Source organism: uncultured Agrobacterium sp. (assembly GCF_913777885.1).
Lineage (GTDB): Bacteria > Pseudomonadota > Alphaproteobacteria > Rhizobiales > Rhizobiaceae > Agrobacterium.
This window is the reverse complement of the sequence record NZ_CAJYTV010000011.1, coordinates 226,345-282,886: the sequence shown is the minus strand read 5'-3', so window position 1 is coordinate 282,886 and position 56,542 is coordinate 226,345. Positions and strand designations below refer to the sequence as shown.

The window sequence follows — 56,542 nt, the reverse complement described above, 5'->3', positions numbered from 1 at the left end:
CCGAGATTCACGAGGTGTACCGCGTCTGCTCGATTCTCCTCTATCGATGTGCTGACGCGACTTCGACCTTGAGCGATGGCCACCGAAGCCTTGATGACCCGATGAGCACACCGATGACTGCGTGTCGAGCCTGACAAAAAAATAGACGACCGGAAAAAACAAACCCCCGCCCTGCTCTTGACCGTTGCACCCCAGAAAACAACCTGAGTGCCGTCAAATTATGCATTTGTTAAGGAAGTGGATGCCGATTCTGCCTTCGCCCTGCGTTTAGTGCATAGGTGTCATCCTTCTTTGTCTATTTTTGAAGTGCGCCGAGCGGCATATATTCCAGTTCAGAAAACGAAGCCGAGTTGATCCCAAGCAACCGGCGAACCGAAAAGAGGATAAGATCATGAACATTGCACGCTCGCTGAACAACTGGCGCAAGTATCGTCAGACCGTAACTGAACTCGACCGCATGAGCGACCGCGAACTGAGCGATCTCGGCATCGGCCGCACCGACATCCGTCGCGTTGCTCGCACCGCCGTCGGCATGTAATAGAACGATAACACCGACTGGTCATCTTTGACCTGTCCGACGTGTTACCCTCAAAAGGCCCTGAGCACCCTGCTCCGGGCCTTTTCTTTTTCGCGATTACTTCTCTCCTGCCCCCCGAAATTACCCCCCCAAGCAATCGAAAAGATGGGCCTTCTCTGCGCTCAAAATATGCGCACATTCCGCGCGAAGATGCAAAAATAGACGACACATTGCACAAATGCATGGCAGTCGCTCAAAATCTGCACTCCAATTCATGGCTTTGAATATGTATATACGACATCAACAGCCGAGAGCGCAGATAACCAGCGGCCCGGCGGACAGACATCAAAGATCAAACGAACATAAAAGATTGAGGAAATACCCATGAACCCGCTTCGCATTGCAAAGAACTGGATCAGCTACCGTCGCACGCTCAACGAACTGGGCAGCCTTTCCAACCAGGCTCTCAGCGATATCGGCCTGACCCGTTACGATATCCGTAACGTTGCATCCCGTTCGTTCCGCTAATCAGCGTACAGGGTCGCCCGAAAGAGCCGACCTCCCAGGGACATCGGGCGACTGAGCGACAGGAGAAAAAACGGCGCCACGAGCGCCGTTTTTGATTCGTGGATGACGGCAACCGTCACAACAGAGCCCACGGCGCGCCACTTAACTCAACGTCAGGCAAGGGCGAAAACATTTGGCGCTCTTTATCGCTCGTGGTACTGCATTCGCAAATTGCCTCCCTTGTGAGAGGCACAGCCAATCAACAAGATGCTCGACCTCTTACACCTTCGGGTGCCTGGTTGACGATGTGAGTGCGCGATGCAAGACAACACAAATTCTCCCATCCACGTCATCGGTGGCGGGCTTGCCGGCTCTGAAGCTGCCTGGCAGATCGCTCAGGCGGGCGTCCCAGTTATCCTGCACGAGATGCGCGGTGTTCGCGGCACGGACGCGCATAAGGGTGACAGTCTTGCCGAACTCGTTTGTTCCAACTCGTTTCGCTCCGACGACGCAACGGCCAACGCAGTTGGCGTTATTCATGCGGAAATGCGTCTCGCCGGTTCGCTGATCATGGCCTGTGCCGACAAACATCAGGTCCCAGCCGGTGGTGCTCTCGCTGTTGATCGTGATGGGTTCTCCGAGGCGGTGACGGCTGAACTTGAGGCGCATCCGCTGGTGACCATTGTTCGTGAAGTGATTGTTGGCCTTCCACCGAAAGAATGGGGCAATACGATCATTGCGACCGGGCCCCTCACCGCACCCGAGCTCGCCGCCGCTATCCAGGCGGAAACCGGCGAAGACGCGCTCGCCTTCTTTGATGCGATAGCGCCGATCGTTCATCGCGACAGCATTAACATGGACATCTGCTGGTACCAGTCACGTTACGACAAGGTCGGACCTGGCGGTAACGGCAAGGACTACATCAACTGCCCGATGGACGAGGCGCAGTATCACGCCTTTATCGATGCGCTGATTGCGGGCGATACGGTTGGTTTCAAGGAGTGGGAGGGCACGCCCTATTTCGATGGCTGTCTACCGATCGAAATCATGGCCGAGCGCGGTCGTGAAACGCTTCGCCACGGCCCGATGAAGCCGATGGGGCTGACCAATGCCCATAATCCGACCGTCAAGCCCTATGCGGTAGTCCAGCTGCGTCAGGACAACGCTCTTGGTACGCTTTATAATATGGTCGGCTTTCAGACGAAGCTGAAATACGGCGCGCAGGCGGAAGTTTTCCGGATGATACCCGGCCTCGAGAACGCGGAATTTGCGCGCCTTGGCGGCCTGCACCGCAACACCTATATCGATTCGCCGAGACTGCTCGACCCCTCACTGAAGCTGAAGTCCCGACCGGATATCCGCTTTGCAGGCCAGATCACCGGCTGCGAAGGCTATGTTGAGAGCGCATCCATCGGCCTCCTGACCGGCCGATTTGCAAGTGCCGAACACAAGGGCGAGCCGATCCGCCTGCCACCTTCCACAACAGCGCTTGGGGCACTGCTGAACCATATTACTGGCGGGCATCTTTCCACCGATGAAGAGCCAGGCAAGCGCTCTTTTCAGCCGATGAACGTCAATTTCGGGCTGTTCCCAGACCTCGAGCCAGGATCGATCGTCAAGCCGGAAGGCGTCAAACGCTTTCGCGGCAAGGACAAGACGATCATGAAGCGGCAATTAATGAGTGCCCGAGCGCTGAAGGATTGCGCCGCATGGCTTGGCGTTGAAGCACCGGTTTTCGGTCATGTCGCGGGAGACGGCGAAGAGTTGGAAGCGGCCTCAGTCGCCTGATGAGGCTCTGATTCTACTGCTTCAAGATAGCTGCCGAGTAACCAGAGAGACACTTCGGCAGCCTCCCCTGCTGACTTGAAGCGATAGGCGCCGCTATATTTAGGGGCGTCGAGGAATGTCACGACGAAACCATCACCGCTTTCCAGATGCTCGACCGTAATACGCTCCGGATTAAGCATCATGCAGACATTGTGCTTTCCCATATTACGCATAAAGCCCGCCTTGTTGTCATGAAGGCGAACGAAGACGGCGTTGCCATCTGCCGTCATATGCAGGCTGCGGATCGCTTCATTGGGAAAGGCGCGGGCGAAATCGAGAATCGCCTGCCCAGTATCTCGATTACCGTCATCTTCAGAAAAACGCTTCAAGCGCCACACGTAAATGGCAAAAGCGCATAGCAACACGAGAACGATTGTCCAGATGGTCAGAGACATCCATGGCACTCCGTAGGCGTCGAAGATGTGTCGGGCGCACTCGATGCGCCGAAACTAGACGGGCTTGATACCGCACCAGGCTTGCGTGGGCGTGGAGCCCTGTCAGAAACGCTTGAGATAAGCCGCTTTTGCCAGCAGCCAGTGACGACGCAGGAGCGACAGCTGAATGCCATGGTGAAGATTGCCGGCGCCAAGGCGCTTGGCGGCTTTCAAGACAGGCTCAACCTGCGCCACGGGAAGAAACGCGGGAGCGACGGCCGAAGGAAGCACCGAGCGACGCGCTTTTTCGAGATGATCAAGCGCATGAGCGCAGAAAATGTCGATAGCCGCGCCTATCCTGTCTTTATCCGCCCCCTCCAGAAAAGCCTCTCGGTCCAGCCCTGCCGCAGATAGAATGTCTTGCGGAACATAGACCTGCCCGCGACGACGGTGCAGCGGCATCAATAGCAGCATGCCCGCCATTGCCTGAGCGACGCCTGCGTGACCGGCAGCTTCGGCGCTTCTTGCGGCATCTTCCGGTGAAAGGACGATGCTGGAGAGTTGGATCAGCGCGGATGCCGTCTCCCCTGCATAGCCTTCCAGTGCGTTGCGGTTTTCGAAAACGTCATCATAGAGATCGAAGATGCGTGCCTCGATCATATTGAGCAATGTCTGGCGTGGAAGATTATGCGTGGCGAGCGCGTTCAGCAAAGCTGCGGCAACAGGATGCCCCACGCTGTCGCCATGCGGATTACCCTCCAGCAAATCGCGCCACCACTGCATGCGGACTTCACCGGGAAGTGGCTCACGAACCGCATCGCGGATGCGGGCAATCTCGGCGTTGAATGCGTAAAGTGCAGCAAGGTCGCCGCGCTTACTTTCCGGCGCGAGAAGGCATGCGAGATATCTGTCGCGATCCATATCGCGCAGCATCGTCAGACATACGTTCTTATCCGCCGAAAGATCCGCCATCGATAACCGTTTTTAGCCTTCGACCGCAATCAGGGCGGCAGCGACTGCCCGCGATTCGGAAAGCATGATGTTGTATGTTCTGACCGCAGCGCCGGTGCTCATCGGATCGACCGAGATTCCGGCCTCCCTCAGCGCTGCCTTCAACTCTCTCGGCACGACCCGCATGGAGTCGCCCATGCCGATCAACAGAAACTCGATCTCGGTCGACTGTTCCAGAACCTTTGCGAAATTATCGACAGACAACTGAGAGTGATCTGTGACCTCCCATCCGTGAATCCCAGATGGAAGGCATAGAAGCGAACCGCGATGCGACATCTCGGCAAACCGAAATCCACCGTTTCCATAGGCATCGATGGGTGCCCGGCCTGGAAAGTGGGCCGGGCGTATTTCGATTCCACCAGCCATCAGACTGCCGGTTTGCCGTTGATCGCTTTCGCCTTCTGGTCGTCCTTATCGTCGGCGTCCGTGCTGGACGGGCGCAAATTGAAGGCGATCAGAACCGGGGCCGCGATGTAGATCGACGAAAATACGCCGATACCGACACCGAAGAGCATCGCGAATGTGAAGGAGCGAATGACCTCACCACCGAAGAGGTAGAGCGAAAGCAGCGCGAGCATCACGGTCAGGCCCGTGAGGATCGTGCGCGACAGCGTCTGGTTCAGGGACGCATCGATGATCATAGACAGCGGCATCTTCTTGTATCGCCGCAGGTTCTCTCGAATTCGGTCATAGATGACAACCGTATCATTCAGCGAGTAACCGATAATGGTCAATATTGCGGCGATACTTGTGAGGTTGAATTCGATGCCCAGAAAAACGAAGAGGCCAATTGTGAAGACCACGTCGTGGACCATGGAGATGATCGCGCCGAGCGCGAACTGCCACTCGAAGCGGAACCAGATGTAGATCATGATCGCGATCATGGCGAGCGCGATACCGACGGTCGAAGTCAAAGTCAGATCGCCCGAAACGGCCGGTCCTACGACTTCCACTCGGCGGAAATCGTATTTGTCCTGCAACTCACCGCGGATCAGCGTAATCGCAGACTGCTCGGCATTCTCTCCGCCTTCCTGCGCCTGAATGCGGATCAGCACGTCTTGCGGAGAACCAAAGCTCTGCGCCTGCACTTCACCAAGATTCAATTGGCTGAGGCGGTCGCGAATGTCTGCGAGATCGGCTTCACCACTTTTCGAACGAACTTCGATGATCGATCCGCCCTGGAAGTCGATACCGAGGTTGAGACCCTTAGTCATGAAGCCGCCGAGGCATGCCAGCATGATCACGCCGGTAATACCGAAAACGATGCGACGGTACTTCATGAACGGGATGTCCTTACCGTCGAACATACCCGTACGCACGCCCTTCGGTAGATGCTTCGGACGACTGCGGCGAACCCAGGCGCCGAAGAGCCAGGCCGTCAGAGTGTAGGCAGTGAACACGGTCGTGACGATACCGACGGCAAGCGTCACGGCGAAGCCTTTGACAGGACCTGTGCCCATGTAGAACAGAACGCAGGCAACGATGAATGTGGTCAGGTTGGCGTCGATGATGGTCGCGAAAGCGCGGGTGAATCCATTCTCAAGCGATGATATCAGCGGTTTGCCGCTTTTGACTTCCTCTCGGATGCGCTCGTAGATCAGAACGTTTGAATCGACCGCCATACCGATCGTCAGGACGATACCGGCAATACCCGGCAAGGTCAGTGTCGAACCGATGATGCTGAGAAGTGCGAGCAGCATAACGATATTGATGATCAGAGCGATGTTCGCCAGCAGGCCGAAGAAGCCGTAGAAGACGAGCATGAAGATCACAACGCCCGCTGCACCTATGGCGCTGGCAGTCAGACCGGCATTGATGGAGTCGCTGCCAAGGCTCGGTCCGACGGTGCGCTCTTCCACCACCGTCAACGTTGCGGGCAGAGCGCCGGCACGCAGCAGCACGGCAAGGTCGTTTGCGCCCTGAACCGTGAAGTTGCCGGAAATCTGGCCCTGACCACCGTTGATCGGCTCACGGATCACAGGTGCCGAGATAACGTTGTTATCGAGAACGATGGCGAAAGGCTTGCCGACATTCTGTTGAGTAGCCTGGGCGAAACGCTGGGCGCCGCGGCTGTCGAAGCGGAATGTGACCACAGGTTCGTTAGTCTGCTGATTGAAGCTAGCCTGCGCGTCGACCAGATTGTCACCAGACACCAGCGCGCGGCGCTCGACGAGGTAAGGAACTGGCGGGTCGTCCTGCGAATAGAGAATCTCATCGGTCGCGGGCGGGCGTCCGTTCAGTGCTTCCTGAACCGGCATGGACGTGTCCACCATGCGGAAGGACAGTTTGGCAGTCTGGTTCAATAGAGACTTCAGGCGCTGAGGGTCTTGCAGACCGGGAACCTGAACGATGATGCGGTCGGTGCCCTGCCGTACGATGAGAGGTTCGGTGGTGCCAAGTTCATCGACACGGCGACGGACGACTTCGATCGATTGTGAAACAGCCGATGACAGGCGGTAATTGATGCCGTCATCGGTGAGGTTGAGGCGAAGCACATTGTCCCCGCCGTCGCTCATCGTCACTTCATGCACAGAACTGCCGACAAGTGTACCGGATGAAACCGGCTGTGTCAGGTCATTCAGCGCATTCTTTGCTGCTTCATACTGCGCCGGATCGGTAATGCGCACCTGCACGAGCTGACCGTTGCCGGTGAGACCGGAGTAGCGGATATTGGCATCGCGCAACTGAGCACGAACATCGCCGACAATGGTTTCGAGACGTTCCTTGACGATGTCGGAACGCTCTACCTTGAGCATGATGTAGGAGCCGCCCTGAAGGTCGAGACCAAGCGTCACCTTGTTGTGCTTATACCAATTCGGCATACCCTCCAGCTGCTTGTCCGTGAACAGGTTGGGGGAAGCGATGACGGCACTTATCAGCACGATCAGCCAGATGAAGACTGTTTTCCAGCGGGAAAAATGAAGCATTTCGGTCTCGGTCAGGGTTGGGTTAAAAAACCCAGGCTGCGACGATGCGTAGCCTGCTTATGTTACTTCGCGTTTGCGGGAGCTTCGGTCTTGACCGGCTCACCCTTGACACGAACCTCTGCGATGTAGGAGCGCGACGCGCGAACCTTGACGCCATCTGCGATTTCGACTTCGAGTTCGTTATCGTCGATTACCTTGGTAACCTTGCCGACAATGCCGCCCCCGAGAACGACCTGATCGCCACGGCGGATGTTGGTCAGTGTCTCCTGGCGCTTCTTCATCTGTGCGCGCTGGGGACGGATAAGGAAAAAGTACCAAACCACCATCAGGGGGGCGAAAAGGAAAAGCATTTCGAGGCCGGACCCGAACGCCGACGGTGCACCCGCTGCATCCTGAGCAAAGGCTTGGCTAATGAACATAAAAAACTCCTCAGATTTCGGGCGCAGTCTTAAGCCACTGGCCAGCTTTCAAGCCGCCGGAATATAGTTGCGATCCCCTAGAATGCAACAGAAAGACTTGGGCCCAAGTACCGTTTCCACGCCTCATACGCTTTCGGGCCGCCAAACGCCATGCTAGGGCGGGCAAAATCAGTGGGTTTCGGAGTATTGGACAGGCCCGGAATGGCCATGAGAGCCGATCAAGGAGCATCGATTATGACATCAGAGGAACGCAGCACACTTCTGCTTCTGGAAATTCGCCGTCTTGCCGATGCGGTAGAGAGGCTTGCAGGCCCTGCCCCGGCGATCAATGACTGGAACAGCGCCGATTGCTTCGTCTGGGCGCCCGCCAATGCGTGGCTTCAGCCTGTCAAGCGTCCCAATAGAGTTGCGCTGACATTGATCCGCGGCGTAGACCATGTACGCGATATTCTGCATGAAAACACATTGCGTTTCGCAGAAGGTTTTGCCGCAAACAACGTGCTGCTCTGGGGCGCCCGCGGCATGGGCAAATCATCGCTGGTCAAAGCGGTTCACGAAGACGTGCGCGCGGCAAGCGGCGTATCGATCAAGCTTGTCGAAGTGCATCGCGAGGATATTCATACGTTGCCTGCCCTCCTCGACATTCTGAAAGTGGCACCGCATAGGATCATCGTGTTTTGCGACGATCTTTCCTTCGATCACGACGATACGGCTTATAAGTCCCTCAAGGCTGCACTCGACGGCGGTATTGAAGGCCGTCCGGACAACGTGCTTTTCTACGCGACCTCGAACCGTCGCCACCTTCTTCCACGCCATATGATGGAGAACGAGCAGTCCACGGCAATCAACCCGTCGGAGGCGGTCGAAGAAAAGGTATCGCTGTCGGATCGCTTCGGACTTTGGCTCGGCTTCCACAAGTGCAGTCAGGACGATTATCTCATGATGATCGACGGCTACGCGGACCACTTCGATCTCGGCCTTGCGCGCGATGTTCTTCATCATGAAGCGCTGGAGTGGGCGACCACCCGGGGAGGCAGATCGGGACGCGTAGCATGGCAATATATTCAGGATGCGGCCGGTCGTCTCCGCAAACCACTGGACCGATAGGGAAGACTGCCGAACACAACTGCAAGACGGTGATGCTTTTCCATAATTACAGACCTCTTCCTCTGATCCGCAAAAGGTTGGGCCTGCGCAGGGAACAAACCCGTTCACTCCCCGTTGCTCCGCGTGCGCAACCTTTGCGTGATTAATTAGGAGAGACTAATGAGTGATCAGGTAAGCTATGCAACGTCCGCAGTCACCGCACGGGGCGCGGTGTGGCCAGACGCCATAACACGAATTTCCTGGGGAGGCATTTTTGCCGGCGTTGCAGTTGCACTGACATTGCATTTGCTTCTAAACCTTCTGGGTGTCGCTATTGGCGCTGGCGTCATCGACCCGGCGCAGAACGATACCCCGACTGCGGCATCGCTCTCCACCGGCTCCGTTATCTGGATTATCGCCAGCGGTATCATCTCCTCATTCGTCGGCGCTTACGTCGCAAGCCGCCTGTCTGGTCGCGCAGCACGCTCCACTGGTGCACTCCACGGGCTGACGACATGGGCTGTCACGACACTGATCGTCTTCTACCTGCTCACAACCTCCATCGGCGCACTGATCGGCGGCGCGTTCACTGGCGTCACGAGCGTCTTCTCCGGTGCAGGCTCGACGATTGCAACAGCCGCGACGACCGCCGCACCTTCGCTCGCAAACTCCACTGACCCGCTTTCTGGTATCGAGCAACGCATCCGCGAGGCGAGCGGTGGGAACGATCCGCAAGCACTGCGCGACGCTGCCGTCAGTGCAATTCGCGCAGTTCTGACAGGCGATCAGGCACAGGCAGAAGATGCCCGCAATCGCGCGGCCGAGGCGCTCGCCCGTGCGCAGAACATACCTGTGGACCAGGCTCGCCAGCAGGTGACTGAGTATGAGAACCAGTATCGTCAGGCAGTAGAACAGGCCAAGGCTCGTGCGACTGAAGCCGCTCAGGCCACAGCGACTGCCGTTTCAACGGCCTCTTATGTGGCCTTCGGCGCACTTCTAGTAGGCGCTGTTGCTGCCATCTTCGGCGGCAGCGCTGGCGCACGGCGCGCTTACCGCGACGGTGAAGCCATCGTCGAGTAACGATCGATAAATTCTGTCACTTGATGCCCGCGCCAGCCGCGGGCATTTCCATTTCCGATACCGATTGCCGTCGCAACAAAAAAGGCCGCATCGTTTCCAATCCGGCCTTCTACCTAACTGCTGTCTGACGATGTTTCTACTCGTCGCGATAGACCTTTTCACGGCGTTCGTGCCGCTCCTGTGCTTCGATGGACAAGGTAGCGATAGGGCGGGCGTCGAGCCGCTTGATACCAATCGGTTCGCCGGTCTCCTCGCAATAACCGTAAGTACCGTCTTCGATGCGCTGAAGTGCTGCGTCGATTTTCGAAATCAACTTGCGCTGTCGGTCACGCGCTCTAAGTTCGATGGCTCTGTCTGTTTCGGAAGAAGCACGGTCTGCCAGATCGGGATGATTGGCGCTTTCCTCTGCGAGATGACCGAGTGTCTCGCGCGCTTCTCTCAATATGTCATTCTTCCAGCCGATGAGCTTCGCCCTGAAATAGGCCCGCTGATTGGCATTCATGAACTCGTCGTTTTCCGACAGCACATAGTTACTAAGATCGATCTTCTCACTCAACGCGATTCTCCTCGAAGAACATCTCATATGGCGGGGGTATACTCCAATGCCGTGTAGCCGTTCAAGTCTGGAGAATCGTTTTTAGGCATTTTTAAATCTGTCACAAAAATGATCTAAACGATTATTTTTTATACATTATTGTAAAAACACAAATTGTGTCTTCAATCACTTTATCTAAACTTGCCCCGACTTTTCCGATCTTGCGGGTTCTCATGCCGCTCCTGTAAAGTTTGGTTCTCTCTTTTTGATTGCAGGGAATGATCCGGCATGTCGGCATCGCAACAGCAAACTTTCCGGCTTTATCTCCTGCGCCACGCTCAGGCTGGATGGGCCGATCCGGGCGGTCGGGATTTCGACAGAAGACTGACAGAAGCCGGGCAGTCCGAGGCCGCTTTCGTGGCCAGTGCTGCCATGAATAATGGCTATAGGCCGGATGTCGTCTTCAGCTCCGCCGCGATAAGATGCCGCGAAACGACGAAAATTCTGCTGCAGGCATTTGAGGGCGCTCCTGCCGCTTTCTATTTGGACGACATGTACAATGCTCAGCCTGGTACATATCTCCGGCACGCCTTCGAACAGCAGGACACTTCTTCCGTCATGCTCGTGGGCCACAATCCGACGATCGAGGCTGTCGCGGAGGCTTTGCTCGGTCGGGATGTGATGGAGGCGTCTATTCCCCATGGATTCCCGACGGCCGGGCTCGCCGTACTGCAATGCAGCCTCCCCACCAAGAGCGAAGTTCAAGCCTGGCGGCTCATCGATTTTCTGACGCCGTAAGGTGAAAACCTTCCGGGCCTTGCGGAAAAAACTTTACCGAGCCGCTTCTTTTTTGAGCATCGGGCTATCCTATATATTTTGGAGGAACCCGTAGCTTCTAGGAAAAGTCATTGCCGCCATCCCTGACATCCATCACCGACAGCGCTTTGATTGCTCTCGACAATCTCGCTGACCGGGCAAGCGCGTTGACCAATCCGACATTGCGTCTTGGCGTCACAGGCCTGTCGCGTGCTGGCAAGACGGTGTTCATCTCTTCGCTCGTTCATAATCTTCTTAATGGCGGACGTCTGCCGCTCTTCGAGGCTATTCGCTCTGGCCGGGTGTCGAACGTGCGTCTCGAGCCGCAACCGGACGATGCCATTCCTCGCTTCCAATATGAAGATCATATCCAGGCGCTGGTGCGCGATCGTATCTGGCCAGATTCCACGCGCGCCATTTCAGAGTTGCGGATTACACTCGATTACCAAAGCGCAAGCGGTTGGGGCCGCTGGTTCTCCCCCGGTCGACTGTCAATCGATATTGTCGATTACCCTGGAGAGTGGCTGCTGGATTTGCCGCTCCTGTCACAGGACTATAAGACATTCAGCGATAACACCGTGTCGCTGGCGCAAACTGGTGTGCGATCCGAACTTGCGCGTGAGTGGATGGAAATCGCTTCCTCCACTGATATCGATGCGCCCGCCGATGAGATGACTGCAAGGCGCCTGGCGGAAAGTTTTGCGGCGTATCTCAAGGCCTGCAAATCCGATGAGCGCTCGCTTTCGACACTACCGCCTGGGCGTTTCCTTATGCCGGGCGATCTGGAAGGCTCCCCTGCTCTCACCTTTTCGCCGCTCCCTGGTATCGGTGAAGAGAAAGCGCCCAAGGGATCGTTGCGCGCAATGATGGAACGCCGCTACGAAGCCTATAAGTCGATTGTGGTAAAGCCGTTCTTTCGGGAGCATTTCGCCCGCCTCGACCGCCAGATCGTGCTCATTGATGCGCTTCAGGCCGTCAATCGCGGGCCGGAGGCCGTTCAGGATCTGGAACGGGCGTTGGGCGATGTCCTTGCCTGTTTCCGCCCCGGCAAGAATAGCCTGCTGTCGTCACTCGTCGGTCGGCGGATCGACAAGGTGCTGGTTGCCGCAACCAAGGCGGATCATCTGCATCACGAAAGCCATGACCGGCTGGAAAGCTTAACCGCGCGGCTGGTCGACCGGGCCGTGACGACCATCGGCATGAGCGGCGCAGGTATCGAGGTCATGGCGCTTGCTTCGGTGCGCGCCACGAAGGAAGCGAGCGTGCGTCAGGACGGCGCCGCGCTACCGGTCATCGTCGGCACACCCATTGCTGGCGAGACGATCAATGGCGAGGTCTTCGATGGCAATCGCAGTGCGGCGATCTTTCCAGGCGATTTGCCAGAAGATCCCGAGCCGCTGTTTCGTCGCATTGATGCAGAAGGCGCGTCTGCGCACTTGCCTGACGTCAACGTCATTCGCTTTCGCCCGCCGAAACTGGAAGAGACATCGGGCGGTATCAAGCTTTCGGTTCCGCACATCCGGCTCGACCGCGCCATGCAGTTCCTGTTTGGAGATAAACTCGCATGACAGACAACAATCACGGCTCGTCCCGCAAACCTTCGGCCTTCACCCTGGAAGGTGAGACCCAACAGGGGAGTTCTGCATCCTCTATCCGGCGTCAACCGCGAAGTTTCGATGAAGGTGTCTCCATCGTGCCGGACGAAGACGACGTGTTTCTCGCGCCACACGATATCGACCAGGCCGCGCTGCCGGTCGCACAACCGCGCCGTCACCGTTTCTCCTTTGGAAAGCTTGCGCTGGGTGCCATCGGCGTTCTGGTTTCGCTTGCCTTCGGCCTATGGGCCGATCAACTGATCCATGATCTGTTTTCGCGTTCGGATTGGCTCGGTTATACGGCAAGTGTTGCGCTTGGCGTTGCGGTCGTCGCGGTTCTGGTTCTTGTGGCACGCGAGGTCTTCGGGATCATGCGTTTGAATGCGGTACAGTCGCTGAAGGCAGATGCGCAGGAGGCCGCTTTGCAGAAGAAGGCATCTGCCGCGCGGTCTGTGATATCGCGTCTGACGGCGGTTCTATCGCACCGGGCGGAAACCGCGAAGGGCCGAGCCGCGCTGAAGGAGACCGATAACGATGTGATTGACGGGCCGCATCTGATCGAACTTGCCGAACGCGAGCTTCTCACGCCGCTTGACCGACACGCCCGAGCCTTGATCCTTAACTCATCCAAGCGTGTTTCGGTCGTGACTGCGGTCAGTCCGCGAGCCGTCGTCGATCTGGCTTATGTCCTGTTTGAAGTAGCCAGGCTCGTGCGCTCCATGGCGGAGCTTTACGGTGGAAGGCCCGGTACGCTCGGCATGATCCGGCTGCTGCGCGATGTCGTCGCTCACCTGGCGGTTACCGGTTCGATTGCTGTCGGTGATGGCCTTGCCCAGCAGGTCCTCGGTCATGGCCTGGCTTCGCGTCTCTCGGCGCGCCTCGGTGAAGGCGTCATCAACGGCTTGATGACGGCGCGGATCGGAATTGCCGCGATGGATCTCTGCCGCCCGCTGCCGTTCAGGGCGCTTAAGCGACCAGGCGTGAGCGATTTCATGTCCGACCTGACACCCGATCTCACAGGCGCAAACAGAACTGAAAAGTCCTGATTTCGGGGCGGTTCGGGGGCCAAAGGTTACAATTCGTTATCCTTATTTGCCCGAAATATACCAAGCATTAACCATTCGCGACATAGATTGCTCCCACACAAAGCGGCTTACTCGCCAGGGAAAGTATCATGTTTTCGCGCTTCTTTTCGCTTCTGGGCGGACTTGCCGCCGTTATCTCCGTGAGCGGCGGATTTGCTGTATCCGAAGTTCAGGCTGCCTCCCGTGAAGATGTCTTCTTCGGCTCGGTCGCTGGCACATGGTCCGGCCCTGGCGAAATCGTCGCGGGCAAATATAAGGGCACCAAGTTCAACTGCGACTTGACCGGCGAACCGCTCGGCGAGAAGGAAACCGGGATCAAGCTTGGCGGCACCTGCCGCGTCGGCGTCTTCAAGCAGCCCATGTCCGCCGTGATTGCCAAGAAGGGCGCGACATACGAAGGCAAGTTTCTGGATGGCTCCGAGGGCAAGGGGCTGGACGTAACGTCAGGCCAGGTCAGCGGCGACAAGGTCGTGCTGGGCATCAATCGCGCCAAGCTCAATGGGGCAATGGTCGCACGCGTCATGGATGACAACAAGTCTATGAATGTGACGATCTCCGTCAAGGTCGCGGATCAGATGATTCCCGTCATCGGCCTGACACTAGCTCGTAATGTTGACGCAATGGCTGTAGGTTCTATCAGACCGTAAGGGACGCTCGGAAATTTCTACTACAGCATCAGCCCCCAAAATCGGGATCGATCTTCGGAAAGGCACGGTGCGTAAGTTTAAAGAAGAAAGAGCGTCTATCTGCATCTAGCGAGACGCACGGCGCTCTAGCAAGCGGAAGTGGTCCACCATTCCCGCTTTTCGTTTGCGCGAACAATGCCGGATTTGTCTGCGTCCGACAGCCACTCGCTGACTCGCCTGCCATTCACCTCCATATCCGGTGCAATATCGGCAAGTGGCATCAGGACGAAAGCACGCTCCATCATTCTGGGATGAGGAATTTCGACACGCTCTGTTACGATGTGAGCGGCTCCGTAGGTCAGTACATCGATATCGATCGTGCGAGGTCCCCAACGCTCAACTCGCACCCGCTTCATTCCCCGCTCGATATCGAGACAGAGGTCGAGCAAAGTCTCTGCGGCCAGCCTCGTTTCGATCAAAGCGCAGCAATTGAAGAAATCGGCCTGATCGGTCTTTCCCCAAGGCGGCGTGCGATAGAGTTCGGATACAGAAACCAAGCGGCAGTCGTCGTGAGCGTTCAGCGCAGCTAATGCTGTGGCCATCGCCGCTTTCGGATCACCTACGTTACCACCAAGGCCGAGAGCCGCAGAGATCCATCTGTCAGGCATGCTGCTCGACACAGACTTGCGCATAATCGAGAATGCCAGGAACGGGTGCAGACGGTTTGCGGACCGTGATCTTGACCCGGACAATTTGAGGGTAGCGCTGGCGAAGAGCGGTCGCAATATCATTTGCCAGAGCTTCGATAAGGTAGCGCCGCTGGCCGACGACGATGCTCTCGATGACGGCAAAAGCCACGCCATAATCGACGGTATTACCAATCTCGTCGGTTTCGAGGGCGTCTCCGGCTTCCACTTCCATTTCCGCGTCAACAAAGAAGCGCTGCCCTAAAACTTCCTCCTGCACCAGCAGGCCATGGCGGGCGAAGAACGAACAGTTTTTCAAAAGAATGGTGTATCGGCTCAAGCGCGTGCCTCCTGTCGTTTTTTATCTTCCAGGACAGCATCAGCGACCGCCAAGGCATCCTTCGTCATGGACACGTTATGAACGCGGAAAATCACGGCCCCTGCAAGACGCAGAAGCGCGGTTGTCGCTGCTGTTCCCACATCGCGGTCAGCCGCCGCCTCCCGGCCCGTCAGCGCCCCGATAAACCGCTTGCGTGACGTTCCGGCCAGAATAGGCAGACCGAAGGCTAAAAGCTCATCGAAACGCGACATGAGAGCGACGTTTTCGCCCACATCCTTGGCAAATCCAAAGCCGGGATCCAGAACAATATGATCGCGCATAATTCCGGCGGCATCCGCAATGACCAGCGAGTGGTTTAGAAACGCAAACTGATCGGCAATCACATCGTCCAGTTTTTCGCGCTCCCGTCCTGTATGCATGATACAGAGACCTGCGCCGCTGGTCGCGACGACATCCGCCATCGCAGCGTCCTTCTGAAGGCCGAACACGTCGTTCACGATATGCGCCCCCGCCTCGACCGCCAGGCGCGCAGTGGACGAACGGTAGGTATCGACCGAGATCAGCGCATCGGTCTCCCGACTGAGTCTTTCGATGACGGGAAGCACGCGGTCCTGCTCCTCGGTATCGCTTACGCTCGCGGCGCCCGGTCGGGTCGATTCACCGCCGATATCGACGATATGAGCGCCGTCCTCGACACAGTTCAGCGCGTAACGAACCGCCTGCTCTACCGTTACGAAACGCCCGCCGTCGGAGAACGAATCCGGAGTGGCATTGACGATTGCCATGATAAGGCCACGCCCATCAAGTTTCACAGAGCGACCATGCGCCGCTTGCCATAGATTACCGCTGGCTGTTATCAAGTAACGTACGCCTTTCCGAACTCATGGAGTGCCTTGCCATTACTACCGATCCCGCTCCGTTCTCCGCACCGGCCGTTGAGCCGGTTTCGATTTTGTCCGGGCGCGGAACGGTCCATGAGGGATTGAAGCGTGGCTTACGCGCTTCCTCGGCCACCTTGCGCTCTATGCCGCAATCCTCCCGCAAGTTCAACATGAAGGCAGGAAAATGAAACAGCTTTCGGCTGCCTGGCGCGCCCTTCTCGCAGGCGTTCTTTTGCTGCCCTCTCTGCATGGCCAAGCCCTTGCAGAAGCCGTCAGCACCAAAACCTATTCCTATTTCACCATTGGTGGAAAGACTGCGGAAGATCTGGACCGTGAATTGTCGCAACGGGGTCCGATCACCAGATCGACGGGCTTTCGTCATCCCGGCGCAACCGAAATCAAATTCGGTGGCGAACTGACCTATGTCGAGAAAGACGGAAAATGCGGCGTTGGCACTGTCGAGGTCACGCTGCACACGAAAATTCTGCTGCCCCGCTGGTCCAACCGCCGGCGCACAAATGCCGATCTCGCCCTGATCTGGGATACACTCTCAGCCGATATCAAGCGGCATGAGGAACGGCACGCGGAAATCGCTCGCGGCTATGCCCGGGATCTTGACCGACAGCTAGGTGAACTGCGCCCTCAATCCGATTGCGAGAAAATACAGGCGATGGTCGCGGAGGTGAGCCAAAGAGTCATGGACGCGCACGACAAGGATCAGTTGCGTTTCGACATGGTGGAATCAAAGAACTTCGACGCAAGAATGACGCGGTTGCTCAAACACCGTATTCAACAGCGCCCCGCCAATCGCTGAACATCCGCTTGCCAGAGGGGTTTGCCCCCCCTCGCGGCCCTTTCTACCTTCAGATCCGCGTCTCGTGCTTTGATAAGACTAAGCGACTTCCGGGTGGCCCACATAGCGCAGCAAACTTGCTCCGACCCTTCGATAACGAGGGAAATTTTGCCGGATAATGACCGTTGATTTTTTGTCGTGGTCGCGCCAGGCAGACTCACTCTATGATCATCTCATCTGACAAACATTTTCATTCGACGACTTGGGAATCGTTGGGGCGTATAGCGATCTGCATTACTTTTCTCGCGCGCTTCAGCTCTTGCAGTTTGGCATGCCGATGTCGCAAGAAACACAGAATACATTGCGCGACATCACTATCACATGGGCTCTCCCGGTGCGTATGAGGCCGCAGGTGTCTTTCTCCGCCTGCTTAAGACGTGCCCAACTTGAGCGGCAGGCGGAGGATGAAACCCACTGCCGCTCAATCTTTTTCGCTCATTCACTGTCGTTTAGCCCTGGCGTTCAGGAACGTGGACAACCAGACCATCGAGCTGGTCCGTCATCTTAATCTGACAGGACAGACGCGAGGTGGGACGGACGTCGAAAGCGAAATCGAGCATATCCTCTTCCATTGGCTCCGGGGGCCCTACCCGTTCCGTCCACTGGTCGTCCACATAGACGTGACAGGTCGCGCAGGCGCAGGCGCCGCCGCATTCGGCATCGATGCCGGGAATGGAATTGCGCACGGCATTCTCCATCACGGTGGAGCCGTTGCTGACGTCGAGATCATGGGACGTGCCGTCGAAAGCAACGATTGTCAGTTTGGTCATTTCAAAAGATCCAGGAAGGTGTTTGAGAATTCTTCTAAACACATAGAAAGGCCGGCTACGATTGGCAACCCGTCAATGTGGCTGCAAACCGAACCGGCCGTCGAATTGGCGTAACCTTCGCCGCTCACCGCTAAAAGGGAACGTTATCGGCAGAGCTTCAGGATGAAGTTTTCGGCTTCTACGACCGCAGCCGAAAGTCTTGCTAGAACGGCGCTGTCACATTGCCCGTTTTCAAGCGCTTCGGCTGCCGCAGAAACATTATAGGCCCCGACGGCATCTGCCGACCCTTTGAGCCGCCCCGAAATGACACGCATCGATGCCTGATCGGCAACAGCAAGTTCCTGCAGTACGGAGCGCGCTTGACGCGAAAACAGTTGGAGAACAGCGATCTCGATATCCTTGTCCCCCTTTGTCTGGCCAGCGAGGTGGGCAAAGTCGATGGGTTTTCTTGCCGTGACCGCGTTACCGCCGTGATTGTCCGGCGCTTCAAATGCGATGCTGAGCGCAGCCATTCCAGTTTTCCTTCGATTGTGGTGTTAGAGAGTGTTCCGATGTGGCTCACATGAAAGCAGGCTATTGTCGCTTTCCGCTGAAAATGGGGCGCCATTAGCGGGAAAATCTTTAGCTATGGTTAATTTATGTTAAACTTCTCATTATTCAGCGTTTCCGCGTCTTTTCCCGGTTTAAAAACTGTTAACAAGCAGGCACTTGGACCAGCGGTGCTGGCCGTGTTAATTGTTTAAAAGCCGCAAATGTGCCACTACCGTTATTCCACATCGCTTGCTCGTCCTAGGTTTGGCGAATTCGGCGAGCTGATGTATTTTTTGTCTTGAGAAGTGGGCGACCAATTTTCAGGGTTAGTATGAGCGGGCCACTGCATATCTTCGGGTATGGTGTCTTGCAGGCATGATGGCGGATATTCGTTTGCAGGCGGCGGGCGGATGAACGACATGAGCCGGGCGTATATGTAACGAGGCGTAACCGCATGGCGAACAACAAGTTTAGCGATTCGATCGACGAGACTGCATATCAGGCACTTGAAGATGCCTTGCAGCTCGGCGCTTACGAAAACCAGCCGGAGCCTCGTAGAAGGTCCACTCCAAAGCCCGCGGAGGCAAGAGTGCCAGAAAATAACAGACCGCGTAAGAACGAACAGCAGGCACAGTCTTCCGCTCAGGCGGCGGCACGCGCAGCAAGCGAGCAGCAGTCCCGCGCCGGTGGATTGGAAGCTGCCAATGACGGCACCAAGCGTAGCCCGGCCATGATACTGCGGTCGCTGGAAGCAGGCTCGATGACCGGCGCCGTGCGCAATGCATCTATCGTTTCGATCTTTTGGGCCATTGCCGGTATCGGCTTGGCACATGCCATTTATGGCGGACAAATCTGGGGCGTGGGCTCGCTCGCGCAGCTTTTCGCCATTCCCGGCCTGATGGCGATCATTGTCGGCATCGTCGTTCCGATCATGCTGTTCTTCGCTTTCGCCATTATGATGGCGCGCGCCAAGGACCTGCGAAACGCGGCGCGCTCCATGGCCGAAGTGGCACTTCGTCTTGCGGAGCCGGAAACCATCGCATCCGAGCGCATCATGTCAGTCGGCCAGGCGGTTCGCCGTGAAGTGTCTGCCATGAATGACGGCATCGAGCGCACGATTGCGCGCGCAACGGAGCTGGAAACCCTCGTTCATTCGGAAGTGAACGCGCTGGAACGCAGCTATGCCGACAACGAGCTTCGCGTGCGCGGCCTGGTTCACGAACTGACGGCCGAACGCGACGCGATCATCAGCCATGCAGAGCGCATCCGGTCTTCGATTTTCGGAGCGCAGGAACAGCTCAAGGAAGAGTTGTCATTGGTCGGAGAAGAGCTTTCGATGCGCCTGGCGACAAGCGGCGAAGCTTTCGCCTTTATGATCGACACACGTTCGGCAGCTCTGCTGGAAAAATCACGCGTTTCTACCGAAGCCATGGGAACGCTGATTGCGGCGAAGACCGAAAATCTTCTGAACGCGCTGAACACCTCAGGCGCTGCGCTCAACAATGAATTCGACCATCGCCTGCACGATCTCAGCAACACGTTCGATGAACGTGGCCGCGCGCTGATCGAGAAATTTGCGACGCACGCCTCAGCGCTATCGAGCGGCACGGAAACGCTCAACAAGTCCATGGACGAGCAGACGCGGCTCTTGAACGAGACGCTCACCAAACGGTCGCAGGAGCTGTCGCAGAACATAAGCCGCGGCCAGCAGGTCATCGACGGGTCACTGGATAAGGTGCTGGACAAGCTTTCAGCGACGCTGGAAGAAAAAGGCATGTCCTTCCGTCAGAGCCTTCAGAGCACGGCCGACGACGCAATCATGGATCTCGACCTGCGTTCGGGCCTGTTTGAGGAGAAGCTCCAGACCACGGTCGGTCTCGTCAACACTGCCTTCGATCAGCATGTCGCGGAGTTCGCTAGCGCCTTCGATCAGCGTGCTGGCACTCTCGACAGCAAGCTCATGGAAAGCCTGGCTCGCATCAACGAGACGGTCGCGGGCGGTACGGATTCGCTCAACGGCATTCTCACATCCAATATCGATCGGCTGAATAGCGCCCTCACCGACCAGTCGCTCGCCCTGGCAACATCTCTGGGCGCGGGCCAGGAAATGCTGGAAAGCTCGCTCGAGACGCGTACCCGGGAACTGACGGACGCACTGAGTGCCCGCACAAACGAAATCTCAAGCGCCATCGTCAACACGCATGAAAAGATCGATACGGTTCTTGCCGAGCGCAGCGCACAGCTTTTCGGTGCGCTAACCGAAACCCAGAACCGCTTCGACAGCGCGCTCGCAAGCCGCTCAGAGGCGATCACGAGCTCTGTCGCTGGATCCGCCGAGCAACTCGCCGCACTCTTGGATGAGCGCGCTGCCGCTATCAACAGCGTGGTCGCGGATGTCGAGCGCCGCCTGGCTGAAACCCTAGAAACGCGTGCTGCCGCCATCACAGGCGCAGTCTCAGGCGTAGAAGACCGCATCGCAGACACGCTGGACAGCCGCACCGCCGCGCTCAAAAACGTGGTCTCCGGTGCGGAAGAGCGGATCACCGATGCTCTCGATAGCCGCACCATGGCGATCGATATGGCGTTCTCCACCGCGGAAGAACGCATCGCGGAAACGCTCGATCACCGGACCTCGGCGCTTGGCGACATCGTAGGCGGCGTAGAAGCGCGTCTGGTGGACACGCTCGACAGCCGTACATCGGCGCTCGGCAATGTTGTCGCGGGTGTCGAAGAGCGCATCGCAGACGCGCTCGATAGCCGCACAATGGCCATCGACATGGCATTCTCCAGCGCCGAAGAACGCATCGCGGAAACGCTCGACACCAGAACCTCCAATCTCACCAATATCGTCAGTGGTGTCGAAGGCCGTCTGGCCGAGACACTGGACAGCCGTACGTCAGCGCTCGGCAATGTTGTCGCCGGTGTGGAAGAGCGTATCGCAGACGCGCTCGATAGCCGCACAATGGCCATCGACATGGCATTCTCCAGCGCAGAAGAACGCATCGCGGAAACGCTCGATACCAGAACCTCCAATCTCACCAATATCGTCGATGGTGTCGAACACCGGATTGCGTACACGCTCGACAGCCGTACATCGGCGCTCGGCAATGTGGTCGCCGGTGTGGAAGAGCGCATCGCAGACGCGCTCGACAGCCGCACAATGGCCATCGACCTGGCATTCTCCAGCGCCGAAGAACGCATCGCGGAAACGCTCGATACTAGAACCTCCAATCTCACCAATATCGTCAGCGGGGTCGAAGGCCGTCTGGCCGAGACACTGGACAGCCGTACGTCAGCGCTCGGCAATGTGGTCGCCGGTGTGGAAGAGCGCATTACAGACGCGCTCGACAGCCGCACCATGGCTATCGACATGGCATTCTCCAGCGCCGAAGAACGCATCGCGGAAACGCTCGATACTAGAACCTCCAATCTCACCAATATCGTCGATGGTGTCGAAAACCGGATTGCGAACACGCTCGACAGCCGTACATCGGCGCTCGGCAATGTGGTCGCCGGTGTGGAAGAGCGCATCGCAGACGCGCTCGACAGCCGCACAATGGCCATCGATATGGCATTCTCCAGCGCCGAAGAACGCATCGCGGAAACGCTCGATACCAGAACCTCCAATCTCACCAATATCGTCAGTGGCGTCGAAGGCCGTCTAGCCGAGACACTGGACAGCCGGACGTCTGCGCTCAACAGCGTGGTTTCCGGCGTGGAAGAGCGCATCGCGGATACGCTCGACAGCCGCACAATGGCTATCGACATGGCATTTTCCGGTGCGGAAGAGCGTATCGCGGAAACGCTGGATAGCCGGACAGCAGCCCTTAACTTCGCCGTTGCCGGTGTAGAAACGCGCATTGCCGACACGCTCGACAGCCGTACATCGGCGCTCGGCAATGTGGTCGCGGGTGTTGAAGAGCGCATCGCGGATGCGCTCGATAGCCGCACGATTGCCATCGACATGGCATTCTCCAGCGCCGAAGAGCGTATCGCGGAAACGCTCGATACCAGAACCTCCAATCTCACCAATATCGTCAGTAGCGTCGAAGGCCGTCTGGCCGAGACACTGGACAGCCGGACCTCAGCGCTCAACAGCGTGGTTTCCGGCGTGGAAGAGCGCATCGCGGATACGCTCGACAGCCGCACCATGTCCATCGACATGGCATTCTCCAGCGCCGAAGAACGTATCGCGGAAACGCTGGATAGCCGGACAGCAGCCCTTAACTTCGCCGTTGCCGGTGTAGAAACGCGCATTGCCGACACGCTCGACAGCCGTACATCGGCGCTGACAACTGCCGTCCATGGCGTCGAGGAGAGGATAGCCGATACGCTCGATAGCCGGACGATGGCGATCAACATCGCTTTCTCCAGCGCGCAAGAGCGTCTGGCCGAGACCCTGGATGGACGTACCAGCACCCTGACCTCCGTCGTTTCCGGCGTGGAAGAGCGCTTGGCCGACACGCTCGATAGCCGCACACTGGCAATCGATATGGCGATCTCGTCTGCAGAAGAACGTCTCGCAGATACTCTCGATGGGCGCGCGTCGACCATTGCGCGGACTGTCACGAGTGCGGAAGAGAGACTGGCCTCCACCACTTCTGCTATCGAAGAGACACTGGCCGTGGGTCACCTTCGTCTCGATACGATGCTCGGCACTCAGGCAGACGCAATCAGCCGCACGGTGGAGCGCACCAGCACCCTCATCGAGCAGACGGTATCATCGGCAGCCAGCCGCATCGAAACCGCAGTGGAAGCCGGCGCCGGAAACTTTGCCAACACAATGGAAACCGGCGTCTCGCGGATGGAAAACAATCTGCAGACATCGCACGACGCGCTCCGCGGCACACTTGAACAGCATCAAGCCACGCTGTCGGAAACGCTGGGTTCTGCCAGGGAGCAGATCGGTGACATTCTTTCCGAACAGGCCATGTCCATCGCGACCACGGTCGCTTCCAGCGCGAGCATGCTGGAGATGTCGCTCGAAACGCAGCAGGAGGCCTTGCAGCAGACCATAGATAATGCAGCGGGTTCCCTCTCCTCGCGCATCGAGACCTCCGTGGACACCGTTTCCACGCGCCTTGGCGAGACGGGCGCACGCCTTGAGACAAGCATCGAAGCGCTCCATGGCAAGCTTCAATCCGATCTGACAAACGTCAACGTGACGCTTGATGATGCGACCCAGAAGATCGAAGGCGTATTTGCAGTCGGTACAGCAAGGATCGATGAGCGCCTTGGCACAATGGACCGCGCGCTCAACATTGGTCTCGAAAACGTCAATCGCACGATCGAAGGCAAGGCTGCGGGTCTGGCCCACAGCCTGCGTGATGCCGTCGCCGACGCCGCACAGAGCATCGATCATGAGGCCATTCGCTCCACCGAGTTCATCGGCAAGACCGGCCTCGACTTTGCCGAACAGATCAAGGCGCGCAACGACGAATTCACCCGCGCACTGGAACATCGCTCCGATGAGATCGTCGGCCGTATTTCCGATGCACAGAGCAGGCTTTCAGGCCAGGCGGCGGCAGTCGCGCAGACCTTCTCCGACGCAGGCAATGCCATCGTCAATAAGGTTGCCGAAGCGGAAGCCGTCGTTCGCTCTCAGGTCGGCGCAATCTCCGAAACGCTGACGAGTGTCGAAAGCGCGCTCGATGCCCGTGGCGAATCCATTCGCCATACGCTCGACAGCCGCACCCGCGAACTCAACTCCATGCTGGCAAGTCGTTCCGCGGAACTGTCCCGCCTCATCGAGGAAAAGGCAAAGCCGATCGTCAACGAGTATGCCGCGGTCGGCCAGGATGCCGCAGAAAAGATCGTGACCGCGGCACAGCAGAGTGCAAACCTTCTGTCGGAAAGCAACAGTGGCATGCTGGGCATGGTCGAACAGGCCATCGAGGATTATTCCCGCGCCAGCAGCGATGCCGCCAACAAGCTGGTCGCCGCGACCCGTCAAAGCACCGATATGCTGTCGCAGACGCATACCAGCATGACGGACGTGGTCACAGGCGCAACCGACAGCCTGAATGTGGCCGTGGCTCGAGCGAGCCAAGAGTTCAAGCAGGCGGATGCCGCCCTTGGCAGCGCTACGACCAGCTTCTCCGAGTCGGCGTCTCGCGCTTCGGATCTCATCACCACATCCAGCCGCCTTTTGGAAAACAAGGTCGATCGCCTCGCCCAGATTTCCGGCAGCACGCTGTCTCAGGTCGCGGGCATCGTCTCTCGCTTCGACGAGCACTCCTCTGTGCTGTCTCAGGCAGGCGATCTGCTGAATTCGGCTCAACAAAACCTGGTCGGCACGCTGGAAGAGCGTCAGGAAGCGCTTCGCTCGCTGTCGGTGGGCTTGTTGCAACGCTCGGAGGAGATCGAGAATTCCATGCGCAGCGTCATGTCCGTCGTCGAGCAGACGCTGGGCGAAGCCGAGAAACGCTCTACCAATGTAGCTGGTAATCTTCGCCAGAACCTCAACTCGTCCTTCGAGGATATTGGCCGGTCTCTGGATGAGACCGAACAGCGCGCACGCAATGCGGCGCAGAACATGCGCGGATCGCTTCTGGCGGCCAGCGAGGAGGCAAACCGCTCTATCGAAGGAACCATGGGAGAAGCGCAGAAATATTCTGAAGAACTGGCAGGCCGCCTGCGCAGCAGTGTCTCCTCCTCACTGTCCGACGTCGACAAGTTGCTCAACAGTGCTACGGACAAATCGAACGCTGCGGCAACCGTCATGCGTGAGACGTTGCGTGAGGCAGTACAGGACGCCGTCAATCGCTTCGCTGGCGCTACGGAGGAGATCCGCCGTTCGAGCCAGGATATTCGTCAGGAACTTGACGTGACACGCGCAGAGTTGAAGCGCGGGGCTTTCGATCTGCCAGAGGAAGCAAAGGAAAGTGCGGCGGCCATGCGTCGTGCCGTTTCCGAGCAGATCAAGGCCCTTCAGGATATTTCTCAGCTTGTGGGACGCTCCACTCAGCAACTGGAAATCTCTGAGCCTGCTGCACGGGCTATTGCGGCCACCAAGCCGTCTGCCCCGCAACAGCCACGGGCAGAAGCGCGGCCGCAGCAACCGCTGTCCGCTCCACCGGCACAGACAGCCCCGGCACAACCACAACCAGCCGCGCCTGTCATCCGCAACACTGCGCCCGATCAGCGCCAGGCACCATCGCAGACAGGTGTTTCGGCGCCGCTGCAGCGCCGTGAAGAAGGTGGCGGATGGATCAGCGATCTGCTGCGTGGCGCATCTCGCGATACGCAAGACGGCGCAACGCGGCAGGCTACCCCGCCCGCTCCCGCTCGTCCCGCTGCCGAGCAGCAGACCCGTGCCGCCGACAGCCGCAATCCACGCCATGTCGTCGAGTCGCTGAATTCACTGTCCGTCGATATCGCTCGCGCAATCGATCACGATGCATCAGTGGAACTGTGGGGCCGTTATCAGCGCGGCGAGCGTGATGTCTTCACGCGCCGCCTCTATACGCTTAAGGGTCAGCAGACCTTTGACGAGATCAAGCGGAAATATGACCGCGAATCGGAGTTCCGCACGGCGGTCGACCGCTACATTTCGGACTTCGAGAAGCTTCTGGCGGATGTTGCTAGAACAGATCGCGACCGTACGGTGACGCAATCCTATCTGACTTCAGACACGGGCAAGGTCTATACCATGTTGGCTCACGCAGCCGGACGCTTCAGCTAAAAATACCGTCACCACAACTGAAGTAAGAGCGCCCCCGGAATCATTACCGGGGGCGTCTTCGTTTGCGCTGCCAAGGGTCCACAAGTCACGTGGAAGAACTGAACGTGTTTTGGGCAAGCCACGGTTTCATATCTGCCGCTCAGCGCCAATCATCCCGATCGTGAGACTGAGGATCGAAATCACCGTGCAGTTGCGCAAGGGTCAAGCCAAAAATAGCGGCGTCGGTGCCCATAAAGCGGCACCTGTCGTTCCAAGCCAGTCGTTTTTTTCGTCGCTCGCCTGCCTCCGGATGTCTCCATCTCACCCGGAACCGATCTGAGCGGCCGATTTGTCGCAGGTGGTCATCGCAATACCGCTAGGCACTTTTGTGCGACAGGCGTTATGCGGCGTGTTGTCAAGCGCAAATCCGGAAACCGCCATTCTATAGAAAAATGAAAGCCGCTGAGGAGTTCATCTCCACAGCGGCTTTCTTCATCAACGAAAGGTCTTCATGACCTCAAGGGCCATCGAAAGATACGAGCGCGAATAAGGGTAAACCCCTTAACTCGCAACGCATCAACGACGAGGGCCACGCGCTACGCGCTCGATTTCTTCGCGAACGAGTCGTTCCACGATCGTCGGCAGATTGTCCTCCAGCCACTCCTGCAGCATGGGACGCAACATATCCTGTGCAACGTCCTCGATGGTAGGATGATGAACACCATCGAAAACCTCGGCAAGCGCACCAAAGGACCGCGCGATCTGCTCGCCTGCTTCGGCAGAAACCAGACTTAGCGGCAGGTCGAGCTTGGCTTCGCTTTTAGGCGCGACGGTGTCGATAACCGGGGATGGTCTGATCTCAGCAGTACGAGCGACGGGCCGGTCTTCCTCGACAGCTCCGCGCAGCTCCATCGTTTCCCACAGGGGTACTGGTTGGGGCGCAGGCGCAGATGGCGCTGGCTGAGGAGCCTGCTGGGCTTGTGGCGCTGGATTGAATACGGGCATCTCCCTCATCGGCTGCTGTGCTACAGCGGCCATCAGAGGGCGCACATCCGTCGGACGACTGGGGGCGGCTGCAGTTCTCTCTACCTCCACGTACGGTTGGGGCTGCATGGTCGCAGGAGCTTTAGAGCCGGCTGCAGAAGCTGCTTGTTCACGGGTACCCTGTGCAAAAGCGGCCTGCGGCCCGAGTGTCGCATTGCGATCTGCGGCGGCGCGAACTCGTGCTGCCACGTCTGCGAGTGAAAGGGTCTTTTCAAGCGCGGGATCCATCGCAGGCTGCTGACTCTCGCTAGCCGGGATAGCCTCATTGAACTGCCGCGCGCCGTGGCCTTGATTCGCAGCGGGCGGAACATGCGGCGGTGGAGTATGAACATCAGCGGAGATATCTCCATCAAAGCTCATTTCCTCATCCGCATCATCAGAATCGAACTGAGATGCGCGCTGACCCGGGTAGCCATCGGTTGGCGCAGGTTCATTGCTTTCGATGATCCTGCGGATCGACGCCAGAATCTCTTCCATAGATGGTTCACGCGCTACACTCGGCTGAGCCATATTTATCCCCGATTTTCACGTTCAAGACGGGCCGGAGCACGATACGCCTGCTCCGAATCATCGAGAGTGTAGGACACCATCAGTCAGAAGAGAATCCATGCGGCCAGGGGATTTGCGCGATGCACAGCTTTATTTCGAAATGAAAATGGCCCGGCATTGACCGGACCATCTGTTAACCATCTGCTTTTTCAGCATTTAGAACGTGTCGAAATCCTGCAAATTTGCCTTCCGCTTTTAGTCGCGCGTTGGAACTGCAGAGCGCACCATACTTTTACGCTACATGCTTAAAAGACGAATTCCTTCGACTTGGCAAAACCCGGTAGCGGTTTCAGCGATGCGTTAAAGAAGGTTGCGGCAGAAATCCCCTTGCCGTCGCGACGGTAAACAGTGACCTTGGCGGCATTGCCATAGCCGACAACGGTAATCAGGCGACCGCCATCGGCAAGCTGATCCAGAAGTGCCTGAGGCACCTCCTCAACAGAGCCGCTCATGAAAATCACATCGTAAGGCGCCTGCGCTGGGTGGCCCTTTTCAAGCTCGCCGGCAACGGTCACGACGTTATCATAGCCGAGTGCGCCAAGCGTCTCAGTCGCTTTGGCGGATAGTTCGGGATCACTTTCCAAAGAAACCACAGAGCCCGCAAGTTCTGACAGAATGGCCGAGAGATATCCAGTTGCTCCACCGACCTCCAGAACGAGATCATCCTTGGTGACGGCTACAAGCTGCAGCATCTTGGCAATCGGCGACGCTTTCAACAGGTAGCGAGCGCCAAGCCCATCTTTTGCAGGACAGATCTGCAGGTCTTCGTCCATATACGCTACCTGCTTGACACTTTGCGGGACAAAAGCCTCACGAGGAACGGAGAGAAACGCCTTGAGCACCGAATGGGACGTTACGTCGGTGGTGCGCACTTGGCCGTCCACCATTTTCGCGCGTGCGGTTTCATAATCCATCATGTCGTGCTTGCCTCACGTAAAAGCCTACGAACACAGGTGTGTCCGCTTTTTGCTAATCGTCTTAATCGGCTCCGCCTGCGCTTTCAAGCACAAGCATGCATCAGCGAAGCTAAAAAGAAACGGTGCTGCGCACCAGCACTTAGAGCTCACCAGATTACATCCTCTGATACCGGGCTCGGGAACTTTTTTATCCGCCTAATCATTATTGAGTTACTGAGACGTCATCAACGGCTGGAGGTAAAAATGCTCGGTACAATCCTCGTCATCCTTCTCATTCTCTTCCTGGTCGGCGCTCTTCCGAACTGGGGTTACCACAATTATGGATGGGGCCCGTCGGGCGGCCTTGGCCTCGTGCTCGTGATCGTCCTGATCCTCGTACTGCTTGGGCGAATTTGATCACACAGACAAAAAAATCCCCGCTGAGATCACTGGTCTGGCGGGGATTTTTCATGAGCATTAAGTCGCTCACACAAACTTATCGGGAGTTTTTCAAACTCTCCTATTGCGTGGAAAATGGATTCGTTCTAAATCCCCGCCATCGCTCAAACAGACGGGCGTGTGAGGCCTCGTGGCGGAGTGGTGACGCAGAGGACTGCAAATCCTTGTACCCCGGTTCAATTCCGGGCGAGGCCTCCAAAAAATTCTCCACGATTTAAAGTTACGCTTTATGTGACGCCGGCGTGAGCCTTAGAGCTTTGCGCGTAAGGCTCTGTTGCGGCCAGGCTCGCCCGGATATCAAAAGGCACAGGAACCTCCTCCCAGGCTTATAGTTTACGGCGATGACCTCGTGACGATTTCCCGTCTGATTCTATGGAGCACATCATGAAAATGAAGTCCGTCATCGCAGTAACCGTTGTTGCTCTGGCGCTCGCAGGCTGTACGACGGGGCTTTCGAATGCCAACCTCGAGCCGATTCCAGGTAGCATCACTTATAATGGACAGCCGCGTACCAAGCTGACGAAATCGCCGGTTGGCAGCACGTTCACGCATAACTTCCGGCGATGGAACGGCGACCGGGTAATCGAAACCTATCAGATACAGCCAGATCGCTCGCTGAAAATCATTGATCGTCGCATCATCCGCGATTGGCTGACATTCGGAAGCGACGACTGATCCAGAACATTGAATGATGCACGCTCTCAGGTTAGAGGCATCTTTCGATCGAATGGAGAGTAAGCGCGAAGATGGATACGAAATGGACCAAGCCGGTTCTTGTGGCGCTGGAAGAGCCGGGCAATTACACCAGCATTGAAACAACACAGGCCGCATCCTGGGCGATGATCGAGGACTGGCCTACGGAAGACGGAGCTGCGCTCGACCACGCCCTGCTCGTCTGTGCCGCCGTCGGTGCAGGCAAGAAGAAACCAGAAGACGCCAGACGGGCTTTCATTGCCGCTGCAGTCGAAGCTGGCCTCGACATCAAGGCATAATGTCGCAACAGCGAAGATACGGGTTAACCTGTACGCCTCCGCTGTGTAAAAGATGGCAAGCGTTTGACCAAGGCTCGTCGGCCGTTGCTTGGTCGGTTGCGTGATCATACCGTGCCGAGGGAACGGTTAATCATGCGCGACGGTCGTTTCTGATTGATCGCCACTCCTCTTTAGAAAGTGCAAGAGACGATGAAGAAGCCCCTGCTCCTGCTTTTGATGACATGCCTTATTGTGGGCATTGTCGGCCATCTCATCATTGCCTTTGTCATCACGGGCTGACAAAAAATACCGGATAAGCGATTCTCGTTACCATCCATTAAGATTTGCATCGTTGTCGCGGAACTACGTTATGTTTTCCACGTTTTCCTGGCACGGAAATCTGGAGGGTAATAAAATGCGTGACGGCCTGAACAGTCTGCTTGAAATATCGCTTCTGGGCTTTGTTGTTGTGACCTGCTTGATTATGGTCAACCCGCCGGTCTAAAGCCAAAAAAGTATTTACGAATAAGTCGCCTTCAATGGAGGTGATGAAAATGCGGCCTCAAGGGCCGCATTTTCGTTTTGACTACAAGGTCAAGCCGAAAGCTTGGCTGCCAGTTTCGCGACGTGCGCGCCTTGGAACTTCGCACCTTCAAGTTCGATGGCAGACGGTTGGCGAGAGCCGTCACCATCGGTAATGGTCGAGGCGCCATAAGGCGAGCCGCCCTTGACTTCATCTACCCCCATTTGACCCTGAAACGCGTAAGGCAGGCCAGCAACGACCATGCCATGATGCAGGAAAGTCGGGATGAAGCTGAGGATCGTCGATTCCTGACCACCATGCTGGGTAGCAGTTGAGGTGAAGGCGGAGCCGATCTTGCCAACCAGCTTGCCACTGAACCACAGTCCGCCAGTCTGATCCCAGAAATTACGCATCTGCGATGCAACGGAACCGAAGCGCGTGCCTGCGCCAACGATAATCGCGTCGTATTCTTCCAGCTCGTCGACGGTCGCGATCGGGGCTTGCTGATCCAGCTTGAAATGAGACGACTTGGCGACGTCTTCGGGAACGAGTTCAGGAACACGCTTCACGACAACGTCCGCACCTGCGGACTTCGCACCGTCTGCAACGGCATAAGCCATTGTTTCCACGTGACCGTAAGACGAATAGTAGAGCACCAGAACTTTTGCCATCGTTGGTTTTTCCTCATGTTTTTCTTTGATCATCACGATACAGCGCAGTATACGCCGCCGATGTAACGGGAGGCTAACAGAGGAGTTGCATTAGAGCGATAGAAGGAGAAAAGACGGACCGTTCTCGAATAGCGAACAACTACGCTAAAGCGTTGTCTAAGCGAAAAAATGTGCAGCGGTTTTGTGATCAAGACATGCAAAACGAAAGGCCTACGCGTGCGACGCAAATCTCAAGGATCGCGACACGCCCTACGCAATGGACTGGAACACCGCGCCTCCTGTTCAACACACAAAACGCTTTTTAGTCATTTCGAGTTTACCCAACAGCCGTCGTATTTTCTCATCGCGCGTATTGCATTCGCTGTCAGCGGGTTTAACGTCTGCCTATTCTGCATCGCGTGAGTTTCCCATGTCATCATCCCCTTCTCCATCTTCGGTCACTGCCGCCATGCTCGCCATTGGCGACGAACTTTTATCGGGTCGCACGAAGGACAAGAATATCGGACACCTTGCTGATGTTCTGACGATGTCCGGGATCGACTTGAAGGAAGTGCGAATCGTTGCCGACGAAGAGCCGGCAATCGTTGAAGCGTTGAACGCCCTGCGTGCGCGCTACGATTATGTCTTCACCTCGGGCGGGATCGGTCCGACCCATGACGACATCACCGCAGATGCGGTCTCTGCCGCCTTCGGCCTTCCTTGCGAACATGACAGCGAGGCAATGCACCTTCTCGGCGATATGTATCATGCCCGCGAGATGGAGTTTACTGACGCACGCAAGCGCATGGCCCGTATGCCACGCGGGGCGAAGCACATAGCCAATCCCGTCTCGGTTGCGCCGGGTTTTATTGTGGAGAACGTCTATGTCATGGCAGGCGTGCCGCAGGTCTTCCAGGCGATGCTGGACAACGTCGTTCCAACGCTGCAGGTCGGCACTAAGATGATGTCGCAGTCGGTACGCTCACCCTACGGGGAAGGCGACATCGGCACGCCCTTGAGCGAGGTGCAGAAGGCACACCCTCAAACCAGCATAGGCTCCTATCCGAAGTATGACGGACAGCGTTTTTCCACCGAGATCGTTGTTCGCGCGCGTGATGCCGAGCTTCTTGCGGCTGCAACGCGCGATGTTGCCGCCATGATAGAGAACATCGCGAAAGCAAAGGCCACCTCGACGGTTGCATGAACTCCTCAGGCCCAAATACGTTTTATCTCTTGAACCCATCGCCTTGATAGAGATCAAGGCGGCGGGCAAATGACGGGGACATGTTTAGTCCTGCCACTGATGCGTCACAAGGAGAAAGGCCATGGCCTATAAAACCATCCTCGCTGTTGTCGATACCGCTGAAAACACACGTCAACTGGACGCTTTCGTTGCGGCATTGGCGCAGCAGTTCTCTTCGCACGTCGTTGGTCTTCATATGGAGGCCCTAGCGGCGGTTCCTTTGATTGCCCCCATGGAAATGCCCGATCCGGCGACCATCCAAGCCGTGCAGGATGTGGCTCACAGGGAAACGACAGACGCTGGCCGGATTTTTTCCGACAGCATGGCGGCCAATGGAATTTCCAGTGAATGGCGCAGCTTCGTTTCGTCTGTCGGTTACTCGTCCCAATTATCGCTTCAGAGCGCGCGCTGTGCCGATCTCATCGTCGCAAGACAGCATAATTCATCCGCTCTGTCCGACAGCCGCGCCGATATCGACAATTTTCTCTATGAAAGCGGACGCCCGGTGCTTCTCATTCCTCACATCCTGAAAGCACCAGCCCCGATCCGTCGGGTGTTGATTGCGTGGAATGGATCCAGGGAGGCCACACGCGCCACTTTCGATGCCCTGCCCTTCCTCCAGGCGGCAGAAAGCGTGGAGGTGTTCTCTGTCGACATGGAAGATAACGACTCGGAGAAGGCGGCGCTGGCAGGGTCCGAGATTGCCGCAACGCTTGCGCGCCACGGTGTCAACGTAACGGTTACATCACAGGAAAAGCTAGAAGGCATCGCTCCGCACACAGCAATCGAAAATCGGCTGGCGGATAATAGCATCGATCTTTTGGTCATGGGCGCGTATGGGCACTCCCGCTGGTGGGAAATGCTGTTCGGCGGCGTCACCCGCACCCTTCTGGACTCGATGACGGCAATGACGCTGATGTCTCGCTGACCACTTGGATGCAATGCAAAAAGAAACCCGCCGGTCGCCCGGCGGGTTTTTGTGTTTTCAAGCCATGTTTCCATCGACGAAAGACACAAAGGCTTTCTAGTGCAGGATTTGGCTTAGGAAGAGCTTCGTGCGCTCATGCTGCGGATTGTCGAAGAATTCCTGCGGGGCGTTCTGCTCAACAATCTGGCCCTGGTCCATGAAAATGACGCGGTTGGCGACCTGACGGGCAAAGCCCATTTCGTGCGTCACACAGAGCATAGTCATTCCGTCCTCGGCAAGGCTCACCATCGTATCGAGCACTTCCTTGACCATTTCCGGATCGAGCGCGGATGTCGGCTCGTCGAAGAGCATGATCTTCGGCTTCATGCAAAGCGAGCGGGCAATCGCCACGCGCTGCTGCTGACCGCCAGAAAGCTGGCCCGGATACTTGTGCGCCTGCTCAGGGATTTTGACACGCTTCAGGTAATGCATCGCGATTTCTTCGGCGTCCTTCTTGGGCATCTTGCGAACCCAGATTGGAGCCAGCGTGCAGTTTTCCAGGATCGTCAGATGCGGGAAGAGGTTGAAGTGCTGGAATACCATGCCGACTTCACGGCGCACTTCATCGATCTTCTTCAGGTCGTTGGTCAGTTCGATGCCGTCGACAACGATGCTGCCGGACTGATGCTCTTCAAGACGGTTGATGCAGCGGATCATCGTCGACTTGCCGGAACCAGATGGACCGGCGATGACGATGCGCTCGCCCTTCATGACCTTCAGATTGATATCGCGCAGCACGTGAAAATCGCCGTACCACTTGTTCATGCCGGTGATTTCAATCGCGACATCGGTCGCGGAAACTTCCAGCTTCTTTGCTTGGGTTTCTGCCATGAGATTTTCCCTTATTTTTTATGTCCGGTGTCGAGATGGCGCTCCATGAACAAGGAATAGCGCGACATGCCGAAGCAGAATATCCAGAATATGAACCCAGCGAAAATATAGCCTGTGACGGGTGTCACCGGTGTCGCCCAGTTCGCATCTGACTGGTTGAGGTTGACGATACCAAGAAGATCGAACATGCCGATGATCGACACGAGCGAGGTATCCTTGAAAAGACCAATGAAGGTGTTGACGATACCTGGAATGACCAGCTTCAACGCCTGAGGCAAAACGATCAGCCGGGTTTTCTGCCAATAATTAAGGCCGAGCGAGTCGGCACCTTCATACTGTCCTTTCGGAATGGCCTGAAGACCGCCGCGAACGACTTCCGCCATATAGGCAGAGGCAAATAGCGACACACCGACCAGAGCACGCATGAACTTGTCGAATGTAACACCTTCCGGCAGGAACAGCGGCAGCATGATGCTGGCGAAGAACAGCACCGTGATCAGCGGGATGCCGCGAATGACTTCGATGAACGTCACGCACAGCGTCTTGATTACCGGCATTGTCGAGCGACGACCAAGCGCCAGGAGAATGCCAAGTGGCAGCGACACGGTGATCCCGAAGAAAGACAGGATCAGCGTCACCATCAGCCCGCCCCACAGCTGCGTTTCCACCCGTGGCAGGCCGAAGTAGCCGCCGACCAGCAGGAAGAAGGAGACGAAGGGCAAAACTAGGAAGAGCAACACGGCATTGGCCGTCTTGAACGGTGCCTTCGGGATCAACATCGGGATAAGCAGAATGACGAACATTGCTGCGACCAGAAGCGGCCGCCAGCGCTCATCGAACGGATAACGTCCGAACATGAACTGCTGGAACTTGGCACCAACAAACGCCCAGCAGGCGCCTGCCTGGCCGTCCGGCAAGGCACCACCCTGAGCGACAGTGAGGCAAGCCAATCGGTCGGTACCGGTCCAAACGGCATCGACGAACAGGAACTGCAGCAGCGGCGGAATGATGTAGGCGAGCAGTGCTATGGACAGCACGGTCATCACGACATCCTTCGGCGTGGCGAAGAGTTTCGTCTTGAGCCAATGCGCCACGCCGACCTGGCTGGATGGCGCCGGCTGAGCCGGCACCAATTCGCGGCGGATATAGGAAACGGGAGTAGTAGCCATGTCTCTTATCTCTCCACCAATGCCATCTTCGCGTTGAACCAGTTCATGAACAGCGCGGTGGTGATAGACAATGTCAGATAGACAATCATCCAGATCGCCACGACTTCGACAGCCTGACCCGTCTGATTGAGGATGGTGCCGCCAACCGCAACCAGGTCGGAGAAGCCGACAGCAACAGCCAGAGACGAGTTTTTCGTCAGGTTGAGATACTGGCTGGTAAGCGGTGGGATGATGATGCGCATTGCCTGAGGAACGACGATCAGGCGCGTCGTGGTGCTGGAACGCAAACCAAGCGCGTCGGCGGCTTCTGTCTGCCCCTTCGGCACAGCCTTGATACCACCGCGGACGATTTCAGCGATGAATGAGGCGGTGTAGAAGGACAGAGCCAGATAAAGCGACATGAATTCTGGCGCAATGACCGAACCACCAGCCAGGTTGAAGCGGCCAAGAACTGGCAGATCAAAGGTCAGCGGTGCGCCGAGCGCCAGGAACGTGGCAAGCGGCAAACCGATGATAATCGCGGCTCCCACGAGACCAGTGCGGAACGGCTGGCCGGTGCGCATCTGGCGTGCCTTCGCCCATCGATAGACGAAGAAGGTGATGACGATACCGACGAGAAAAGCCAACGGAACCATCCAGGTGCCCTCACCCCAAACGAATTTAGGGTAGAAGAAACCGCGATTGTTCAAGTAGGTATCGAACGGCAAGGCAAGCGATTCACGTGCCTGCGGAAGAATTGTGATGACGCCCTTGTACCAGAAAAAGATGACGAGAAGCGGCGGCAGATTGCGGAAGATTTCCACATAAGCCTGCGCGAGCTTCGATACGAGCCAGTTTCTGGAAAGCCGGGCAATGCCGACGAGGAAGCCGATGATCGAGGCGGTGATGATACCAAGAACCGCCACCTGCAAGGTGTTCAAAATACCGACGATCAGCGCGCGACCGAAGGTATTGTCGTTATTGTAATCGATCAGCGTCTGGCCGATATCGAAACCGGCGCGACCGTTCAGAAAGCCGAAGCCAGAGGCGATATTGGCGCGCTGAAGATTCTGGATCGTGTTGTTGGTGATGAACCAGACGGCCAGCACCAGGATGATGAGCGTAACGGTCTGGTAGAAGATGGACCGCATGCGCGGATCGTTGATCATGGACGTCGCGCCGGATGCGCCGGACGGTCCAGAACGGATCGTCTTGCCTGCCATAGGCACCTTTCCCTCTATATGCTCTTTTCGAGCTTATTTTATGAAGAAGAAGGAGGCAGAGATGAATATCCCCGCCTCCTGCAAAAGCTGTTTAGGCTTTAAAGCAATCAGCGAACCGGAGGTGCGTACTGCAGGCCGCCCTTGTTCCACAGAGAGTTCAGGCCACGCTCGATCTTGAGAGGGGAGCCTGGACCGACGTTACGGTCGAAGACTTCACCGTAGTTGCCGACAGTCTTGATGATGTTGTAGGCCCACTCGTTGGCGACGCCCAGATCGGTACCGATCTTGGTGCCTTCTTCCGTGCCGAGAAGACGCTTGACGTCCGGGTTGGCAGAAGCCTTCTGCTCATCGACGTTCTTGGAGGTGATGCCGAGTTCTTCAGCATTGACCATGGCGTAGTGAACCCAGCTGACGAGGTCGAACCACTGGTCGTCACCCTGGCGGACGGCTGGTCCAAGCGGCTCCTTGGAGATGATTTCAGGCAGAACCATGTTTTCATCAGGGTTCTTCATCTTCAGACGGATAGCGTAGAGGCCGGACTGGTCCGTGGTGTAGACGTCGCAACGACCGGAGTCATAAGCGGAGGTCGCGTCGGATTCTTTTTCGAATACGACGGGGTTGTACTGAAGGTTGTTGGTCTTGAAGTAGTCGGCGAGGTTGAGTTCGGTCGTCGTTCCCTGCTGAACGCACACGGCAGCGCCGGAAAGCTCAAGAGCAGACTTCACGTTGAGGCTCTTCTTCACGATGAAGCCCTGGCCGTCGTAATAGTTGACGGTGCGGAAGTTGAAGCCGAGAGACGTGTCGCGGCTGATCGTCCAAGTGGTGTTACGCGTCAGAACGTCGATTTCGCCGGACTGAAGGGCCGGGAAACGATCCTTGGAGGTCAGCGGAACGTACTTCGCCTTGGAAGCGTCACCGAACACGGCGGCAGCGATACCGCGGCAATAGTCGACGTCGATACCGGACCATTCGCCCTTGTCATCAGGGTTCGAGAAACCCGGAATGCCGGAGCTGACGCCACAGGTGACGAAACCCTTTGCCTTAACATCCTGAAGAGTACCGGCAGATGCAGCCGTTGCAGCTCCCAAGACTGCTGCGCCAATAGCGGCTGACAGAAGTGCCTTTTTCATTTTTCCCAACCTTTGTCTCTTTTTTCTCGATTGGAGAGGACCGGCACCCGCCGTGGCTTGCAACAGTCTCTCCGCTTCACCTCCCGGTGTGCGTCCCTATCACAATCGCAATTGCTGCCATGGTCAAGACTTTCGCGAAGCAATTGTGTCTAAAAAACGGAATTTTCAAATTTCCGTCCTTTAAGTGAGCATATGACTATTTTTTGCGCGAAAATCGCTCAAAATCTACTCATCCTGTCAGGCAGGTAGACTGGTTTTTCCCATGTCCGGAGAAGCGGCTTGACCTTGAGAGCAAATCCTCGGCATCTTCGCGCATCACAATAATGAGAGACTTGCAGCATGAAAGACAAGAACGAGATCCTCGGCGGCTCGGGTGTAAACACGCGCCTCGCGCATCTTGGAAATGATCCGACCGAGTTCTTCGGCTTCGTCAACCCCCCCATCGCCCGCGGCTCTACAGTTCTGTTCCCGGATGCTGCAACCTTGATGTCAGGCGATCAGCCTTACACCTATGGCACGCACGGAACGCCAACGACGGCTGCGCTTTGCAGCATGATCGATAGCCTGGAGGGCTCCGCAGGCACGATCCTTCTGTCGTCAGGCCTTGCGGCGGTGACTGTGCCATTTCTCGCCTATCTCAGCGCTGGCGATCATGCGCTCGTCGTCGATTCGGTCTACTTCCCCACTCGGCGTTTCTGCAACACGATGCTTAAGCAATATGGCGTCGAGGTCGAATATTACGATCCGGCGATCGGCGCGGGAATAGAAGCTCTGATCCGACCGAACACCCGGCTCGTTCATCTTGAGGCGCCAGGCTCGAACACGTTCGAAATGCAGGATGTCGGCCTGATTTCGTCCATCGCCCACCGCTATGACTGCGTCGTGACAATAGATAACACCTGGGCGACTCCACTCTATTTTCGCCCTCTCGACCACGGCGTGGATGTCTCGATCCATGCGGCAACGAAATATCCTGCGGGCCATTCCGACATTTTGATGGGCTTTGTGTCCGCCAATGAAAAGCATTGGAAAAAGCTATATGACGCCAATACCAATCTCGGCATGTGCGTGACGTCCGACGACGCCTATCAGGTGTTGCGCGGCATGCGAACGATGGGCATCCGGCTCGATCATCACCAAAAGAGCGCCCTCGACATTGCGCAATGGCTCGAGGCGCGAGACGATGTCGCCCGTGTACTGCACCCTGCCCTGCCAAGTTTTCCGACACACGACATCTGGAAGCGCGATTTCAAGGGTTCGAGCGGTGTCTTCTCTTTTGTCCTGAAGGCTGACAACGCCAAGTCTACGGCAAAGGCGCACGCCTTTCTTGATGCCTTATCGATCTTTGGTCTGGGCTATTCGTGGGGTGGCTACGAATCACTCGCCATCCCCGTCAATCTTGCCGACCGAACGATCGCGAAAGCGCCTACCGAAGGCCCCGTCATCCGGCTTCAGATCGGGCTTGAGGATGTAGCAGACATAAAACGCGATCTGGAAGCGGGTTTCGCTGCTGCGGCGAAAGCCTAAAGCCCTTCCGCTTTGTAGCCGTAGAGCCAATCGAAGTCCGCCAGGAATTGCTCTGGCGGACGCAAAGAGAGAAGGATGTCGCGCCCAATGCGCATGGGGCCGCGTGCATGGTAGGCGAAGCTGTTGAGCTTCGCCCGCTTTCTTGCCTTATCGACACGGGACATCCGATGTGCTGCGAATCTATCTAGCGATGCGCCAATGATTTCCCCACGCGACACGAAAGTGGCGAGTTCAAAAGCATCCTCGATGGCCATCGCAGCGCCCTGTGCGGCAAAAGGCATCATGGCATGAGCGGCATCTCCGATCAGTATCGTGTGGCGGCCATCTTGCCACTGACCTGCACCGGCTTGGAACAACGGCCAGAAGGTCGGGTTTGCAGCGCCGTCCAGCAATTGTGCAAAGGCCGGATTCCAATGGCGAAACTGCTGCAAGAGAAACGCCTTTTGCTGGCGTTGCGCTTCGGCCTTCCAGGTATCGCCGGGATTTGCGCCAACGGAGATGGCGACGATGTTGAAATCGCCGGTTTCCGTCAGAGGATAGGCGACGATATGGGCAGACGGCCCGAGGAAGGCGGTCACCGAATGACGTTTGAGGAAACCGGGTGCATCTCGTTCCTGCAACGTAAATCGCCATGCGACATTGCCTGAGAAGGTCGCGGCCGGTGCATTCGGCACGCAATAGCGCGTGGCTGACCAAACTCCATCGGCACCGACGATCATATCCGGTTGCGTGAAAATCGTGCGTGCAATCGTGTGCGTGTCGACGTAATCCAGCCTCTTTCCCAGATGCAGACGACACAGTGGATTGGAACTGACGGCGGCAAGAATAGCCCGCTGCAAACTAGCCCGGTGAAGAACGCCATAAGGCGCGCCCCAGCGCGCTCTTGCCACGCTTTTCATAGGCAGGGACATGAGCGTCTTGAGAGACAGACCGGAGGAAAGATCGACGCTCAGCGGCTCCAGCCACATGTCTTCAATCTGAGGCAGGACATTCAGCGCCGACAGAATATGCGCTGCATTGGGCGAGATCTGTAGCCCGGCGCCGACCTCAGCGAGTTCGGACGCCTGCTCGATGATGTCAGTTGCGATGCCATATCGGGCGAAAGATAGCGCTGCGGTGAGACCAGCTATGCCGGCACCGATGATCGCCACTGTTTTGATGGGCATGGAAAGCCCCAACTTCTAATGGGGTTACGCTGCCTTCACATGGAAGACGCAGCCGGGAGGATTGGTCTGCGTGGCTTTCAGCGACGGATTGTAGCGATAGAGCGTTGAACAGTAGGAGCAAACCTTTTCGTTCTCGTCGCCCATATCGATGAAAATGTGAGGGTGATCAAAAGGCACCGATGCTCCGGTACACATGAATTCCTTGACGCCGATTTCGATCATGCGGTGTCCGCCGTCGTTCTGGAAGTGAGGAATTGTGTGGCCAGCCATGTTCTTCTCCAAGAATGCGAAATCGTCTCTGAGCCAACGCTCTAATTGTTCGAGTATGTAGCGTTAAATCGGTCGAACCTCCATAGAAAAGAGCGCGGAATATTTCCAACACGTCCATTTCCTGACATATGGTCGGCAAAACAGGAGGTCCTTGATGAATCTCAACCTGCCGCAATTTTTGTCCTTCCAGCGAGACGGACTGCAACTGAGCTATTTCGATGAGGGTGATCCGTCCGGCGCACCCGTCTTCCTGATTCACGGCTTTGCTTCCAGCGCCGCGGTGAACTGGGTTCATCCAGGTTGGGTAAAGACCCTTGGCGATGCCGGTTATCGCGTTATCGCACTCGATAATCGCGGCCACGGAGCCAGCGACAAGCCGCATGATCCGGAGGCCTACTATCCGGCGGTGATGGCTGAAGACGCGGTCGGACTGCTCAATCACCTCGGCATCCCGGAAGCGCATATTATGGGTTATTCCATGGGCGCACGCATCTCCGCTTTCATGGCGGTGGCTCATCCGGAGCGTGTTCGATCGCTGGTGTTCGGTGGTCTCGGTATCGGCATGGTCGATGGTGTGGGAGACTGGGATCCGATTGCGGATGCGCTTCGGGCACCATCCCTCGACGTGGTCACACATGAACGAGGCCGCATGTTTCGCGCCTTTGCCGAACAGACCAAGAGCGACCGCGTGGCGCTTGCTGCCTGCATCGAGACCTCGCGCGTCCTCGTGACACGGGACGAGGCCAGAAAGATCGACGCCCCTACTCTGATTGCCGTCGGAACCAAAGACGATATCGCCGGCTCCGGCCAGGAACTGGCAGATCTGATGCCCAACGCGCGAGCCATCGACATTCCCAATCGCGATCACATGCTGGCGGTCGGCGACCGTGTCTTCAAGGCAGCGGTTCTGGAGTTCTATGCCGATCTCACATGATTGGCTGATCAAGAAAACTCGTTCCACAAAGCTTTCAGAAAAACTGATGCTTTACCGCCTTTAACGGCATGGGCGGATACCTATTTCTGTGCAACGTATTTTTCGATATAGTGGCGCAAACCGGTTTTAAGGACAGCTGACATGGTCGCACGCACAGAGACCCGCCAGAATGATCAGATCGCAGTCGTCGATCCGATCTGGGGCAGTTTGTTGAACGAAGCGCGCACGGCTGCTGCTCAGGATCCGCTGCTGTCGGCGTTCTTCTATTCCACGATCCTCAATCATCATTCGCTGGAAGATAGCGTCATCTATCGCATTTGCGAGCGTCTCGATCATCCTGATATGCAGGCCGTCCTCTTGCGCCAGACGTTTTCGGAGATGCTTCACGACTGGCCGGAATGGGGCGCAATCCTGCGCGTCGATATTCAGGCTGTCTACGACCGGGATCCGGCCTGCACGCGTTTCATGGAGCCGGTTTTGTACTTCAAAGGCTTCCACGCCATCCAGACGCACCGCCTCGCCCACTGGCTTTGGTCAAAGGGCAGGAAGGATTTCGCCCTTTACTTGCAAAGCAGATCCTCAAGCGTGTTCCAGACCGACATCAACCCGCAGGCCACCGTCGGAAAAGGTTTGTTTCTCGATCACGCAACTGGTCTCGTCGTTGGATCGACCGCTGTCATCGGCGACAACGTTTCCATTCTTCAGGGTGTCACTCTGGGCGGCACAGGCAAGGAAACCGGAGACCGGCACCCTAAGATCAGAAGCGGCGTGCTGATCGGCGCGGGCGCAAAAATTCTTGGTAATATCGAGGTGGGAAGTTGCTCTCGCGTCGCGGCGGGATCGGTGGTTCTGAAGCCTGTTCCGCCCAATACCACCGTTGCAGGCGTACCGGCGCGGATCGTTGGCGAAGGCGGTTGCAACGAGCCGTCCCGGATCATGGACCAAATCATCGGAGCCGATATCTGACACTTTCGAAAGCAAAAACGTAGCCTGCGTGGACCGCATAATGCGTCACGCGGGGGATTTGCTGCTTCGACTTTACTTTCGCCTTTAACCCGTGCCAAAAGCGGCGCAGATTGAAAATCACGACGTCCCGATGGTTGGCCCCGAAGGTCGACCGACGCCGTGAGAACCGCACAGGAGAAGACTGGTGAAAGCCGACGAAATCAAAAAGCTCGACGCCTATTTCAAGCGCACTTTTAACGACAAGATGGTCGTCAAGGCACGTCCCCGCAAGGACGATTCTGCCGAAGTGTACATGGGCGATGAGTTCCTCGGAGTCGTTTACATCGACGATGAAGACGGCGATCGTTCTTACAACTTCTCCATGGCGATCCTCGACGTCGATCTCTGATCGCACTGCTCGATAATCAGGATCGAAGCCTGACGATATTGGCGCCCGGGACATCTGTCACCGGGCGTTTTTTATGCTGCGCGCATCAGCGCATGACCTGCTGATTTGATTTTTCACAGTTCTTTTTGATAGCTGGAACCAAAATCTACGCCGCTCGTTTCTTCGCTGTCCCCCCGATGAAGCGTGAGGCGGCGATCAAACGGGAACCCCTGATCCCACGCCACCTCACGCTTCCCCCGCTCATTTCCCCGACATCGACGAATTTACAGAGTTCTCTCTCGGGCAGCGACCGCTTGATCCAAAAAAATTCGCATAAATTCAAAAAAACCGAAATTGGCGCTTGCGGAGAATCCGATGCCTGACTATAAGGCCTCCACCACAGCGCACGCGCCCTTCGTCTATCGGTTAGGACGTCAGATTTTCATTCTGAAAAGAGGGGTTCGACTCCCCTAGGGCGTGCCACTTGCCCTCTTAAATCAGTGTTTTACAGGTCTTTATTGAAGTACCGTAATAGGTAGGCCTTGCTCTTTTTTACGGAGTGACGTCTTTGCCTACGGCGCAAAAGCAGCATCCAGGACGCGCAGTTGGACCCTTTTCTGCCCCTGCCAGTGCTCCGCACCCAGCGTGCCCGCCACATGAATCTGACGTCCGCGAGCATTCATCAGCATCTGCCCGAGTGGTGCATCCGCTGCACGAAAAGCTATGCCGTCGAGGCGTGAACCATCCAGTGCTTCCAGCGTGATCTTGATATGCGACGTGCCGACGATTCGGACATCACGCAGCCTGTGCGAAGGGATGGCGAAAATCGGCTGCGAGTGGCCCGAACCGTACGGCCCCGCCTGCTCGAGTTGGTCGATCAGCTCCAGCGTTGCGCCAGAAGCGCCGATGGCGCCATCGATTTTGAGGACGCTGTTTTCGACCAGTTGCGAGACTGTCTTCTGTGCCGCCTCTTCAAAAAAGGTACGGAGCCGTCCGAGATTGGCGCGTTCTACCGTGAGGCCCGCAGCCATGGCATGACCGCCACCTTTCACCAACAGTCCCGCTTCGACAGCGTTGCGCACCATGCGCCCCATATCGAAACCGTTGATGGAACGACCGGAGCCTGTGCCTCGCCCTTGCGAATCGAATGCTATGGCGAAAGCCGGGCGGCGGAAGCGATCCTTCAGCCGCGACGCCAGAAGACCGACAATACCGGGATGCCAGTTCTCGCGGGCTGTCACGATGACGCCTGCGCCAGAGCCATCGCCATATTCGAACAGCGCTTCCGCTTCAGCCTCGGCAAGCATTGCCGCTTCCATGGCCTGACGCTCTCGGTTCAACTCGTCGAGCTTTTCCGCAATGACTTCGGCTTGCGTGCTGTCGTCGAGGGTGAGGAGCCGGCTGCCCAGGGCGGCATCGCCAATACGTCCACCGGCGTTGATGCGCGGCCCGATGAGAAAGCCGAAATGATAGGGCGTCACCGGACCGCCAAGACCTGCCTTCTTGAAGAGTGCGGCCAACCCCACGTTATTCATATGCCGCGCCGCAACCAGTCCTTTTACCACATAGGCGCGGTTGAGGCCTTTCAACGGCACGACATCGCAAACCGTCGCAAGAGCCACGATGTCCAGATAGGTCAACAGATCCAGCATGAAAGCCTGACGGTTGTGCCGCTCTTTCAGGACGCGGAGTGTTGCGACAAGAACGAGGAACACCACGCCGGCAGCGCAGAGATGTCCCTGCCCCGACAGATCGTCTTCTCTGTTAGGGTTCACGAGAGCGACCGCAGGAGGAAGTTCGGTTCCAACCTGGTGGTGGTCGATGACCAGTACATCTGTTCCGGCATCGCGCGCGACGACAAGCGACTCATGGCTGGTGGAGCCGCAATCGACCGTGATGATCAAGGTCGCGCCTTTAGCAGCAAGCTGCTGCATCGCAGCGGGATTGGGGCCGTATCCTTCGAAAATGCGGTCGGGAATGTAGATTTCCGGCTCGAGGCCAAAATGATGGAGAAAGCGATACATCAGCGCCGAAGACGCAGCTCCATCCACATCGTAATCCCCGAAAATTGCGATCTTCTCATGCTTTTCGATGGCATCGGCAATACGCTGGGCGGCTTTCTCGCAATCGGTAAGCGTGCGGGGATCAGGCATCAGCGATCTTATCGTCGGATCCAGAAAAGCCAGTGCGTCATCGACGCCGACATTGCGTCCTGCCAGAACGCGTGCAATCAGCTCCGGAATTCCATGGACCTGCGACATGGCGAGCGCACGGTTCTGAGCGGCCTGATCGAGCCGTGACATCCATCGCTGTTCTGTCGCTGACCGCTCCACTCCAAGAAACGCCCTTGTAACGGTATCGACCGTTTCAATCATCGCCATTGCTAGCCCATATCGTGTTTTTTTCCGCCATACCTTAACGGCCTATAGCATTGGACCTGCAATCGGAATCGATTTTATGAAAAGCGCCATTCACAGCTTTAAAAATTCAGCGTCCTCGGGGCGTTCCAGGGCACGACGTTCTGACAAGGCGATCAGGCTTTTTACTCGCGACACAAACGCGTTTGCCCTACCAAAGCGGCAGGAAGATGAAAGCTGCAAGCCCGCACACAATCGCTGCGATGAGGCAGACGAGACGCCAGTCACGTGTCTCGCTCGTCGTTTCGAATTCCAATCCAGGAAAATTATCGTTTGCTCCAGATCGGCGAATCCTGCGGCCCGAACCGAGCCCTTGCCGATCGCTTTTGAAACTGATCTTCGATTTCACGGCAGCGCCTCCCTTCGCCTTGGTGAATTCATAAAAATCATATCATCAGCATGATGGATTTTGCAAAGGCTCTACGCTGAGCGAGGTTTCGGATGGCGCATCATCACCGAGAGACATAGATGTCGCTCAAACTATACCTTGCGTCACCAAGGCCAAAACCAGATAACGCCCGAACTTGGCGAGTGTGACAATGGCGATGAAGGATGCGAACGGCTCGCGCATGACGCCAGCAACGACCGTCAAGGGATCGCCAATGATCGGTAGCCAGCTCGCCAACAGCGACCATCGTCCATAGCGCGCATACCAGTTCTGGGCCTTGTCGAGCTTCTGGGAAGATACGGGAAACCATCGCCGGTGACGATACAGCATCACCCCTCGCCCCAGATACCAGTTGACGACGGAGCCCAATATATTTCCAAGACTGGCCACGGTAACGAGCAGGACAGGCGAATATTGTCCTGTCATCGTCAGATAGACCAGAACGGATTCAGACTGCGCCGGAACAAGCGTTGCAGCCAGAAAGGCAGATGCAAACAACCCGAAATATGCGCCTAGCTCGCCCCCCATCAGTGCGCTTTCGGCATAGCTTGCAACGCCGGCCTATTCCAGCAGGAAGGCCCGAAAATCATTGACGTTGGTGCCGGTCGGGCCGGGTGTAAAAAGATCGCCAGCCAGATGAAAAGCCCACCACGCATCGTGACCGGCAAGAAGCGAGCGAGCGTCCCCGCCAGATGCGCGAATACGGGCAACAGTCTTCCCATCACAGAAAGCACCCGCATTGTTCTCCGATCCATCAATTCCATCCGTATCCGCTGCCAGCGCCGTTATACCGTCAGTTCCCTGCAAGTCGAGCGCGGCAGATAACAGAAACTCGGAATTACGCCCGCCTTTGCCGTAGCTTCCAGAGCCAATCGTCACCGTCGTTTCCCCTCCCGAGAGAAGGACCATAGGCCTTTGTCTGGCAGTACGGCTTGAAAATTCCCGCGCCAATGCGGCATGCATCCTTCCGATATCCTTGGCTTCGCCTTCGATGCAGTCCGACAGTATGAGGGGGTCAACTCCCCGCTCCCTGGCACGCTGTGCAGCCGCTTCCATTGACACGCGGGCAGACGCGATGACATGAACTTCATCTGAGGAAAATGACGGATCGGACGGCATCGGAGCCGCCTCGCGGGTGATGGAGTCGATAACGCGTTGCGGCAGCGTAATGCGATAATCGCGGATCGCCCGTAATGCCTCCTCCGAACGGCTTTCATCCGGCACGGTTGGGCCGGAAGCGACAAAGGCAGGATGATCCCCCGGCACGTCGGAAACGATCAGACTGACGACGCGGGCCGGATGGGCAAGAGCCGCCAAACGCCCGCCCTTGATCCGGGAAAAGTGTTTTCGCACCACATTCATCGCAGAGATCGGCGCACCAGATGCAAGGAGTGCTTCATTCAGCGCTATCTCGTCGTCCAGCGAAAAACCGTGCGGTGGCGAAGGCAACAGTGCCGAGCCGCCACCGGAAATGAGCGCGATCACCAGATCATCCTCAGTCAGCCCCTCCACGGCGCTGATCAATGCCTGTGAGGCGGCTAATCCTGCCGCATCCGGAACGGGATGCGCAGACTGCAACACCCTGATGGACTGGCATTGGGCGATAGGCCCGTGACGGGCCACCACGACTCCTTCGAGCGGATGAGGCCAAGCCCTTTCGAACGCCGCCGCCATCTGGCTCGCAGCCTTACCAGCCCCTATCACGACAGTGCGACCCTTCGGCCTTTCCGGAAGATGTGCGCGGATTGCCTCGTAAGGGTCTGCTGCGCGAACAGCTGCAAAAAACAGATCTTCTAAAAATGCACGCGACGTGGCAGTCATCACTTACTCCGGTGGAGCGAAAGGCTCCATTACAGCCGACAATGTCTTCTATGGGCTACGGCGACAAGGCCATGTGCGACAAAAGCAGTTCCTACTCGGGCATCTTTGAAGCCTGATGAAACTTCAAGCGAGGTTGAAGCGTTCGGTAAATTATAGCTTGCATTTTGACAGGCGCGGGGAGTTGAACGATGACCAATACCGAAAATCTTGGCCCAGAGTATCATCACCACAGCAAAAAGAACCTTCTTCGCAGAAGGCCTTTCGTATGGTCGCGTCGCAAGTCCAAGCCTTGGGGGCTGACGATTGCTGTCATCGGAACGCTGATCGTGGCCGCAAGCGCCATTGCCATCACCTATCTAGTGACCTCGCATCCCGGTATGCCGGAGCCAAATCCTGGAATTGAAACGCAGACCACGCGGTAAAGAGCGGGCTAGGACGGCAAACGCACGATACGCACGAGCGAAACTATGTTGGGGGCATGAGGCGAAGTGATCGGTACCATTCTGATAGCAATCGTCCTCATTGTCTGCGGTGTTTTCGCGCTTGCCATTCTTTCCCGTCGCCAGGAACGCGCAATAACGAAGATCGCTTCTACGGCGCTTCCCAAAGCCACAGATAGCACAGCGCTCGACCGGCATTGGTCTAATATCGGCAAAGATCACGACAGTAATCATACGGCTCTCGCGCTGGTCCAGTCGAACATGGATGCCTTCGCACTCAGAGTTTCTTCGGCTCGCGCTGCTGGCCGCAGCCTCGACCTCATGTACTACATGTGGAACGCCGATCTGACCGGGCAGCTGATGATGCGTGAGGTCTTAGCCGCCGCCGATCGTGGCGTGAGGGTTCGTCTGTTGCTGGACGACCTGGGCGTGACTATGTCGGACAGAGTCTTTCACGCTATCGATAGCCATCCCCAGATCGAATTGCGTCTTTTTAATCCCACCAAGGCGCGGGAAAACATCTTTCGGCGCGGCATCGAACTCGTCTTGCGGTTTCGCAGCGTCAACAGGCGGATGCATAACAAGGCCTGGATCGCAGATGGTCGGGCATTGATCATTGGTGGACGCAATATCGGGGATGCCTATTTCGACGCAGCAGAGGCAGCGAACTTCCGCGACTTCGATGTACTTGCACATGGCAAATCGGTCAGCGATGCAGAAGACATATATGACGACTATTGGAACAGTGCGGTTGCTATCCCCGTTCGCTCGCTCCTTGCACGACGGCCGAGCAAGTTGGCGCGACTTCGTCGGAAGCTAGATCGTCTGGCTACAAGCGAGGCTGCGCGACCGTATCTTCAGAAAGTGGAAAGTCTGCATCATCACGGTGGGTTTCTCATGTCCGACCGACTTGAGTGGGTGGCGTCCGCGAGCGTGCTCGCCGACCCTCCTGAAAAGGCGGCGGGCAAGCGTCGTAGCGGCCATAACTACCTGATGGAAAATCTTTTGCCCATCATGGAGGGCGCTAAGGTGAGACTAAAGATCACGTCTCCCTATTTCATCCCCGGACAAAAGGGTGTCGAAACGCTATCGCGGCTTTCTGCCGATGGCGTCAGCGTATCGGTCCTTACCAATTCGCTGGCAGCGACCGATGTGGCTGCCGTTCATGCCGGCTATGCGCGGTACCGACGCCCTCTTCTGCTGAATGGAATCAAGATCCACGAGTTACGCGCACTGGCCGATCAGCACAACGCACTGTCCTTACGTGGCTCCGGGCAGGCAAGTCTCCATACCAAAGCATTTACCTGCGACGGTGAAACGGGCTTTGTCGGTTCGCTGAACTTCGACCCGCGTTCAATGTCTCTCAACACTGAGATGGGGGTGCTGTTCACGTCCGAAACGCTTGCCGTACAGATGGACGAGATCTTCACCCAGGAAACCAGCCGCGAGATGAGTTTCGAATTGGCATTGAGTCCGAAGAAGCGGTTGATCTGGAATGGATTGGTAAAAGGAAGACCTCGCTTTTACGGCAAGGAACCCTATGCAAGCCTGTCCCGCCGCTGCATTTCGTTGATCTTGGGCATTTTGCCGCTGGAGTCCCAGCTATAGACAAACCGCCTGCGGGGCGCAGGCGGTTTGACGTTGATTTTGTATGAAAACAGCAAGCTCAGAACGAGTGTAGTCGGGTGTCAGGCCGCCGCTTTCGAACTGGCGCCGCGTGCGCTCTTGATCTGGACCAGCGTGTCGAGGTTCTGGTTCACGCGGCAATAAAACTCCTCTTCGATGAAGGGGCGCAGCATGAAGTCGTTTCCGCCAGCCTTCAGGAAGCGTGCCGACAGCAACCGGTTATTGGATGATGACACGCCGATGATGCGCAACTCATGGGAGCCGCGCATTGTGCGAATGCGCCGAGTAAGCTCAAACCCGTCAATATCGGGCATGTTGTAATCAGTCACGACTAGACCGATGTCGGGATTGTTGCGAAGGATTTCCAGGGCCTTCGCCCCACTATCGGCAAGGCTTACACGGAAATTATAGCGCTTCAAACGACTGGAGAGCAGCGCTCGAGCGGTTGGGCTATCGTCCACGATCAGAACATGATGGCGGTGATTGGTGAGGAAACGGCAAACCGATTCCGTCAACATATCGACTGCGAAGACATTGTCCTTGAGAATATAGTCAACCACCTCCTTGGTGATCAGTTTCTCTCGCGTGTCTTCATGGAAGGTGCTGGTGAAGACGATCGTAGGAATGGAAAGATCGATGAGATATTCAAGCGCTTCGCCGTTCTCTGCACCGGGCAGATTGATGTTCGAGATCGCGAGCGTAACCTTTTCAGTCGAATGCTCATAGCATTCCTGAAGCTCTTCGAAATTGCGGCAGACTTCCACGGTAAGGCCAAGCAATTCCATCAGACGGGCACCGATCATCTGGGTGAAGACATTGGAGTCCTCCGCGAGCAATATTCTCGTATCGTGGAATGGAACGCCGGAATATTGCATGCCCGTAATGCCAAGAAAATTCATGTAGTCCCCCAGAGCCAAATCATGGAAGGACAATAGAAAATTTTATTTTCTGAAAAATTAATAAGAATGAGCCACAATTATCTTGGTTTATGAAAGATGAATTGAGATCAATTCGTCCACAGAATTCGATCTAACGCCGACACATTTCTATGCTGCGAACTTCCTCAGCACTTCAGTAACAATCTGTGTATCGTAAGGCTTCGGAAAGAAAACGCTCCGCGGCGGCAACGCGTCGTTCTCGAGGCGGTGATGGCCGGACGTCAGTAGAATTCCGAGTTGCCTGTCAGTCTGACAGGCTATTCGCGCGAGTTGAACGCCATCCATGCTGCCCGGCATGTCGACATCGGTGAACAGAACCCCAACGTCTGGCCGGGCACGTAGGATCGTCAGCGCTTCATCGGCGCCGCCAGCCTCTATTGCGCTGAAACCCGCATCTTCGACCATATCCACTGCCATCATGCGCAGAAGCGGATCGTCTTCCACGACGAGGACGACCTGTTTGGCGACCAGTTGTTCTTGAGCCATGGTTCACGATACCTGTTGCAATTGAACCAGAGACGCTGTCATTTCGACCTCCAGTCCTTGATCTAAGTAACGCGTCGATACACCGCCGGTTCCTAAAAGCCCCATGGAAATAAGGCGTGATCCGAAGCCCTTCGATTGTGGCTGCAGGACAGCCGGTCCGCCAGTTTCCCTCCATATCAAGCGGAAAACGGCATCTTCCCTGTCTCCTTGCACCTCCCACGACACCAGCACACGGCCCTGGACAGACGAGAGACTGCCGTACTTTACCGCGTTGGTGGTCAGTTCATGCAGCAATAGCGACAGCGACAGGGCACCCTTGGGATTGACGGAAATATCCTCTCCTTCAATATCGACCTGCTCCTTCATACCCAGTGTATCGACAACACGCATGAGCGCCGTGCGCACATCGGCGCTCGCCCAATTGTTGCCGAGGAGAATGTCGTGAGCTGAACTGAGGGCCTGAAGCCGTTGTTCAAAATTCAAAACGGCTCCTCTCTCTTGGACAGGCCTTAGTGTCTGCTTCGCAAGCGCCTGCACCATGGCAAAAGCGTTTTTCAATCGGTGGCCAATCTCACGGTTGAGCAGATTTTGCTCCGCCTCCGCACGGAGGCGACCAATCGCGCTTTGAATGCGATCACCAAAACTCCTGACAAATGCGAGATCATCCTCCATCCATTCGAACAGATCGCTATGGTGAACGAAGACGACGAGCGCAAATTTGCCCTGATCGAAGATTGGAACGTTAACGAGCTGACGAATGCCAAGCGAAATCAAGGCATCTGCCTTGTCTGTCGTTCTCGGATCCGTCATCACATCCGAAATTACGACGCTCATACCTGCCTTCAGGTCATCGATATAGGAGCCGTAGTCGCGAAAATAATGTTTTCCTGCGACCGATGAGACGCCAGGGGCGCGCCACTCGGGTTGTAATATCACCGTTTCCTGTGCGGGATCGACAACGCCAAAACCCGCCCGCGTAGCGTCAAGCGCCCGCGCCATGAGCTCGGCAGCCGTAAAAGCGATATCTTCGACATTGGTAAGGTCACGCAGTCGATCGCCGAGTTCCAACAGTACCTTTATGCGCTCCGTGGCGCGCTTTTGAACGGTGATATCCTGGACAGTGCCGAGAAGCTTGACAGGATTGCCCCCTTCATCCCGCTCAAAGGTTGCCTTGCGAGAAACCCACCTTATACCTCGCGTCGGCGTTACGATGCGATATTGCACCGCCATGACCGCCGTTCCATTCTTGCGGGTGCTCTCGGACGATTCCTGTCCACGATCATCGGGGTGAAGCATCCGCTCGAAATCGCGTGCGTGGTATTGCCCTGTCTGCGGCACGTCGAAGATCCTGCAGAACTCAGCCGACACCTTGATCTTGCCCGTTATGATATCGAGTTCGAAGGTACCGATATGGCCAGCCTCCTGCGCAGTCAGTGCGGTGCGAACGCCGTCGCGCATCATTTCATTGATCTGCTTCTGTCGCTCGATAACCTCACGCTGCCGGTTCACGGTCCGCCGCAGTTCAAGATGCGCACAGACTTGGCCGGCGAGCGCTTTCAACACGGAGCGCTGCTCTTGGGTGAGCCCCTCTGGCCGCGGAACGTGGTCGATGACGCACACTGCGCCAACGGCAACACCGTCAGACAGAATGAGGCGTGCGCCCGCATAGAAGCGGATGAACGGCTCCTGGGTGACGAGCGCGTTCCTCGCCGTGCGTGGATCTTTCGTCAGGTCCGTAATAACAAGAAGATCGTCGCAGCCGAGCGAATAGCGGCAGACAGACTGATCAATGGGCGTTTCGCAGGGCTGAAAACCAACACGCGCCTTGAACCATTGGCGCTCTTCCTGAACGAAGCTTATGAGGGCGACCGGTGCTTTGCAAACTGTGCTTGCCACATGGACGATATCATCGAAGACCGGCTCAGGGCCGGTGTCGATGATCTGCAGTTCTTCCAGAGCCTCCAGCCGCTCCATGTCCGACGCCGAGAAGACGAACACGTCAGACTCGGGATCGCTCGTCATGTGAACCAAGTCCATTCCCCAAGGTATCGAAGGGTAGACCCCTCGGTGTCCTGCGCCATCGAGATGCGCACCAACATAAAAAAAGGCACTCCCCCGCTCTCATGCAACGCTCGAGAGATGGATCGGTTCCAAGCGATCAAGAAAACTTATACGGAGCGGGTCAGACCGCCATCCACCTTAAGGTTCTGCCCGGTAATGTAGCCGGCGCCTTCAGATGCGAGGAAGGCCACTGTCGCAGCGATCTCCTCGCTTTTGCCGTAACGCTGCATCGGAACCATCTCTCGGCGTTGTTCGGTCGCTGGAAGGCTGTCGATCCAACCCGGCAGAACATTGTTCATGCGGACATTGTCGGCTGCATATTTATCGGCAAAGATTTTTGTATACGCCGCCAGACCGGCGCGAAAGACGGCAGATGTCGGAAACATATCGCTTGGCTCGAAAGCCCAGGCCGTTGAGATATTGACGATGGCGCCACTCTTTTGCGCGGCCATGATAGGGGCGATGATGCGCGTGGGACGAATGACGTTCATGAGATAGACGTCGAGCCCGGTATGCCACTGCTCATCCGTGATATCGAGGATGGGTGCGCGCGGACCGTGTCCGGCACTGTTGACCAGAACATCAATGCGGCCAAAGCTTTCCAGGGTGAGATCAACCAGCTTCTGGATATCGTCATTCGACTGGTTGGAGCCTGTGATGCCGACACCGCCAAGTTCACTCGCCAAGGCCTCGCCCTTACCCGAGGAGGAAAGGATCGCGACCCTATAACCATCTTCGGCAAAGCGCCTTGCAACGGCGGCACCCATGCCGCTTCCACCCGCCGTCACTACCGCTACCTTGCTCATCGTCATAGCCTCTCTCCCCGGCGATTTAATCTCAGTCCTGTTTCAGCCACCCTGCAATGCGTCCGACGGCCTCGGCAATATCGGAAACCGAGCCGGCATAAGAAAAGCGCATGGCACGATGTCCTTCAAGTGGATCGAAGTCCAGGCCCGGTGTGGCCGCGACGTCGATTTCCGACAGCATGCGTCTGGCAAACTCCATACTGTCGTTGGAGTAGCGGCTGGTATCGACATAGGCGTAGAACGCGCCGTCCATGGGAGATGCCAACGGGAGGCCAAGCTCCGGCAGACGGCTCATCAGAAAGTCGCGATTGGTGCGGTAGCTTTCCTTGTAGATGTCGAGCTCTTCCTCCGCAGTAAACGCGGCCATCGCTGCGAGTTGCGACAGTTCAGGCGCTGAAATATACATGCTTTGCGCAAGACATTCGACCGGACGGATCAGTGTCTCCGGCAGCACCATCCAACCGATGCGCCATCCGGTCATGCAGTAATATTTCGAGAAAGAGTTGATGACGATGGCGTTGTCGGTCACTTCAACGGCACTCGACTCGTCGCCGACGAAAGTCAGTCCGTGATAGATCTCGTCCGAGATGAAGGCGATGTTGCGCCCGTCGCAATAGCTTGCAAGGCGCTTCAGCGCATCTCTGCTTGTCACGGTTCCGGTCGGATTGGCGGGGCTTGCAAGGAGCACGCCCTTGAGCTTGCAGCCTGCCTTGGCCTCAGCCCGTTCCAGGCTTGCTGGCGTTAACGTGTAACCCGTTTCCGCCGTGACCGGCACTTCAACCACAGTGAGACCGAGGGCTTTCAGGATGTTGCGATAGGCAGGATAGCCAGGCCTGGCGATCGCTACCGCGTCGCCTGCATCAAACAGCGCAAGAAAAGCAAGATTGAACGCCGCGGATGATCCGGTCGTTACTGCGATACGGGCAGGATCGACAATGACCTGATGGCGCAAGCGATAATGCGAGGCGATCGCCTCACGCAATTCCCGCAATCCAAGAGCATCGGTGTAACCGATCCTGCCGTGTTTGAGAGCAGCCTCGGCAGCCTCCAACGAAGCCTTCGGCGCAGGATGGGAAGGTTGCCCAACTGCCATGGAAATGACGGGCCGCCCCGCCTGTTTGCGCCGATTGGCCTCCGCTAGAATATCCATGGCGTGAAAGGGCTCGACGGCGCTTCGCTTGGACAGTGTGATCAAAGGCATGGTCTTTCTATATGCTATGACGGAGATTTGCCGCATTGTTGCGCTCTTCACAATGACGCGAGAGCAACGCACGCAATTTATTTCCGGTATGGCAATTGAATTAAATTAGGGTAATTGCCTGCAACATGAATCATCACAGAACCCAATGAGGACCGAAATGGCACTTTCCATCCGATCAGCCGCATTCGCCTGTGTCACGGCCCTCTCCACGTTCGGCGCGAGCCTTCCAGCTCATGCGCTGGATGCCGACCAGAAAAAAGAAATCGGTGCCTTCATCAAGGAATATCTGATCGAAAATCCAGAAGTCATGCTGGAGGTTCAGGATGCGCTGGAGAAGAAACAATATGCGGCACGCAATGCAAAAGCGGCGGAGGCCGTGACCGACAACACCAAAGCCATCTTCGATTCGAAATACGATCTCGCGATCGGAAATCCCAACGGCGACGTGACCCTGGTCGAGTTCTTCGATTACAATTGCGGTTACTGCAAACGCGCCATGGCGGATATGGACAAGATCCTCAAAGAGGACAAAAACGTTCGTGTCGTGTTGAAGGAGTTCCCGATCCTTGGACCGGAGTCGGTTGAGGCACACAAGGTGTCCAACGCGGTTAAACTCCTCGCACCGAAGAAGTATCCGGAATTCCAACGCACGCTTCTCGGCGGCCGCAGTCGCGCCAATGAAGCGAAAGCGATCGAAGTGGCGACCTCGCTTGGCCTCAAAGAAGCCGATATACGCAAATCCATGGCGGAGAATCCGAATGATGCACAGGTCCAGGAAGCCTATACGCTTGCCACGAATCTCGGCATTTCCGGCACGCCTTCCTATGTCATCGGCAACGAGGCCGTGTTTGGTGCAGTCGGCGCCGAACCTTTGAAGGAAAAGATTGCCAATATGCGCAGTTGCGGCAAGGCAAGCTGCTCCTAAGTTGGAAGATATCACAGTCACGACGCCCAAAAAGCTGCTGAATAACTGCGGCTTAACCCACTCCATGCGCTCTTTCGAAGCTCCGGGGGCTTTTCCTCGTCAGTCGCGCAGTCTATAGGTGTCGCTGATTTTTGACGGAACAGCGAATGAGCAACACGATCTTCGTCCTGAACGGCCCCAATCTCAATATGTTGGGAAAGCGGGAGCCGGGCATCTACGGCGGCAAGACGCTGAAGGATATCGAGAACGACTGCATGGCGGCAGGTGAAGGGCTTGGCTTTAGCGTCGAGTGCCATCAGTCCAATCATGAAGGCGTTCTCGTGGACCTGTTGCACGAGGCGGGCGAACGCGCTGCAGGTGTCGTCATCAATCCGGGTGCGTATGGCCATACATCCATCGCTCTGCACGATGCCATTCGCGCCATTTCCGTTCCCGTCGTG

At 56.7% G+C, this 56,542-nt stretch carries 53 protein-coding genes and 2 tRNA genes (1 of these 55 cut by a window edge); 26 read left to right on the top strand and 29 right to left on the bottom strand.

All coding sequences use genetic code 11. The features are described 5' to 3' along the window. The first annotated feature begins 391 nt into the window (after positions 1–391). The 3 genes from QZ869_RS09900 to trmFO all read left to right on the top strand — a co-directional run bounded on the left by QZ869_RS09900 (position 392) and on the right by trmFO (position 2,812). Positions 392–538: a DUF1127 domain-containing protein gene (locus QZ869_RS09900; protein WP_082447210.1), complete on the top strand. Its 147-nt coding sequence runs from the start codon at positions 392–394 to the stop codon at positions 536–538. A 363-nt stretch (positions 539–901) separates the two neighbouring features. Beyond that, positions 902–1,045, top strand: coding sequence for a DUF1127 domain-containing protein (locus QZ869_RS21775; protein ID WP_082447266.1), 144 nt, complete (start codon positions 902–904; stop codon positions 1,043–1,045). Positions 1,046–1,342: 297 nt separating this feature from the next. Continuing rightward, a complete protein-coding gene (gene trmFO / locus QZ869_RS09890; RefSeq protein WP_296104286.1) occupies positions 1,343–2,812 on the top strand; it encodes a methylenetetrahydrofolate--tRNA-(uracil(54)-C(5))-methyltransferase (FADH(2)-oxidizing) TrmFO in 1,470 nt (489 codons plus the stop codon). Here trmFO and QZ869_RS09885 read toward each other — a convergent pair. The 5 genes from QZ869_RS09885 to yajC form a co-directional block, all read right to left on the bottom strand. Continuing rightward, the gene (locus QZ869_RS09885) at positions 2,764–3,246 is read right to left on the bottom strand and encodes a hypothetical protein (RefSeq protein ID WP_296104283.1); all 483 of its coding nucleotides are present in this window, start codon (positions 3,244–3,246) and stop codon (positions 2,764–2,766) included. The two genes, trmFO and QZ869_RS09885, sit on opposite strands and share 49 nt — an antisense overlap. A 102-nt stretch (positions 3,247–3,348) precedes the next feature. Beyond that, the gene (locus tag QZ869_RS09880; RefSeq protein WP_296076570.1) at positions 3,349–4,197 is read right to left on the bottom strand and encodes a phytoene/squalene synthase family protein; all 849 of its coding nucleotides are present in this window, start codon (positions 4,195–4,197) and stop codon (positions 3,349–3,351) included. Between the two features lie 12 nt (positions 4,198–4,209). Next, positions 4,210–4,602, bottom strand: coding sequence for an Mth938-like domain-containing protein (locus QZ869_RS09875; RefSeq protein WP_296038042.1), 393 nt, complete (start codon positions 4,600–4,602; stop codon positions 4,210–4,212). Continuing rightward, a complete protein-coding gene (gene secDF, locus QZ869_RS09870; protein WP_296016242.1) occupies positions 4,602–7,163 on the bottom strand; it encodes a protein translocase subunit SecDF in 2,562 nt (853 codons plus the stop codon). Before secDF ends, QZ869_RS09875 begins: the two co-directional genes overlap by 1 nt. Before the next feature lie 62 nt (positions 7,164–7,225). Next, a complete protein-coding gene (gene yajC, locus QZ869_RS09865; protein WP_296016239.1) occupies positions 7,226–7,582 on the bottom strand; it encodes a preprotein translocase subunit YajC in 357 nt (118 codons plus the stop codon). Between the two features lie 234 nt (positions 7,583–7,816). Between yajC and QZ869_RS09860 the strand changes: the two genes are divergently transcribed. Beyond that, the gene (locus QZ869_RS09860) at positions 7,817–8,689 is read left to right on the top strand and encodes an ATP-binding protein (protein ID WP_296016237.1); all 873 of its coding nucleotides are present in this window, start codon (positions 7,817–7,819) and stop codon (positions 8,687–8,689) included. 159 nt (positions 8,690–8,848) lie between these two features. Further along, positions 8,849–9,748 carry a PhnA-like protein gene (locus QZ869_RS09855; RefSeq protein ID WP_296104281.1) on the top strand — a complete coding sequence of 300 codons (900 nt, stop codon included), beginning with the start codon at positions 8,849–8,851 and terminating at the stop codon, positions 9,746–9,748. A gap of 136 nt (positions 9,749–9,884) precedes the next feature. Here QZ869_RS09855 and dksA read toward each other — a convergent pair whose 3' ends face one another. Next, a complete protein-coding gene (dksA, locus tag QZ869_RS09850) occupies positions 9,885–10,304 on the bottom strand; it encodes an RNA polymerase-binding protein DksA (RefSeq protein ID WP_062425454.1) in 420 nt (139 codons plus the stop codon). A 267-nt stretch (positions 10,305–10,571) separates the two neighbouring features. Between dksA and QZ869_RS09845 the strand changes: the two genes are divergently transcribed. From QZ869_RS09845 to QZ869_RS09830, 4 genes are all read left to right on the top strand, one after another. Continuing rightward, positions 10,572–11,081, top strand: a complete 510-nt coding sequence (locus tag QZ869_RS09845) for a histidine phosphatase family protein (RefSeq protein ID WP_296038037.1) — start codon at positions 10,572–10,574, stop codon at positions 11,079–11,081. A 110-nt stretch (positions 11,082–11,191) separates the two neighbouring features. Continuing rightward, on the top strand, positions 11,192–12,667 hold the full coding sequence (locus QZ869_RS09840) for a YcjX family protein (protein WP_296104279.1): 1,476 nt from the start codon (positions 11,192–11,194) through the stop codon (positions 12,665–12,667). Further along, positions 12,664–13,740: a YcjF family protein gene (locus tag QZ869_RS09835; RefSeq protein ID WP_296104277.1), complete on the top strand. Its 1,077-nt coding sequence runs from the start codon at positions 12,664–12,666 to the stop codon at positions 13,738–13,740. Before QZ869_RS09840 ends, QZ869_RS09835 begins: the two co-directional genes overlap by 4 nt. Positions 13,741–13,868: 128 nt before the next feature. Next, positions 13,869–14,426: a hypothetical protein gene (locus QZ869_RS09830; RefSeq protein ID WP_296016224.1), complete on the top strand. Its 558-nt coding sequence runs from the start codon at positions 13,869–13,871 to the stop codon at positions 14,424–14,426. Positions 14,427–14,551: 125 nt separating this feature from the next. Here QZ869_RS09830 and folK read toward each other — a convergent pair whose 3' ends face one another. The 3 genes from folK to folP are packed head-to-tail and all read right to left on the bottom strand — an operon-like array spanning position 14,552 to position 16,216. Next, positions 14,552–15,073 (bottom strand): 2-amino-4-hydroxy-6-hydroxymethyldihydropteridine diphosphokinase, encoded by a 522-nt coding sequence (gene folK, locus QZ869_RS09825; protein ID WP_296104276.1) that lies wholly within the window; start codon positions 15,071–15,073, stop codon positions 14,552–14,554. After that, on the bottom strand, positions 15,066–15,431 hold the full coding sequence (folB, locus tag QZ869_RS09820; RefSeq protein WP_296084261.1) for a dihydroneopterin aldolase: 366 nt from the start codon (positions 15,429–15,431) through the stop codon (positions 15,066–15,068). The genes folK and folB overlap by 8 nt, the downstream gene beginning before the upstream one ends. After that, positions 15,428–16,216 (bottom strand): dihydropteroate synthase, encoded by a 789-nt coding sequence (folP, locus tag QZ869_RS09815; RefSeq protein ID WP_296104274.1) that lies wholly within the window; start codon positions 16,214–16,216, stop codon positions 15,428–15,430. The genes folB and folP overlap by 4 nt, the downstream gene beginning before the upstream one ends. A 280-nt stretch (positions 16,217–16,496) precedes the next feature. Between folP and QZ869_RS09810 the strand changes: the two genes are divergently transcribed. Beyond that, the gene (locus QZ869_RS09810; protein WP_296104271.1) at positions 16,497–17,126 is read left to right on the top strand and encodes a DUF922 domain-containing Zn-dependent protease; all 630 of its coding nucleotides are present in this window, start codon (positions 16,497–16,499) and stop codon (positions 17,124–17,126) included. Positions 17,127–17,614: 488 nt separating this feature from the next. Here QZ869_RS09810 and QZ869_RS09805 read toward each other — a convergent pair whose 3' ends face one another. Together QZ869_RS09805 and QZ869_RS09800 are read right to left on the bottom strand one after the other, a co-directional pair. After that, positions 17,615–17,935, bottom strand: a complete 321-nt coding sequence (locus QZ869_RS09805; RefSeq protein WP_296016213.1) for a 2Fe-2S iron-sulfur cluster-binding protein — start codon at positions 17,933–17,935, stop codon at positions 17,615–17,617. Between the two features lie 143 nt (positions 17,936–18,078). Next, positions 18,079–18,447 carry an Hpt domain-containing protein gene (locus tag QZ869_RS09800; protein ID WP_296038024.1) on the bottom strand — a complete coding sequence of 123 codons (369 nt, stop codon included), beginning with the start codon at positions 18,445–18,447 and terminating at the stop codon, positions 18,079–18,081. Positions 18,448–18,920: 473 nt separating this feature from the next. On the opposite strand from QZ869_RS09800, the gene QZ869_RS09795 reads away from it, so the two are divergent. Then, positions 18,921–26,150 (top strand): hypothetical protein, encoded by a 7,230-nt coding sequence (locus tag QZ869_RS09795; protein WP_296104268.1) that lies wholly within the window; start codon positions 18,921–18,923, stop codon positions 26,148–26,150. Between the two features lie 555 nt (positions 26,151–26,705). Here QZ869_RS09795 and QZ869_RS09790 read toward each other — a convergent pair. Beyond that, complete coding sequence (locus QZ869_RS09790; RefSeq protein ID WP_296104265.1) at positions 26,706–27,683, bottom strand: DUF2497 domain-containing protein; 978 nt, start codon at positions 27,681–27,683, stop codon at positions 26,706–26,708. Positions 27,684–27,967: 284 nt separating this feature from the next. Continuing rightward, on the bottom strand, positions 27,968–28,639 hold the full coding sequence (locus tag QZ869_RS09785) for a protein-L-isoaspartate O-methyltransferase (protein WP_296104263.1): 672 nt from the start codon (positions 28,637–28,639) through the stop codon (positions 27,968–27,970). A 243-nt stretch (positions 28,640–28,882) separates the two neighbouring features. Here QZ869_RS09785 and QZ869_RS09780 point away from each other — a divergent pair, with 243 nt between their 5' ends. The 4 genes from QZ869_RS09780 to QZ869_RS09765 all read left to right on the top strand — a co-directional run bounded on the left by QZ869_RS09780 (position 28,883) and on the right by QZ869_RS09765 (position 30,069). Further along, positions 28,883–29,035: a DUF3309 family protein gene (locus QZ869_RS09780; protein WP_082447214.1), complete on the top strand. Its 153-nt coding sequence runs from the start codon at positions 28,883–28,885 to the stop codon at positions 29,033–29,035. 166 nt (positions 29,036–29,201) lie between these two features. After that, a tRNA-Cys gene (locus QZ869_RS09775) sits at positions 29,202–29,275 on the top strand. A 192-nt stretch (positions 29,276–29,467) separates the two neighbouring features. Further along, entirely contained in the window at positions 29,468–29,752 is a 285-nt protein-coding gene (locus tag QZ869_RS09770) for a hypothetical protein (protein WP_296018993.1), read from the top strand. 71 nt (positions 29,753–29,823) lie between these two features. Next, positions 29,824–30,069, top strand: a complete 246-nt coding sequence (locus QZ869_RS09765) for a DUF982 domain-containing protein (RefSeq protein WP_296104260.1) — start codon at positions 29,824–29,826, stop codon at positions 30,067–30,069. Positions 30,070–30,642: 573 nt separating this feature from the next. On the opposite strand, the gene wrbA is transcribed toward QZ869_RS09765, so the two are convergent. Further along, on the bottom strand, positions 30,643–31,242 hold the full coding sequence (wrbA, locus tag QZ869_RS09760) for an NAD(P)H:quinone oxidoreductase type IV (protein ID WP_296038010.1): 600 nt from the start codon (positions 31,240–31,242) through the stop codon (positions 30,643–30,645). Between the two features lie 409 nt (positions 31,243–31,651). On the opposite strand from wrbA, the gene QZ869_RS09755 reads away from it, so the two are divergent. Together QZ869_RS09755 and QZ869_RS09750 are read left to right on the top strand one after the other, a co-directional pair. Next, the gene (locus tag QZ869_RS09755) at positions 31,652–32,425 is read left to right on the top strand and encodes a competence/damage-inducible protein A (RefSeq protein WP_296104257.1); all 774 of its coding nucleotides are present in this window, start codon (positions 31,652–31,654) and stop codon (positions 32,423–32,425) included. 121 nt (positions 32,426–32,546) lie between these two features. After that, positions 32,547–33,392: a universal stress protein gene (locus tag QZ869_RS09750; protein WP_296018972.1), complete on the top strand. Its 846-nt coding sequence runs from the start codon at positions 32,547–32,549 to the stop codon at positions 33,390–33,392. A gap of 96 nt (positions 33,393–33,488) precedes the next feature. Here the strand turns inward: QZ869_RS09750 and QZ869_RS09745 are convergent, their stop codons facing one another. The 4 genes from QZ869_RS09745 to QZ869_RS09730 all read right to left on the bottom strand — a co-directional run bounded on the left by QZ869_RS09745 (position 33,489) and on the right by QZ869_RS09730 (position 37,763). Continuing rightward, on the bottom strand, positions 33,489–34,262 hold the full coding sequence (locus tag QZ869_RS09745; RefSeq protein WP_296018970.1) for an amino acid ABC transporter ATP-binding protein: 774 nt from the start codon (positions 34,260–34,262) through the stop codon (positions 33,489–33,491). Positions 34,263–34,273: 11 nt separating this feature from the next. Continuing rightward, complete coding sequence (locus QZ869_RS09740) at positions 34,274–35,431, bottom strand: amino acid ABC transporter permease (RefSeq protein ID WP_296018968.1); 1,158 nt, start codon at positions 35,429–35,431, stop codon at positions 34,274–34,276. A 5-nt stretch (positions 35,432–35,436) separates the two neighbouring features. Next, positions 35,437–36,633 carry an amino acid ABC transporter permease gene (locus QZ869_RS09735; RefSeq protein ID WP_296104255.1) on the bottom strand — a complete coding sequence of 399 codons (1,197 nt, stop codon included), beginning with the start codon at positions 36,631–36,633 and terminating at the stop codon, positions 35,437–35,439. A gap of 107 nt (positions 36,634–36,740) precedes the next feature. Further along, entirely contained in the window at positions 36,741–37,763 is a 1,023-nt protein-coding gene (locus QZ869_RS09730; protein ID WP_296018966.1) for an amino acid ABC transporter substrate-binding protein, read from the bottom strand. A 339-nt stretch (positions 37,764–38,102) separates the two neighbouring features. Between QZ869_RS09730 and QZ869_RS09725 the strand changes: the two genes are divergently transcribed. Continuing rightward, positions 38,103–39,290: a cystathionine beta-lyase gene (locus QZ869_RS09725; RefSeq protein WP_296104253.1), complete on the top strand. Its 1,188-nt coding sequence runs from the start codon at positions 38,103–38,105 to the stop codon at positions 39,288–39,290. Here the strand turns inward: QZ869_RS09725 and QZ869_RS09720 are convergent. Continuing rightward, positions 39,287–40,456 (bottom strand): FAD-dependent monooxygenase, encoded by a 1,170-nt coding sequence (locus QZ869_RS09720; RefSeq protein ID WP_296018962.1) that lies wholly within the window; start codon positions 40,454–40,456, stop codon positions 39,287–39,289. The genes QZ869_RS09725 and QZ869_RS09720 overlap by 4 nt on opposite strands. Positions 40,457–40,480: 24 nt before the next feature. After that, positions 40,481–40,726 carry a zinc-finger domain-containing protein gene (locus QZ869_RS09715; RefSeq protein ID WP_296018961.1) on the bottom strand — a complete coding sequence of 82 codons (246 nt, stop codon included), beginning with the start codon at positions 40,724–40,726 and terminating at the stop codon, positions 40,481–40,483. 154 nt (positions 40,727–40,880) lie between these two features. Between QZ869_RS09715 and QZ869_RS09710 the strand changes: the two genes are divergently transcribed. The 4 genes from QZ869_RS09710 (at position 40,881) to QZ869_RS09695 (ending at position 43,476) form a co-directional block, all read left to right on the top strand. Next, complete coding sequence (locus QZ869_RS09710) at positions 40,881–41,660, top strand: alpha/beta fold hydrolase (RefSeq protein WP_296018959.1); 780 nt, start codon at positions 40,881–40,883, stop codon at positions 41,658–41,660. Positions 41,661–41,801: 141 nt separating this feature from the next. Further along, the gene (gene cysE / locus QZ869_RS09705; protein ID WP_296037990.1) at positions 41,802–42,626 is read left to right on the top strand and encodes a serine O-acetyltransferase; all 825 of its coding nucleotides are present in this window, start codon (positions 41,802–41,804) and stop codon (positions 42,624–42,626) included. A gap of 184 nt (positions 42,627–42,810) precedes the next feature. Then, positions 42,811–43,014: a DUF3126 family protein gene (locus QZ869_RS09700; RefSeq protein WP_296018955.1), complete on the top strand. Its 204-nt coding sequence runs from the start codon at positions 42,811–42,813 to the stop codon at positions 43,012–43,014. 387 nt (positions 43,015–43,401) lie between these two features. Further along, positions 43,402–43,476 (top strand) — tRNA-Glu (locus tag QZ869_RS09695). An 89-nt stretch (positions 43,477–43,565) separates the two neighbouring features. Here the strand turns inward: QZ869_RS09695 and recJ are convergent. The 4 genes from recJ to QZ869_RS09675 form a co-directional block, all read right to left on the bottom strand. Further along, entirely contained in the window at positions 43,566–45,368 is a 1,803-nt protein-coding gene (gene recJ, locus QZ869_RS09690; RefSeq protein WP_296104635.1) for a single-stranded-DNA-specific exonuclease RecJ, read from the bottom strand. Between the two features lie 193 nt (positions 45,369–45,561). Then, positions 45,562–45,759, bottom strand: coding sequence for a hypothetical protein (locus tag QZ869_RS09685; protein ID WP_296104250.1), 198 nt, complete (start codon positions 45,757–45,759; stop codon positions 45,562–45,564). A gap of 126 nt (positions 45,760–45,885) precedes the next feature. Then, the gene (locus tag QZ869_RS09680; protein ID WP_296104248.1) at positions 45,886–46,326 is read right to left on the bottom strand and encodes a YqaA family protein; all 441 of its coding nucleotides are present in this window, start codon (positions 46,324–46,326) and stop codon (positions 45,886–45,888) included. A 33-nt stretch (positions 46,327–46,359) separates the two neighbouring features. Then, positions 46,360–47,619 (bottom strand): glycerate kinase, encoded by a 1,260-nt coding sequence (locus QZ869_RS09675; protein ID WP_296104246.1) that lies wholly within the window; start codon positions 47,617–47,619, stop codon positions 46,360–46,362. A gap of 188 nt (positions 47,620–47,807) precedes the next feature. On the opposite strand from QZ869_RS09675, the gene QZ869_RS09670 reads away from it, so the two are divergent. Further along, positions 47,808–48,041, top strand: coding sequence for a hypothetical protein (locus tag QZ869_RS09670; RefSeq protein ID WP_296018947.1), 234 nt, complete (start codon positions 47,808–47,810; stop codon positions 48,039–48,041). A 66-nt stretch (positions 48,042–48,107) separates the two neighbouring features. Continuing rightward, positions 48,108–49,667, top strand: coding sequence for a phospholipase D family protein (locus QZ869_RS09665; RefSeq protein WP_296104243.1), 1,560 nt, complete (start codon positions 48,108–48,110; stop codon positions 49,665–49,667). Between the two features lie 80 nt (positions 49,668–49,747). Here QZ869_RS09665 and QZ869_RS09660 read toward each other — a convergent pair whose 3' ends face one another. The 5 genes from QZ869_RS09660 to QZ869_RS09640 form a co-directional block, all read right to left on the bottom strand. After that, positions 49,748–50,584, bottom strand: a complete 837-nt coding sequence (locus QZ869_RS09660) for a response regulator (RefSeq protein ID WP_296018944.1) — start codon at positions 50,582–50,584, stop codon at positions 49,748–49,750. Between the two features lie 147 nt (positions 50,585–50,731). Further along, complete coding sequence (locus QZ869_RS09655; protein WP_296018942.1) at positions 50,732–51,109, bottom strand: response regulator; 378 nt, start codon at positions 51,107–51,109, stop codon at positions 50,732–50,734. A 3-nt stretch (positions 51,110–51,112) separates the two neighbouring features. Beyond that, positions 51,113–53,131: a GAF domain-containing protein gene (locus QZ869_RS09650; RefSeq protein WP_296104241.1), complete on the bottom strand. Its 2,019-nt coding sequence runs from the start codon at positions 53,129–53,131 to the stop codon at positions 51,113–51,115. A 146-nt stretch (positions 53,132–53,277) separates the two neighbouring features. After that, positions 53,278–53,982 carry an SDR family oxidoreductase gene (locus QZ869_RS09645; protein ID WP_296037978.1) on the bottom strand — a complete coding sequence of 235 codons (705 nt, stop codon included), beginning with the start codon at positions 53,980–53,982 and terminating at the stop codon, positions 53,278–53,280. A gap of 25 nt (positions 53,983–54,007) precedes the next feature. Further along, entirely contained in the window at positions 54,008–55,171 is a 1,164-nt protein-coding gene (locus QZ869_RS09640; RefSeq protein ID WP_296104632.1) for an aminotransferase class I/II-fold pyridoxal phosphate-dependent enzyme, read from the bottom strand. A gap of 163 nt (positions 55,172–55,334) precedes the next feature. On the opposite strand from QZ869_RS09640, the gene QZ869_RS09635 reads away from it, so the two are divergent. After that, positions 55,335–56,102 (top strand): DsbA family protein, encoded by a 768-nt coding sequence (locus QZ869_RS09635; RefSeq protein WP_296084309.1) that lies wholly within the window; start codon positions 55,335–55,337, stop codon positions 56,100–56,102. 146 nt (positions 56,103–56,248) lie between these two features. After that, positions 56,249–56,542: the 5' portion of a type II 3-dehydroquinate dehydratase gene (gene aroQ, locus QZ869_RS09630; protein WP_296037971.1), read on the top strand. Its footprint extends 144 nt past the window's final position; only the first 294 of its 438 coding nucleotides appear in the window; it begins with the start codon at positions 56,249–56,251; the stop codon falls past the right edge of the window.

What these genes read in the sequence shown, in the direction of transcription:
- QZ869_RS09900 (WP_082447210.1), top strand. Translation starts at nt 392, where the DNA reads ATGAACATTGCACGCTCGCTGAACAACTGGCGCAAGTATCGTCAGACC.
- QZ869_RS21775 (WP_082447266.1), top strand. Translation starts at nt 902, where the DNA reads ATGAACCCGCTTCGCATTGCAAAGAACTGGATCAGCTACCGTCGCACG.
- trmFO (WP_296104286.1), top strand. Translation starts at nt 1,343, where the DNA reads ATGCAAGACAACACAAATTCTCCCATCCACGTCATCGGTGGCGGGCTT.
- QZ869_RS09885 (WP_296104283.1), bottom strand. Translation starts at nt 3,246, where the DNA reads ATGTCTCTGACCATCTGGACAATCGTTCTCGTGTTGCTATGCGCTTTT.
- QZ869_RS09880 (WP_296076570.1), bottom strand. Translation starts at nt 4,197, where the DNA reads ATGGCGGATCTTTCGGCGGATAAGAACGTATGTCTGACGATGCTGCGC.
- QZ869_RS09875 (WP_296038042.1), bottom strand. Translation starts at nt 4,602, where the DNA reads ATGGCTGGTGGAATCGAAATACGCCCGGCCCACTTTCCAGGCCGGGCA.
- secDF (WP_296016242.1), bottom strand. Translation starts at nt 7,163, where the DNA reads ATGCTTCATTTTTCCCGCTGGAAAACAGTCTTCATCTGGCTGATCGTG.
- yajC (WP_296016239.1), bottom strand. Translation starts at nt 7,582, where the DNA reads ATGTTCATTAGCCAAGCCTTTGCTCAGGATGCAGCGGGTGCACCGTCG.
- QZ869_RS09860 (WP_296016237.1), top strand. Translation starts at nt 7,817, where the DNA reads ATGACATCAGAGGAACGCAGCACACTTCTGCTTCTGGAAATTCGCCGT.
- QZ869_RS09855 (WP_296104281.1), top strand. Translation starts at nt 8,849, where the DNA reads ATGAGTGATCAGGTAAGCTATGCAACGTCCGCAGTCACCGCACGGGGC.
- QZ869_RS09845 (WP_296038037.1), top strand. Translation starts at nt 10,572, where the DNA reads ATGTCGGCATCGCAACAGCAAACTTTCCGGCTTTATCTCCTGCGCCAC.
- QZ869_RS09835 (WP_296104277.1), top strand. Translation starts at nt 12,664, where the DNA reads ATGACAGACAACAATCACGGCTCGTCCCGCAAACCTTCGGCCTTCACC.
- QZ869_RS09830 (WP_296016224.1), top strand. Translation starts at nt 13,869, where the DNA reads ATGTTTTCGCGCTTCTTTTCGCTTCTGGGCGGACTTGCCGCCGTTATC.
- folK (WP_296104276.1), bottom strand. Translation starts at nt 15,073, where the DNA reads ATGCCTGACAGATGGATCTCTGCGGCTCTCGGCCTTGGTGGTAACGTA.
- folP (WP_296104274.1), bottom strand. Translation starts at nt 16,216, where the DNA reads ATGGCAATCGTCAATGCCACTCCGGATTCGTTCTCCGACGGCGGGCGT.
- QZ869_RS09810 (WP_296104271.1), top strand. Translation starts at nt 16,497, where the DNA reads ATGAAACAGCTTTCGGCTGCCTGGCGCGCCCTTCTCGCAGGCGTTCTT.
- QZ869_RS09805 (WP_296016213.1), bottom strand. Translation starts at nt 17,935, where the DNA reads ATGACCAAACTGACAATCGTTGCTTTCGACGGCACGTCCCATGATCTC.
- QZ869_RS09800 (WP_296038024.1), bottom strand. Translation starts at nt 18,447, where the DNA reads ATGGCTGCGCTCAGCATCGCATTTGAAGCGCCGGACAATCACGGCGGT.
- QZ869_RS09795 (WP_296104268.1), top strand. Translation starts at nt 18,921, where the DNA reads ATGGCGAACAACAAGTTTAGCGATTCGATCGACGAGACTGCATATCAG.
- QZ869_RS09790 (WP_296104265.1), bottom strand. Translation starts at nt 27,683, where the DNA reads ATGGCTCAGCCGAGTGTAGCGCGTGAACCATCTATGGAAGAGATTCTG.
- QZ869_RS09785 (WP_296104263.1), bottom strand. Translation starts at nt 28,639, where the DNA reads ATGATGGATTATGAAACCGCACGCGCGAAAATGGTGGACGGCCAAGTG.
- QZ869_RS09780 (WP_082447214.1), top strand. Translation starts at nt 28,883, where the DNA reads ATGCTCGGTACAATCCTCGTCATCCTTCTCATTCTCTTCCTGGTCGGC.
- QZ869_RS09770 (WP_296018993.1), top strand. Translation starts at nt 29,468, where the DNA reads ATGAAGTCCGTCATCGCAGTAACCGTTGTTGCTCTGGCGCTCGCAGGC.
- QZ869_RS09765 (WP_296104260.1), top strand. Translation starts at nt 29,824, where the DNA reads ATGGATACGAAATGGACCAAGCCGGTTCTTGTGGCGCTGGAAGAGCCG.
- wrbA (WP_296038010.1), bottom strand. Translation starts at nt 31,242, where the DNA reads ATGGCAAAAGTTCTGGTGCTCTACTATTCGTCTTACGGTCACGTGGAA.
- QZ869_RS09755 (WP_296104257.1), top strand. Translation starts at nt 31,652, where the DNA reads ATGTCATCATCCCCTTCTCCATCTTCGGTCACTGCCGCCATGCTCGCC.
- QZ869_RS09750 (WP_296018972.1), top strand. Translation starts at nt 32,547, where the DNA reads ATGGCCTATAAAACCATCCTCGCTGTTGTCGATACCGCTGAAAACACA.
- QZ869_RS09745 (WP_296018970.1), bottom strand. Translation starts at nt 34,262, where the DNA reads ATGGCAGAAACCCAAGCAAAGAAGCTGGAAGTTTCCGCGACCGATGTC.
- QZ869_RS09740 (WP_296018968.1), bottom strand. Translation starts at nt 35,431, where the DNA reads ATGGCTACTACTCCCGTTTCCTATATCCGCCGCGAATTGGTGCCGGCT.
- QZ869_RS09735 (WP_296104255.1), bottom strand. Translation starts at nt 36,633, where the DNA reads ATGGCAGGCAAGACGATCCGTTCTGGACCGTCCGGCGCATCCGGCGCG.
- QZ869_RS09730 (WP_296018966.1), bottom strand. Translation starts at nt 37,763, where the DNA reads ATGAAAAAGGCACTTCTGTCAGCCGCTATTGGCGCAGCAGTCTTGGGA.
- QZ869_RS09725 (WP_296104253.1), top strand. Translation starts at nt 38,103, where the DNA reads ATGAAAGACAAGAACGAGATCCTCGGCGGCTCGGGTGTAAACACGCGC.
- QZ869_RS09720 (WP_296018962.1), bottom strand. Translation starts at nt 40,456, where the DNA reads ATGCCCATCAAAACAGTGGCGATCATCGGTGCCGGCATAGCTGGTCTC.
- QZ869_RS09715 (WP_296018961.1), bottom strand. Translation starts at nt 40,726, where the DNA reads ATGGCTGGCCACACAATTCCTCACTTCCAGAACGACGGCGGACACCGC.
- QZ869_RS09710 (WP_296018959.1), top strand. Translation starts at nt 40,881, where the DNA reads ATGAATCTCAACCTGCCGCAATTTTTGTCCTTCCAGCGAGACGGACTG.
- cysE (WP_296037990.1), top strand. Translation starts at nt 41,802, where the DNA reads ATGGTCGCACGCACAGAGACCCGCCAGAATGATCAGATCGCAGTCGTC.
- recJ (WP_296104635.1), bottom strand. Translation starts at nt 45,368, where the DNA reads ATGATTGAAACGGTCGATACCGTTACAAGGGCGTTTCTTGGAGTGGAG.
- QZ869_RS09680 (WP_296104248.1), bottom strand. Translation starts at nt 46,326, where the DNA reads ATGGGGGGCGAGCTAGGCGCATATTTCGGGTTGTTTGCATCTGCCTTT.
- QZ869_RS09675 (WP_296104246.1), bottom strand. Translation starts at nt 47,619, where the DNA reads ATGACTGCCACGTCGCGTGCATTTTTAGAAGATCTGTTTTTTGCAGCT.
- QZ869_RS09670 (WP_296018947.1), top strand. Translation starts at nt 47,808, where the DNA reads ATGACCAATACCGAAAATCTTGGCCCAGAGTATCATCACCACAGCAAA.
- QZ869_RS09660 (WP_296018944.1), bottom strand. Translation starts at nt 50,584, where the DNA reads ATGAATTTTCTTGGCATTACGGGCATGCAATATTCCGGCGTTCCATTC.
- QZ869_RS09655 (WP_296018942.1), bottom strand. Translation starts at nt 51,109, where the DNA reads ATGGCTCAAGAACAACTGGTCGCCAAACAGGTCGTCCTCGTCGTGGAA.
- QZ869_RS09650 (WP_296104241.1), bottom strand. Translation starts at nt 53,131, where the DNA reads ATGACGAGCGATCCCGAGTCTGACGTGTTCGTCTTCTCGGCGTCGGAC.
- QZ869_RS09645 (WP_296037978.1), bottom strand. Translation starts at nt 53,982, where the DNA reads ATGACGATGAGCAAGGTAGCGGTAGTGACGGCGGGTGGAAGCGGCATG.
- QZ869_RS09635 (WP_296084309.1), top strand. Translation starts at nt 55,335, where the DNA reads ATGGCACTTTCCATCCGATCAGCCGCATTCGCCTGTGTCACGGCCCTC.